Raw genomic sequence first — 57,289 nt, forward strand, 5'->3', positions numbered from 1 at the left:
CGCCCCAGATGCCGATGGCCGCCGGCCGGAACCTGTCGGCCACCGACCCGACCAGCAGGGTAAGGGAGAGCGGCATGAGCGCGGCGGCGCCCACGCCCTGGAGGGCGCGAGCGGTGATCAGCATCCACGGCTCGACGCTCATGGCGCAGAGCGCCGAGGCGGCGGTGAATAGGGCGATGCCGGCCAGGAACACGGACCGGCGGCCGAAGCGGTCGCCGATGGCGACGGCCATCAGCATGAAGGTGGCGAAGCTGAGCGAGTAGGCGTTCACGACCCACTGCAGCTCTTCGATGCTCGCGGAGAGGTCGGCGTTGATCACCGGCAGGGCGCTGGTGACTACGAGGTTGTCGAGGGTGGCCATGAACATGGGCAGCGAGGCGGCGACAACGGCCAGCCAGACGGGCACCCGGCGCCGGCGCAGGCCGGCCGGTGGGGGAGTGTTGGTGGGGGCGGTGGTGGTCATGGAAGGTCCCTTCGGAGGAGAACCGGAGAATGTTGTAATTGAATGATTACAAAATGAGACATTAGTAATCGACTGATAACCTGTCAAGTGTGAACGAGACATCCGGCACCGCAGCCGCCCCACCCACCGAGCGCATCCCCGCCGCCGAGCGCCGCGAGCAGATCCTGGCCGCGGCCAGTGTGGTCTTCGGTGAGCGGGGCTATTCCGGTGCGACCACCGACGCTGTGGCCAAGGCCGCCGGCATCAGTCAGCCCTACGTGGTGCGCATGTTCGGCACCAAGGAGAACCTCTTCCTCGAGGTGCTGGCCCGGGCACTCGAGCGTCTGGTCGCCGGCTTCAGGCAGATCATCGCCGAACCGCGTGAGCACAGCGACGACGAGGTGGAGTTGCTGGCCGCACGGCTCGGCGCCGCGTACGTGGACCTCATCGAAGATCGCGGCATCCTGCTTTCGCTCATGCAGGCGTTCATCAGCGGGCACAACCCGGTCGTCGGCGCCAAGGCCAGGGCGGGCTTCCTCGAGATCTACCGGATGCTGCGCGACGAGGCCGGATTCCCGCCCGACGCCATCCGGGAGTTCCTGGCCGACGGGATGCTGTTCAACACGCTCCTGGCCATCCGGCTGCCCGATATCTTCGGCGAGGACCCCGACGCTGAGGAACTCATGCGCTGCACGTTCCGTGGCAAGCTCGATGTTGTGCTCGGCGCCACAGCCGCCGAGGCCGCCGAGAATGCCTGACCCCAGCTAAGAAGGATTTCCAGTGAACGCCCCACGCCGCCCGCCCGGCAGCACCGCCAGCGGCCTCGTGCTGATCGACAAGCCCCAGGGCTGGACCAGCCACGACGCCGTCGCTCGCACCCGCCGACTGGCCAACACCCGCAAGGTCGGCCACGCCGGCACCCTGGACCCGATGGCGACCGGCCTGCTGATCCTCGGGATCAACAGCTCCACCCGTCTGCTCACCTATGTGGTCGGCCTCGACAAGGAGTACCTGGCCACCATCCGCCTGGGCGCGGCCACGACCACCGACGACGCCGAAGGGGAGGAGCTCACCCGCGCGCCAGCCGACGTGGTCCTCGCCCTGACCGGAGCCCTGGTCAGTGCGGGCATCGAGGCGCTCACCGGCGACATCAGCCAGCGGCCCAGCGCCGTGAGCGCGATCAAGGTGGACGGCAAACGCGCCTACGCCAGGGTGCGGGCCGGCGAAGACGTGGAACTGCCCGCCCGGCCCGTCACGGTGAGCGAATTCGAGCTGGTCTCCAGCACCCCTGTCGACGGATTCCTCGACCTCGAGGTGCGCGTGGTCTGCTCCTCCGGCACCTACATCCGGGCCCTGGCCCGCGATCTCGGCGCCGGTCTCGGTGTCGGCGGGCACCTCACCAGCCTCCGCCGCACCCGGATCGGCCCGTTCGGCATCGACGCCGCAGACCCCCTCGACCAGCTCGACGTAAGCCGTGCCCTGATCGGGCCGGCGGATGCGGCCAGCCGGCTCTTCGACAGGCTCGACCTGACCGCGCAGCAGGCCATCGACCTCAGCCAGGGCAAGCGCATCCCCGCACCGGAGGGCGCAGAGGACGGCGGCCCCGTGGCCGCCGTCGCCCCTGACGGCCGTCTCGTCGGCCTGGCGGACTACCGTGCAGGGCAGGCCAAGTCGATCGTGAACTTCCCGCCGGACCAACCACCGGCTCCCGTCACTGACCGACCGGCAGACCCTGAGGACGCATCGTGATCGAGTGGTTCACCTACCTGCAGCTCGCTATCGCCGTCGCGGCCGGTCTGCTCTGCCTGGGCCTCGGCTTCGCCGGCCGCAAGCCCACCGACCTCAGCATGGGAGCCACCGCCCTCGTCGAACTGCTCCTGATCGTTCAGCTCATCGTCGCGATCGTGGCCCCGTTCGCCGGCAACCAGGCCACCGGCAGCCTGCTGGAGTTTTACACCTACCTGGTCAGCGCCATCCTGCTGCCGTTGGCCGGGGGAGCCTGGGCGCTGATCGAGCGCAGCCGCTGGAGCACCGTGATCCTGGGCGTTGTCTGCCTGTCGGTAGCCGTCATGCTCTACCGGATGCTGCAGATCTGGACCGTGCAGGGGGTCTGAGCCGCCCGGAGGGAGCCACGGTGCACCGGCGCGCCGATGCCCGCGGATGCTGCGATAATTGCTGAGCGATGAATGAGCTGCAGACGGACTCCGGAGACAACGCCACCGGCACGACGAAATCCGGCCGGGTGACCGGCATCGGCCGCGTCCTGATCATGGTGTACGGCGTTCTCGCGCTCGCCGCGACCGGTCGATCGTTCGTGCAGATCGTGAGCAAGTTCGACCAGGCCCCCGTGGCGTACACCCTGTCCGCGCTCGCTGCCGTGGTCTACATCGTCGCGACGATCGCCCTGGTCAACCGCGGCACCGGCTGGTACCGGGTGGCGTGGATCACGATCGGCTTCGAGCTGCTCGGCGTACTCGTCATCGGCACGCTCAGCCTGGTCGACCCCGAACTCTTCCCGCACGACACCGTCTGGTCGTTCTACGGTCGCGGCTACCTCTTCATCCCGCTGGTCCTGCCGATCCTGGGCATGTGGTGGCTGGCCAAGCACGCCCCGGCCCGCGCCGGCCGTGACGGCGCGGCAGCATGACCGCCGCCCAGACCACGCCCATGAAGGTGCTCAACGGCATCGCCGAGGTCCCCGCCGACTGGCCGGCCTCGGCCGTGAGCATCGGCAAGTTCGACGGCGTGCACGCCGGCCACCGTGCCGTGATCAATGAGCTCAAGACGCTGGCCCGCCGGGAAGGCCTGGCCGTCGTCGTCGTCACCTTCGACCGGCATCCGCTGGCCCTGCTGAACCCCGAGAAGTGTCCGACGGAGCTTGTCAGCGTGCCGCAGAAGCTCGACCTGCTGGCCGAGACAGGCATCGACGCCACCGTTGTGCTCACCTTCGACGCCGCACTGTCATCGCTGCCGCCCGAGGACTTCGTGCGCGACATCCTGGTACACACCCTGCACGCGCGGCACGTGATGGTCGGCCGCGACTTCAGGTTCGGCGCCCGCGGCGCCGGTGACGCCGAGCTGCTCACCGCGCTCGGCCGCCAGTACGGCTTCGACGTGCGGTTGATCGACGACGTGATGCCGCACGGCGAACGCCGGGTGTCTTCCACCTGGATCCGCGAGCTGCTGTCTGCCGGCGATGTGCGCTCGGCGACCCGCCTGCTCGGGCACACCCCGACCGTGCGCGGCGAGGTCGTGCACGGCGCCGCCCGCGGGCGTGAGCTCGGCTTTCCCACGGCCAATCTGTCGCCGGAGTCCGAGGGACTGATCCCCGCCGACGGCGTCTACGCCGGCTGGCTGACCGACAACGGGTCCCGGTATCCCGCGGCCATCTCCATCGGCAACAACCCCACCTTCGACGGCGTTCCGCAGAAGCAGGTGGAGGCCTACGTGCTCGACCAGGACATCGACCTCTACGACCACGTGGTCGAGGTCTCCTTTGTCGAACACATCCGCGGAATGGTCGCGTTCACGGGCATCGAACCGCTGATCAAGCAGATCGAGGACGACGTCCTGAAGACCCGCGCGATCCTGCACCGACCGCTCGACTAGGCTTCCGGCGGCTCCGGCGCTGCTTCGACGGGCGGTGCCTCAGTAGGCAGCGGCCCACGGCCGAACAGGAACAGGATCAGCTCCGACGCCGTGCCGCGCAGCGGTGCGCCGTGGCCGACGCTCCACTCGGCATCCGTCGCCACCAACCGGCGGGTGCGCAGCACGGCCTTGATCTCGGTCGGCGCGATCAGGCTGCGCCGCAGCGCCACCGCGCCGCCGGCCGTTGCGTGAATCGGCAGGGTGAGCCCGAGCGGATGCGCCAGGTCGAGGCCGTGCACCACGGCCTCGGTCAGTTCCCAGATGCCGCCCCGGCCCCGGCCGGCGGCCCGCTCCGCTGCGATCTCTCGCAGGCGCGATACGAGCTGCTCCGGCGGCACCGTTGCTGCGGCCCGGCTCACGGCGTCGATGGCGCGCGACGGGCGAACATAGTGACCGAGGTAGGCGCGGGCGGCGCTGCCGATCAGCTCACGCCGGGTGCTGCCCAGCCGCCAGACGAGGTGGCCGGCGACGTCGCGCACCCGCCAGCGGCCGCACAGGCTCTGTGTTTCCCACTGCTCGGAGCTGAGGCCCTCAAGCAGGTCGGCGATGGCCGTGAGGGTCGCGGCGAGGTGGCCGGACCAGCGCGCGTTCACACCGGATTCGTTCCCGACGCTCCGAAGGCTCAGGGGAAGGTGTCGCGCGAATTCTGCCATGCCGTCCAGCCTAGACTTGCCGGGTGACAGACAATTCGCCCCGCCCGCTGTGGGCCGGGCGAACCCTGGCGCTGCTGGGCATCGTGCTCGTCGCGATCAACCTCCGCACCGCCGTGGCGGCCCTGTCGCCCATCGTCAGCCAGATTTCCACCGATATCCCGCTGGGCACGACAGCCATCGGCGTGCTCGGCATGCTGCCGCCGGTGTGCTTCGCCGTGTTCGGCATCTTCACGCCCGTCTACACCCGCCGGCTGGGGCTCGAGAACGTGCTCGTGCTCGCGCTCACCGCCATGCTGATCGGGCACCTCACCCGCGGCATCGCCGGATCGCTGCCGGTGCTGTTGCTCGGCAGTGTTGTCACCTTCGCGGGCCTCGGCGTGGGCAATGTGCTGCTGCCGCCGCTCGTGAAGAAGTACTTCCCCGACCGCATCGGCTTGGTCACCTCCCTCTACGTCACGATGCTGTCGCTCAGCACCCTGTTCCCGCCGCTGATCGCGGTGCCGGTCGCGGATGCCGCCGGCTGGCGGGTCTCGCTCGGGCTCTGGCTGCTGCCCGTGCTGTTCGCTCTCGTGCCCTGGCTGACCATGTTCGTGCGGCACCGGGTGCAGGTCACTCCCGGCGCGCTCGTCGACGAAGCCGAACCGGCCCTGATGGGCGGAATCTGGCGCTCCTCGATCGCCTGGGCTCTCGCGGTGGTCTTCGCGGCGTCGTCGCTCAACGCCTACGCGATGTTCGCCTGGCTGCCGCAGCTGCTCATCGACACCGCGGGGGTCACTCCCGCTCAGGCCGGCACACTGCTTTCGGTGTATGCCGCGATGGGGTTTCCCTGCGCCCTGCTGATTCCCTGGCTGACCGCGCGGATGAAAAACGTCGCCGTGCTCGTCTACCTCGGCGTGGCCGTGTTCCTGCTCGGCGACCTGGGGCTGCTGCTGGCCCCCGGCACGCTGACCTGGCTCTGGGTGGTCTTTGCCGGCCTCGGCCCGCTTCTGTTCCCCCTGGTGCTGGTGCTGATCAACCTGCGCACCCGCACACACGCCGGGTCGGTGGCGCTCAGCGGCTTCGTGCAGAGTGTCGGGTACACCCTCGGCGCGCTCGGACCGCTCAGCGTCGGCCTGCTGCACGAGGTCACCGGCGGGTGGACGGCCCCGCTGATCTTCCTGATCTGCACGGCGTTGGCCGTCTCCGTGGCCGGCGCCGTCATCGCCCGACCGCACCTGCTGGAAGACGACCTCGACATACAGCGCGGCCGCTGACCCGTTCTGCTCATGTGAGCAAGATCGCCAACGAGTGTTGTCCCGGCCGCCAAGCGCAACCTACGCTGGAGCAACCGGGAAGGCACCACGCATGAGCGACATCGACGAGCTTCTGTCCATTCGGGCGGCAGAGCTGTACTACGAAGAAGACAAGACCCAGGACGAGATCGGCACGATCCTGCGGATCACCCGGTGGAAGGTCGGCCGCCTGCTGGCCCAGGCCAAGGCGAACGGATTCATCCGGATCGAGATCGTGCATCCGCGTGCCCGCCGGCTCGGCCTCGAACGAGCGCTCCGCGAGTCGACCGGCCTCACCGACGCCATCGTCGTGTCCACGGCCGGGGTCCTCGACGAACTCGACCTACAGAAACGTACCGCCCAGGCCGCCGCCGACTACCTCACCGCGCTCCGCCCGGTGCCGCGCACTCTCGGGATCAGCTGGGGCCGCACCCTGCACGACATCTCGGTGCAGCTCAAGCCCGGCTGGGCCAGCGGGGTCGACGTCGTGCAGATCAACGGCGGCGTCAGCCTCAACGCTCGGCCGGGCACGGCGGCGGCAACGGCCGTGAGCATCGCCCAGAAGGGCGGCGGCCAGTTCACCCTGTTGCCCAGCCCCGCCATTCTGGAACGCGTCGAGACCAAACAGGCCATCGCCACCGACCGTTCGGTCGCCGCGGTGCTGGAGATGGGTTCGGCCGCGTCGGCCTACCTGTTCAGCGCCGGGCAGGCGGATGCCGGCTCAGCGCACGTGGAGAGCGGCTACCTCACGCCCGACCAGGTCGACGAGCTCGTGCGCAAGGGCGCGGTCGGTGACGTCGTCGGCCGGTTCATCGACAGTGCGGGCCAGATCGTCGACCCCGCGCTGAACGAACGCACCTTCGGCATCCCGCTGGAGCACCTGCGCCGGTCCAAGACCGCGATCGCCGTCATCGGTGGCCCACGCAAACACGCGATAGCGAGGTCCGTCGTCCTGAGCGGCCTCTGCACGGTCCTGATCACCGACGAAGATACGGCCCAAGCCCTCCTCAGCCCGCGAGCCGTGAGCTGAACCCCGAAACGCGCGCGTTTTCGGGGCCCAACTCACGGCTCGCTGGAGGGGGATAGGGGTTACGCCTCGTGGGGACGGTCGGGGTTGTCGTCCCGGAGAAGGTCTTCCAGGGCCTGGTCGACGTCGTCCAGCACGGGCGGCTCACCCTTGGCCGTCGACGTCAGGCGGGCCACCAGGGCCTGCGGGTCGTCGAGGTCCTCCGCGGTGGGCAGGATGTCCGGGTGGGCCCAGAGGGCGTCCCTGGCTTCGTTGCCCACGGCATCCGTCACGGCCTGCCACATCGCGGCCGCCTCGCGCAGACGGCGCGGCCGCAGCTCGAGGCCCACGAGGGTGGCGAACGCCGACTCGGCCGGACCGCCTGACGCGCGGCGGCGTTTGACGGTCTCGTTGATCGCGTCGGCCCGGGGGAGCCGTGCGGTGGCTTCGACGGTGACAACGTCGACCCAGCCTTCGACCAGGGCGAGCATGGTTTCCAGCCGGCCGAGCGCCGCGAGCTGGGCGTCCGTCTTCGGCGGGATCAGCGAGCCGTTGACCATGGCGTCGCGCAGTTCCTCCGGATTCGACGGGTCGAAGCCCTCTGCCAGCGATTCCAGCCGTTCGGTGTCGATGCTGATGCCGTGGGCGAAATCGGTGATCGAGCTGATCATGTGCAGGCGCAACCACCTGGAGTGCCGGAACAGCCGGGCGTGGGCGAGCTCTCGCACGGCCAGGTAGATCTGCACCTGGTCGGTGGGCACATCCAGGCCCTCGCCGAATTCGGCGACGTTCTGGGGGAGGAGGGCGGCCTGCTGGTCGCCGAACAGGGGGATGCCGATGTCGCCGCCGGAGACGACCTCGCTGGAGAGCTGACCGACAACCTGGCCGAGCTGCATGGCGAACAGGGTGCCGCCGAGGCTGCGCATCATCTGGCTGGCGCCGGCGAGCATGCCCTTGAGCTCTTCGGGGGCCTGCTCGGTGAGCACCTTGGTGAGGGAATCCGAGATGCTCGTGGCCACGGGCTCGGCCAGCTGGCTCCACAGCGGCATGGTCGCGGTGACCCACTCCTTGCGTGTCATCAGCCGCGGCTCCACGGTGAGTTCGGCCACGGAGATCACGTCATCCAGCCAGAGGGCGGCGATGTGGAAGGCCTGCTCCAACTCGGCGCGCTGGGCGGGGGTGGTGCTGTGCTGGGCCGCCGCCGCGCGCTCCTGGCCCTGCTGCAGAGCGATGTCCCAGTTGACGCCGCCGTCGCCGCCGGCGCGGAGGGCGCCCTGCAGCTGGTTCATCAGCGCCGCAACGCTGGCCGGGTCGTTGGGCAGGCCGGCGGCGCCTGCCAGCTGGCTCGGGTCGATGGAGGACTTGCCCGACAGGATGTCGCGGAGCATGTCCTGGAATTCGTCTTCTGGGTTCTGACCGTCGTCGGGTCGGGAGTCATCGGGCACTTCAGGCACCTCTCAGTTGCTTGCCTCTACGCTAGCCCGAGAACCCCGGCCAGAACTGGGAAATGACCTACGCTGGGTTGTTGCGGTGTCCGCCTGTCGCGAACACCTCGCAGAACCCCGTTCACCCTTATAAGGAGCCTGGTGGCCCTCTTCACCGATGATTCATCCCGAGGCCCCGGCCGACCCCGCCGCGGCTCCCGCACGGGCTGGGTGGTGCTGGGCATCGCCCTGGTCACCGGGCTGACACTGGCCATCGTGCCGTCGCCGTATGTGGTCGAGAAGCCGGGCCCCGTGTACAACACGCTCGGCTCAGCCGACTACGAGGGCAAGGACACCGACCTGATCACGATCCCGGACGAGACGGTGTACCCCACCGAGGGATCCCTGGACCTGCTCACGGTCTCGGTGCTCGGCAACCCGGACAACCGGCTGAACTGGCTCACCGTCGCGGCCGCCTGGCTCGATCCGAGCCAGGCCGTCGTGCCGATGGACTCCGTGTTCCCCGCCGACGAGACCACCGAGGACCGCGACGAGGCGAACCAAGTCGCCATGGTGAACTCCCAGCAGGACGCCATCGCGGCGGCCCTGACCAGCCTCGGTTACGACTACCCGTCCGAACTGAGCGTGGTGTCGCTGGCCGATGACGCGCCGGCGACCGGCCTGATCGAGCCCGGCGACCTGATCGAGTCGGTGAACGGCGAAGCTGTTGCCGACATCACCGCGCTGCGTGAGGCCCTCACGGCCAGCGGCGCGGACCAGCCGGCCACCATCGGGCTGAGCCGCGACGGCGCCGCGCAGAGCGTCGACGTAACCCCGATGGACCTCGACGGTTCGGTGGTGCTCGGCATCAACGTCAAGTCCGACTACAAGTTTCCGATCGACGTCGAAATCCAGCTCGACAAGGTCGGCGGGCCGAGTGCGGGCATGATGTTCGCGCTGGGCATCATCGACAAGCTCACTCCGGGAGCCATTCAGGGCGGGGCGGATGTGGCCGGCACCGGAACCATCGACCAGGCCGGCACCGTCGGCGCCATCGGCGGCATCCGCCAGAAGCTCTTCGGTGCCAAGAACGCGGGCGCGGACTGGTTCCTGGCACCCGCGGCGAACTGCGACGAGGTCACCGGGCACATCCCCGACGGCCTGACCGTTCTGGCCGTGAGCACCCTGGACGACTCGCTCGCCGCGCTCGACGCCATCCGCACGGGTGCGGACACGAGCGACCTGCCCACCTGCCCGGCGGCCGGATAGCAGGGCCGCTTCTGGGTGAGCCCTCAGCGAACTGGGGGTTTGCCCAGAGACTCGCTGCATAGAATGAGGGTCTGACCCCCGATCTATCAGAGCAAGAGGCCAATTCGTGACCACATCATCCGCCGGAAGCGCTCCACGTCGGAGCCGTGCCCCGCTAGCCATCACGGCAGCGATAATCGCGGGGCTGGTGATCTTATTCTTCATCTTCGCGGGTTTGTACGCGGACGTGCTGTGGTTCGACCAGCTGGGCTTCCTCAGCGTCCTGACCACCCAGTGGATCGCAGGCGCCGTCCTGTTCGTGATCGGGTTCCTCGGCATGGCCGTTCCGGTGTGGGTGAGCATCCAGCTCGCCTACCGCCTGCGCCCCGTCTACGCCAAGCTCAACTCGTCGGTTGACCGCTACCAGCAGGTCATCGAGCCGCTGCGCCGCCTGGCCATGTACGGCATCCCCGCCCTGCTCGGCCTGTTCGCCGGCGTCGCCGCCGCCACGCACTGGCAGACGATCTTGATGTGGCTCAACCGCACGAATGCCGGCACCACCGACCCGCAGTTCGGCTTCGACGTCTCCTTCTACCTCTTCGACCTGCCGTTCTACCAGTCGCTGCTGGCGTTCAGCTCCGCCGTGGTACTCATCGCGGCGCTCGTCGCCCTCGCCACGTCCTATCTGTACGGCGCTATCCGCGTCACCGGCCGCGAGGTCTATGTGGCGAAGGCCGCCCGTGTGCAGATCGCCGTGACCGCCGCGATCTACCTGCTGTTGCAGGCCGTGAGCATCTGGCTCGACCAGTACTCCACCCTCACCCAGGCCAACGACCTGATCACCGGCGCCGGTTACACCGACGTCAGCGCCACCATCCCCGGCCGCGCCATTCTGGCCGGAGCCGCGGTGTTCGTCGCGATCCTGTTCCTGGTCACGGCCTTCATCGGTCGCTGGCGCCTGCCCGTGATCGGCACCGCCCTGCTCATCGTGAGCAGCCTGCTGATCGGCTCGCTCTACCCCTGGGTCGTGCAGCGCTTCCAGGTGGACCCGAGCGCCAAGACCCTCGAGGCGCCGTACATCCAGCGCAACATCGACCTCACCCGCGACGCCTACGGTGTCGCCGATGTCGAAGAGATCCCTTACACCGCCACGACCACGGCCGAGCCCGGCGCGCTGCGTGCCGACGCCGAGACCACGGCCAACATCCGGATCCTCGACCCCGCCCTGGTCAGCGACGCGTTCGCCCAGCTGGAGCAGTTCAAGCAGTACTACCAGTTCCCGTCCAACCTCGACGTTGACCGGTACACGATCGACGGCAAGTCGCAGGACACCGTAGTGTCGGTTCGTGACCTCGACCTCGGCGGCCTGAGCAGCGAGACCTGGGTCAACTCCTCCGTGGTCTACACGCACGGCTATGGCGTCGTCGCCGCCTACGGCAACCAGCGCTCGGCCGACGGCCAGCCCGTGTTCCTGGAGTCCGGCATCCCCACCTCAGGGGCGTTGGGCGAATTCGAACCGCGCGTCTACTTCGGCGAGACCTCGCCGACATATTCCATCGTCGGAGCCCCCGAGGGTACCGACCCCGTGGAGCTGGACTACCCGTCCGGTGAAGACGGCGCCCAGCAGACCTACACGACCTTCACCGGCGACGGTGGACCGAGCCTGAGCGGCCCGTTCAACAAGCTGATCTACGCGCTCAAGTTCCAGTCCGAGCAGATCTTCCTCGCCAACGCGGTGAACGACGAGTCCCAGATCCTGTACGACCGCGACCCGATCACCCGGGTGCAGAAGGTTGCGCCCTACCTCACGCTCGACTCCGACCCGTACCCCACGGTCGTTGACGGACGCATCAAGTGGGTCGTCGACGCGTACACGACGTCGGCCAGCTACCCGTACTCCACCGCGGTGAGCCTGAGCGACGCGATCGCGGACACCGAGACACCCGAGCAGCCGTTCGCTCTCGACAACATCAACTACATGCGCAACTCGGTCAAGGCCACAGTGGATGCCTACGACGGCTCCGTGACGCTCTACGCCTGGGATGAGAACGACCCGCTGCTGCAGACTTGGCAGAAGATCTTCCCGTCGACCGTCGAGCCGATGAGCGAGATGTCGGGCGACCTGATGAGCCACGTGCGCTACCCGGCCGACATGTTCAAGGTGCAGCGCGCCGTGCTCGGCAAGTACCACGTGACCGATCCCGGCTCGTTCTACTCCGAGGACGACGCCTGGACCACGCCGAACGACCCGGTGTCGCCGTCGACCAACACCACTCTGCAGCCGCCGTACTACCTGACCATGCAGATGCCCGGCCAGGATGCGCCGTCCTACTCGCTGTACTCCACGTTCATCCCGAACGCGTCGGGTGAGACCAGCCGGAACGTGTTGACGGGTTATTTGGCGGCCGATGCCGACGCGGGATCGACGGACGGTGAACGCAGCGATGGCTACGGCAAACTGAGACTCCTGACGTTGCCGAATGACATCACGGTGCCGGGCCCCGGCCAGGTGCAGGCCAAGTTCAACGGTGATCCCACGATCTCCGCCGAACTCAACCTGCTCAAACAGGGCCAGTCCACAGTGCTCAACGGAAACCTGCTGACCCTCCCGGTCGGTGGCGGACTGCTCTATGTGCAGCCCGTGTACGTGCAGTCCACCGGTGAGACCAGCTACCCGCTGTTGCAGAAGGTCCTCGTGGCCTTCGGTGACCAGATCGCCTTCGAAGACACCCTGGACACAGCTCTGAACGTGCTGTTCAAGGGCGACTCCGGTGCCAACGCCGGTGATACGGATGTGCCTGCCGTCGAAACTCCGGCCACGCCCACGGATGGTGGCGACACCACGGTGCCGTCGACTGAGACCGGTGACCCGGCAACGGATGCGCAGCTGAAGTCGTTGCTCGCCACCGCCAAGGAGGCCATCGCTGAAAAGCAGGCCGCGCTGGCCGCGAACGACCTGGCCGCCTTCGGAGTCGCAGACAAGAAGCTCTCCGACACCGTCGCGAGCATGCTCACCCTCATCGGCGAGTAGTACTCCGCAGCCGCTGACAACGCGGGTGGTGCACCGGGAATCCCGGTCGCACCACCCGCGTTTTCTCGTTCAAGGCGCGACGCGCCCGGGGGGAGTGGCCGATTCGAAGGGCTTGTAGAACTGTGGTAACTTAGTTCTTGTAGCGCGGGGTGGAGCAGTTCGGTAGCTCGCTGGGCTCATAACCCAGAGGTCGTAGGTTCAAATCCTGCCCCCGCAACAGAAACAAAAGTCCCGGTCTCGAAAGAGACCGGGACTTTTGCGTTAAGCCACTCCGTTTCGCCGGTCCACGCTCCCGCTTCGCATATCGAGCCCGGTCTCGAGCGCGGCGTCACTGCTCTACTGCAGTCCTGCTACCGAGGCCAGATAGCTCGGCTGGCTGACATAGAAGGTGACACCGTCCCTGTTCACCAGGGCCGGATTATCGTCGCCCCACCGTGCGCCCAGGAGCGTAGCGGTGAACGGCTCGTCGGACTCGATGTACCCGGCCGCTGTAAGTTCCGCTCGCTTGGCGTTCCACGTGCTCTCATCCATCGCCACCTGTCCGTACCAGAACGGGACGTCACCCCCGTCGCTGGTCCAATAGCAACTCGACCCGCCCAGTTCGACCATCGAGGCCATGAGGCCGCTGTGGCCTCCGGGCAGGTCGGTCTGAAGGGTCCAGCCCGCCGCCGCAATGTCAGCCAGGGCCGGTTCTGACAACATGTTCTCGCAGGTCTGGTCGATAGTGAGGTCGCCGGTGGGCGGTTCACTGGTCGGCGTGACTGTCGGGTTCGCGGTCGCCGGAGAGTCGGCTGGCGTGTCCGGGATAGTGGACGGGGCAGTTGCCCCTGACTGGACGCCTGCGGCGCAACCGCTCAGCATGAATACTGCGGCCAGAACCGCCGTTGATCCGCGAAGCATCTGTTCCCCCACCTGATGTGGGCCCCGCGCGTAGCCGAGGCCTGGTACGCACCCTACTCCGGCCTCCACCGCGTTGTCGTCATGGCGACGGCCTGCCCTACCGGACGCAAAAACGGCCCCGCACAGAAGTGCGGGGCCGTTATGTGGTGCAGGTCGAACGGATGCTGCTGTGAGCGTTGAGCCTACTTGCCGGCCTTGCGGGCCGGCTTCTTGGCGTCTGCGGCGGTGGCGACATCCTCTGCACCGGTCTCGAGCGCGGCGTCCCCGACGGCTGCGCGGCCAGCGCGAACCTCAGCGAACGACGTGCCGTAGTACGCGGCTTCCATGAGGGTCTTCATGTCTTCCAGCATCGGCATCCGCGGGTTGGCGGGTGCGCACTGGTCGCCGTAAGCGCCCATGGCGAGCGAGTCGAGGCGGCTGATGAAGTCTTCCTCCGGCACACCCTGCGCCTGGAAGGACGGCTTGATGCCGACCTTGTCGCGCAGCTGCTCGACGGCCTTGGCGTAGGACTCGACGCCCTCGGCAGGAGTCGAGGCCGGCAGGCCGAGGTGCTTCGCGATTTCCTGGAAGCGCTCCGGGGCGATGTAGTGCTCGTACTTGGGCCAGCTGGTCAGCTTGGTCGGCACGGTGCCGTTGTACCGGATCACGTGCGGCAGGTAGGTCGCGTTGACCCGGCCGTGGATCAGGTGCAGCTGGGCGCCGGTGACGTGGGCCATGGCGTGGACTATGCCGAGGAAGGCGTTACCGAAGGCCATACCGGAGATCGATGCGGCGTTGTGCATCTTCTCGCGGGCCTTGATCACGGTGTCATCGGTGCTGCCGATGGTGCCCTTGACGCTGGTCTCGATGTTCTCGAAGATCAGCTTGATCGCGTGCAGGCAGAGGCCGTCGGTGAAGTCGTTCGCGTACACCGAGACATACGCCTCAGTGGCGTGGGTCAGGGCGTCGAAGCCTGAGTCGGCGGCGAGGAACGAGGGCATCATGGCCGTGAGCACGGGGTCGATGATCGCGACGGACGGGATCAGAGCGTAGTCGGCGAGCGGGTACTTGATGCCGGTGACGTCGTCGGTGATGACGGCGAACGGGGTCATCTCGCTACCGGTGCCCGAGGTGGTCGGGATGCAGACGAGCTTGGCGAGCTCACCGAGGTCGGGGAACTTGAACGCGCGCTTGCGCACGTCGAAGAACTTCTCCTTCATGTCGGCGAATTCGATTTCCGGGTGCTCGTACAGCAGCCACATGACCTTCGCGGCGTCCATGGGCGAGCCGCCACCGAGGGCGATGATGGTGTCGGGCTTGAAGGCGCGCATTTCTTCTGCGCCCTTCTCGACTGCGGCGACGGTGGGCTCGGGGAGCACGTTGTCGATGATCTGCAGTGCGACGCGACCCTCGCGACGGTTGAGCACGTCGAGGATCTTGTCGACGAAGCCCAGGCGGGTCATGGTCGAGTCGGTCACGATGGTGACGCGGCTGACGTCGCGCATGTCGGCCAGGTAACGAACCGCATTCGGCTCGAAGTAGGTCTTCGCGGGGATCTTGAACCACTGCAAGTTGTTGTTCCTCCGGCCGATGCGCTTGACGTTGATCAGGTTGATCGCCGACACGTTGTTCGAGACGGAGTTGTGTCCGTACGAACCACAGCCGAGCGTGAGCGACGGGATGAACGCGTTGTAGATGTCACCGATGCCACCGAGCGAGCTGGGGGCGTTGGTGATGATGCGGACAGCCTTGACGCGCTTGCCGAATTCCTCGATGATCGCGGGGTTTTCACTGTGGATCGAGCCGGAGTGGCCCAGTCCGTCGAATTCCACCATCTGCTCGGAGAGCGAGATGCCCTCTTCGGCGTCCTTGGCGTGCAGGACGGCGAGAACCGGGGCCAGCTTTTCGCGGGTCATCGGCTCGTGCGGTCCCACTCCGGAAACCTCGACCAGGATGATCGACGTGTCTTCGGGGATGGTGAAGCCGGCCTGGGCGGCGATCCACACCGGCGACTTGCCGACGACGGTGGGGTTGAGCTTGGCGCCGGCGCAGTTCTCGGAGTTGGCCTGTACACCGAAGATGAACTCTTCGAGCATGGTCTTCTCGGCGGCGCTGGCCAGGTGGGTGTGCAGAATCTTGAACTCTGCCATGGCCTCTTTGTAGAGCGGCTCTTCGATGATGACGGCCTGCTCCGAAGCGCAGATCATGCCGTAGTCGAAGGACTTCGAGAGCACGACGTCGTTGACGGCACGCTTGAGCTTGGCGCTCTTCTCGATGAAGGCGGGCACGTTTCCGGCGCCGACACCCAGGGCGGGCTTACCGCAGGAGTACGCGGCGCGGACCATGGCGTTTCCACCGGTTGCGAGGATGGTCGCGATGCCGGGGTGGTTCATCAGCAGGGTGGAGGCCTCAAGCGAGGGGGTCTCGATCCACTGAATACAGTTCTCCGGGGCGCCGGCCTTGATGGCGGCGTCGCGAACGACGCGGGCGGCGGCGACGGAAGACTGCTGGGCTCCCGGGTGGAAGCCGAAGATGATGGGGTTACGGGTCTTCAGCGCGATGAGCGACTTGAAGATCGCGGTCGAGGTGGGGTTGGTCACCGGGGTGATTCCGCAGATGACGCCGACGGGCTCGGCGATCTCGGTGATGCCGGTGATCTCGTCGCGGCTGATGATGCCGACGGTCTTGAGGTTCTGCATGGAGTTGGTGACGTGCTCGCAAGCGAAGAGGTTCTTCACTGCCTTGTCCTCGAAGACGCCACGGCCGGTTTCGGCGACGGCGTGCACGGCGAGTTCGGCGTGCTTGGACAGTGCGGCGACGGAGGCCTTCTTGACGATGAAGTCAATCTGTTCCTGCGTGAAGTTGGCGTATTCCTTGAGCGCGACCAAGCCCGCGGAAACCATGGAGTCGATCTGCGCAGCTAGTGGAGTGGCGACTGGATGGTCTGTGATCGTCATTAGTATTCCTCCTGGACAACCCGATCTGGGATCTTTGTCTCTGGTTCAAACATAGAACCGTGCAACGCCTAAAACACGGGCCAAAGGTCCCGTCTCGCCGGGTTTCCCGCGGTGTTCAGCGGCCGTTCGCATCCGCGCCAACTGGTGCCCATGCGGACAATTGCGCCCGGCGCACCGGGCGCAATTGTCCGGTGCGGGAACAGTTAGGCGGGGTTAGCCGGCGAGGCCGCGGACGGCGGCGACGGCGGCGCGCACGCGGGCGGCGGCCTCGGCCAGATCGGCGGCCGTGGTGGTGGCTGAAAGGGTGAAGCGCACCGCGGTTTGCGCGAGGTCGGCGGGGATGCCCAACGCCGTGAGTACGTGCGAGGGCTCGTCGCTGCCGGCGGCGCAGGCCGAACCGCTCGAGCAGACGATGTCGAAGCGTTCCAGCTCGAGCAGCACGGCCTCGCCGCCGGTTCCGGCGAAGGTGAATGACGCGTGGCCGGGCAGCCGATGCACCGGATCTCCCGTGAGGGCGGCGCCGGGTGTGGTGGCCAGGACCGTGGCCACGAAGGCGTCGCGCAGGGCGGCGAGACGGGGCGCGAGCTCGACGCGTTCGGTCTCGGCCAGGTCGAGGGCGGTGGCCAGGCCCACGGATCCGGCGACGTTCTCGGTGCCGCTGCGTTTGCCGCGCTCCTGGCCGCCGCCGTGCAATACGGCTTCGACCGGGAGGCGGCCGCGCAGGTAGAGGGCGCCGACGCCCTGGGGGGCGCCGAGCTTGTGTCCGGAGATGCTCAACGCGTCCACGCCGAGATCGGCCACGTTCAGCGGCAGCCAGCCGGCGGCCTGTACGGCATCGGTGTGGAACGGCACGCCATGCGTGCGGGCGATGGCGGCCAGTTCGCGGATGGGCTGCACGGTGCCGATCTCGTTGTTGGCGTAGTGCACGGTGACGAGGGTCGTATCGGGCCGGATGACCCGCTCGAGTTCGGCGGGATCGACGCGGCCCGCGGCATCCGTGGCCAACAGGGTGATCTCGTAGCCGTGTAACCGGTGCAGGTAGTCGCAGGATTCGAGCACGGCCTCGTGTTCGAGGTCGGTGGTGATGATGTGCCGGCCGCGCGGGGCTCCCAGGGCCAGGCCCTTGACGGCCAGGTTGTCGCCCTCGGTGCCGCCGCTGGTGATGGTGATCTCGCCGGGGCGGCAGCCGAGCACCCTGGCGATGCGCGCGCGGGCGCCGGCGAGGGTGGCGGCTGCCGCCTCACCGACCCGGTGGTGGCTGGACGGGTTGCCGAAGCCGCGGGTCATGATCGGCCAGATCGCCTCGGCGACCTCGCGGCGCAGCGGTGTGGTCGCTGCGTTGTCGAGGTAGATCATGGCGGCTCCCTGGCGGTGGGTGAGCGGGCGGCGGTCAGGCCGCGGGGAAGACGGCTTCGGGCAGGATGACCACGTCGAGGCCGAGGTCGAGCGAGCGCACACTGTGGGTGAGGGCGCCCACCGAGATGATGTCGACCCCGGAAGCGGCGATGCGCCGCACGGTCTCGAGGGAGACGCCGCCGCTGGCCTCGACGATGGCGCGGCCGGCCACCCGCCGCACACCCTCACGCAGGTCGCCCGGGCTGAAGTTGTCGAGCATGATCGTGTCGATGCCGGCGGCGAGCACTGGTTCGATCTGGTCGAGGGTGTCCACCTCCACCTCGAAATGCGTGGTGTGCGAGAGCTTCGCACGCACGGCCAACAGCGCATCGGTGAGGCCGATGCCGCCGGCGCTGAGCACAGCGAGGTGGTTGTCCTTGGCCATCACGGCGTCGGACAGGCTGAACCGGTGGTTGTGGCCGCCGCCGTCGCGCACGGCCTGGCGTTCGAACGCGCGCAGCCCGGGCGTGGTCTTGCGGGTGTCGACGATGCGCGCCACGGTGCCCTCGGTCTCGGCGACGTACCGCGCGGTGAGCGTGGCGATCCCGCTCATCCGCTGCACGAAGTTGAGCCCGATGCGTTCGGCCTGCAGGATGCCGCGGGCCGGGCCGGACGCCTCGGCGAGCAGTTCGCCGGCCGCGAAGGTGGTGCCGTCGGTGACGTGCAGGTGCACCGTGATACGCGGGTCGACCAGGCGGAAGGCAGCGTCGAAGACGGCGCCGCCGCTGAACACGCCGGCCTCCCTGGCCACCAGCTGAGCGGTGGCGACGGCGTCGGCGGGGATCAGCATCTCGCTGGTGAGGTCGCCCCAGGGCGCGTCTTCGTCGAGGGCCGCGCGAACGACGGTGTCGATGGCGTGTGTGGTCAGCATGCGATGGCCTCCGAGGCGGACGATGATGCGGGTACGAGGGTGCGCGTGGCAAACTCCCGGCGGCGGCTGAATCGCGGCCGGGCCAGCTCCGGCCGGCTGTCGGGGAAGTCGGCGCGGTGGTGGGCGCCGCGGGATTCCTCGCGGGCGAGGGCCGCCGCCACGATCAGGCGGCCGAGGTCGAGCAGGTTGCCGGTCTCGAGCTCGTCGACGGACGCCTCGGCCCGGTCGACGGCCCACCAGCCGGTCAGGGTCGCGGCGGCGCCGGCCAGGCCGGCTCCGGAGCGGTGCACGCCGGCCGCCTCCCACATCAGACCCTGCAGGGTGCTGCGGTCGACGGGCATGCCCGCGGAGGGGCTGCTGGCGTCGAGCCCGGAGTCGAGATCGGTGTCGGCGAAGTCGGTGTCGGCGACGTCGAGGCCGGTCGCGTCGTCGAAGAGGGGATGCCGGCCGGTGGGATCCGCCAGCGCCCGCACGGCCCTGTCGGCGAAGACCGCGGCCTCCAGCAGCGAGTTCGAGGCCAGGCGGTTGGCGCCGTGTGCTCCGGTGCGTGCGACCTCGCCGACAGCGAAGAGGCCGGGCAGTGAGGTACGACCCCACACATCGGTGGCAACGCCGCCCATCCAGTAGTGCGCGGCCGGGGCCACCGGAATCGGTTCGAGTGCCCAGTCCAGTCCCGCGGCCAGGCAGGCGGCGGTGATGGTGGGGAACCGGGTCTCCAGCAGTTCGCGGCCGAGGCCGGTGGCATCCAGCATGACCGGGTCGCCGCCCTGCGCGGTCATCTGCGCGGCGATGCTGCGGGCCACGATGTCGCGCGGCGCAAGTTCGGCATCCGGGTGGATGGCGGGCATGAAGCGTTCGCCGGTGCTGGAGAGCAGCACGGCACCCTCGCCGCGCACGGCCTCGGAGACCAGCGGGGTACCGGGCACGGCCAACGCGGTGGGGTGGAACTGGTAGAACTCCACGTCGGCGATCGTGGCGCCGGCCCGCCAGGCGGCGGCGACGCCGTCGCCGGTGGCGATGGCGGGGTTGGTCGTGTGGGTGTAGAGCGCGCCGGCCCCGCCGGTGGCGAGGATCACCGCATCGGCGACGACGGTGTGCTGGGCTCCGTTCGGGCCGAGCAGGGTCGCGCCGGTCACCCGGCCGGTGTCCACCACAAGGTCCACGAGCATGGTGTGTTCGTGGATGGTGATCTGGTCGCCGCCCTGCGCGTGGGCGCGGTTGGCGCGTTCCTGCACCGTGGCCACGAGGGCGGCCTCGATGGCGGCGCCGGTGGCGTCGCCGCCCGCGTGCAGCACGCGGGACCGGGAGTGTGCGGCCTCCAGGCCACGGGTGATGCCGGATTCGTCGCGGTCGAAGTCGACGCCGAACCGGATCAGGTCCCGCACCCTGGCTGGCCCTTCCTCACACAACACCGTCACGGCGGCGGGGTCGCAGAGGCCGGCGCCCGCGCGCAGGGTGTCGAGGATGTGCGCGTCGGTGGAATCGTCGGGGAACAGCGCCGCGGCGATGCCGCCCTGCGCGTACCGGGTGTTGCTGTCGGAGAGGGCGGCCTTGGTGACCAGCGTCACCCGATGGCCGGCATCGGTGGCCCGCACGGCGGCGATCAGGCCGCCGAGTCCGCTGCCGACGACGAGCACTCGAGTCATGGTCAGGCTCCGGTCAGGACGGGGGCCACGGGGCCGGCAGCGGGTGGCTTGGCCGCGAGCATCCGTTCGAGCGCCACCCTGGCGTGGTCGGCCACGTCGTCGGCGACCGTGATGCGGTTGAGCACCTCGGCCGGCACGCCGTCGCCGCCCACGAGGGCTTCGAGCACCCAGGCGAGGTAGCCGGAGTGGATGCGGTACATGGTGGAGCAGGGGCAGACCACCGGGTCGAGGCAGAAGATGGTGTGCTGCGGGTATTCGGCCGCGAGGCGCTGCACCAGATTGATCTCGGTGCCGATCGCAAAGGTGGAGCCGGCCGGGGCGGCGGCGATCGCCTTGGCGATGTAGTCGGTGGAGCCGTACTCATCGGCCGCGTCGACGACGGCCATCGGGCATTCGGGGTGCACGATCACGCGCACGCCGGGGTGCTCGGCGCGGGCGTTCTCGATCTGGTCCACCGTGAAACGGCGGTGCACGCTGCAGAAGCCGTGCCAGAGGATGACCCTGGAGTCTTCCAGCTCGGTCTCGGTGTTGCCGCCGAGGGGCTTGCGCGGGTTCCACATCGGCATCTGCTCGAGCGGAACGCCCATGGCCTTGGCCGTGTTGCGGCCCAGGTGCTGGTCTGGGAAGAACAGCACCCGCTGGCCGCGTTCGAAGGCCCACTCGAGCACGGTCTCGGCGTTCGAGGAGGTGCAGACGATGCCGCCGTGCTCGCCGCAGAAGCCCTTGAGGGCGGCGGAGGAGTTCATGTAAGTGACCGGGATCACGGGAACGCGGCCGGACGCATCCGGTTCGGTGCCGTACAGCTCCTCGAGCTGCTCCCAGCACTCGGTGACCGAGTCGATGTCGGCCATGTCGGCCATCGAGCAGCCGGCGGCGAGATTGGGCAGGATGACGGCCTGCTCGGGGCGGGAGAGCAGGTCGGCGGTCTCGGCCATGAAGTGCACGCCGCAGAAGACGATGGCCTCGGCGTCGGGCCGGCTCTGGGTGGCCACGGCGAGCTGGAAGGAGTCGCCCACGAAGTCGGCGTGCTGCAGCACCTCTTCGCGCTGGTAGAAGTGGCCGAGCACCACGACGCGGTCGCCGAGGGTGGCTTTCGCCGCGCGGATCCAGTCGCCCAGCTCGCCGTTCGACGCGGTGCGGTAGCGCGCGGGCAGTTCGCCCTGGCGGGGGGAGCCGGTGGGGATGACATCGCCCATCGACGAGCCGGGGCCGTAGCCGGGGGCCTTGTCGTCGAAGTACCAGGGGTCGACGGCGAGGTCGGGCGTGCAAGTGCTGCCGTCGGTTTTGCCCGTGCTGATCAGGCGGATGGTGCGGTCGACCGATGCGATGGTCATGTCGTGCTCCTCGGGGGGTGCGGTGTGGATTGGAGGGAGGTCATGGGTCAGCCCACCGATGGGCCCAGCGGGCCCTGCTCGGCGAGGGACTGGGAGTCGTTGTAGCGGTAGAGCCGCGGCGGCCGGTGCGGTACCCCGGCGAGCCGGAGGCCGGTGTCGACGACGGTGCCGGAGGATTCGATGGTGCGGCGGAAGTTGGCCGGGTCGAGGGCGCGGCGCAGCACGGCCTCGTGCACGTCGCGCAGCTGCGCGAGGGTGAAGGTCTCGCCGAGGAACGCGTGCGCGATGCGGGAGTACTCCACCTTGGTGCGCAGTCGCCAGAGCGCGTATTCGACGATGTGGTTGTGGTCGAAGGCGAGCTCTGGGAGCCGGTCAGCCGGGAACCACTGCACGTTCTCGTCGACGGCCGCGAGGTCGGCTTCGCCGGACTGCACGAGCGCCCAGTAGACCACCGAGATGACCCGGTTGCCCGGCGAGCGGCCGAGGTCGCCGAAGGTGTAGAGCTGTTCGAGGTACCGGGGGGTGAGCCGGGTGGTCTCGCGCAGGGTGCGGGCCGCCGCCGCGGGCATCTCTTCGTCGCTGGGCAGCCAGCCGCCCGGAAGCGCCCAGAGGCCCAGGTGCGGTTCCCTGGTGCGGCGTACCAGCGGCAACCAGAGCGTCATGAAGCCGGACTCGAGGTCGGGCCTCAGGGCGAAGATGACCGTCGACACCGCGAGTACTGGCGGGTGTGGCTCGGTCATGGGCGCTTCCATCGAGTAAAGGTCAGTGTGACTCTAACGTGAGATCCATCATATAGTCACTTTGACCGGAAGGTGAAATTCGCTCGACCGAACCGCCTGTGAGTCCGGTGTGCGAATGCGGATCCAGTCAGGACCTGTCGGGCGTCGCAGCGGGACTGACCGGGTTGGAATGCCGGGCGCCATGCCCGGTCAGACCCCAGATCGTGACCCGGCCCATGGCCTCGAGCACGATCCCGCCGCTCATCTTGGAGCTGCCCAGGGTGCGTTCCACGAAGGTGATCGGGATTTCCACCACGCGCAGGCGCGCACGCACGGCGTGCAGCAGCATGTCGATCTGGAAGCAGTAGCCCAGGCTGTCGACGCTGCCCAGCTGCATCCGCTCGAGTGCGTCGGCGGTGTAGACCCGGTATCCGCCGGTGACGTCGTGCTGCGGAAGCTTGAGCAGCAGCCGAGAGTAGAGGGAGCCGCCACGGGAGAGCATCCGGCGGTGCCACGGCCAGTTCTCGACTCGGCCGCCCGGAATCCAGCGCGACCCCATCACGACGTCGGCCGTGTTCGCGGCGGCCAGGAGGGCGGGCAGCTGCTCCGGCAGATGGGAGCCGTCGGCGTCGAGCTGCACCAGGACGTCGAAACCGCGCGCGCGTCCCCAAGCGAACGCATCGAGGTAGGCGGCGCCCAGGCCGTTCTTCTTGGTGCGGTGCAGAACGTGCACCTTGTCGTCTGCGGCGGCGAGACGGTCGGCCAGTTCACCCGTTCCGTCGGGGGAGGCGTCGTCCACGATGAGGACTTCGGCATCGGGCACGCTGGCGCGCACGCGGGCCACGATCGGGCCGACATTCTCGCGTTCGTTGTACGTGGGGATGATGACCACAGTGGATGGCATGGATCTACCTTGTCAGTTCGATGATGATCGTGCGATTGACGGTGCGGGCGGAAGCGACGGTGAAGCCCAGTTGTTGCAGTGTGCTCACGTCGGTGCCCGCGACGGTTTCGCGGCTTCCGACATTCTGCAGCACCCAGACCCGGTTCGTGCCGGCCAGCCGGGAGGTGGCGTCGGCAAGGGGCACTGTCGTGTCCCAAAGCCAGTCGACGTTTTGGTACGGCTGGTCGAGGGCGATGTCGTTGAGTCCGACGAACCCGGCCGGGTAGAGGTGCATGGCCAGGCGCGGACGCGCGGACGGCTTGGTGCTCCCGTCGAAGACGACGGCATCGCGCGGGCGGGCCTCGGCGTGCAGGATCTCGGACACCTGCCGCCAGTCGCTGCCGCCGTCCTTGGCGAAGTCGGTGCGTTGGCCGAGGTAGCCCGGCGCGGCGAGGCCCAGCACGAGCAGCAGGGCGACGGCCTGGGCCCACCGCGGTGCGAGGGCGCCGATGCCCATCGCCACGAGGATGGCTGCCGCCGGGGTGCAGATCGACAGGTAGCGCAGGGAGTACATCGGCGTGATCAGGTGGCTGCCGATCAGGAGCGCGGCGCTGGGCACGATCGCCCAGGCCAGGAACACCACCAGTGCGGCCCGCGGCGCCGGCCCGGAGGAGCGGAAGCGCGGCACGAAGGCAGCCAGGCAGCCGATCCCGATCAGCGCCCACGCCGCCACGGCGAGGGTCGGGGTGCCGAACCACTGCCGCACGGCGGCGTCGAGCACCTCCACCTGGGCGCGGCGGGCCAGGAAGGAGATCTGGCCGCGCTCGCGCACGGCCCAGTAGATCACCGGCGCGGCCAGCAGCAGCGCGACCGCCCCCGACCCGGCCCAGGCCGGCAGGTCGGACCGGCGTCGCCGGGACAGCAAGACCACCACCAGGGCGTGCACGGGCAGGAGCAGAGCTGAGTAGAGGAAGAGGTAGATTCCCGCGGCGAGCAGGAGGGCGTATGCCGCCCAGAGCGCCAGGCGCCAGGGCGGCGCGACCGTGGGGGAGCGCACGATGTGCACGAGCAGCACCGTCGTCCAGACCGCGAGCATGGTCGCCAGTGCCGTCGAGCGGGTCTCGGCGCCCATGTAGGTCACCCGGGGGAGCACCGCGAAGACGAGGGCGGCAATGACGGCGACGCGGGTGTTTACCAGCATCCGTGCCAGAACGGCGGTGCCGGCCGTCGCGGCGCCGATCGCGAGGGCGCTGGGCAGCCGGGTGGCGAACTCCGACGCTCCGAAGGTGTCGATCCAGGCGTGCAGGAACAGGTAGTAGGTGCCGTGCACGGCATCGATGTTGCCCAGCAGTCGGAAGAGCGAGGGCAGGGACCGCTCGGCGGAGAGCACGCTCGCCGCCTCGTCACCCCAGTAGGACGGCCGCCAGGATCCGGCGACGGACACCGCGAAACCGGCCAGGCCGAGGAGCGCGGCAGTGCCGGTGAACCCGCGTGCCCGCCAGGTCGCCGGCCGGGCGGCCTCGACGAGCGGGGAAGCGAGAAGTGTCGTCACATCCAGACCGTAGAACCCTGGGGTTAACGTTGTCCGTCCAGGGCACGTCGCTGCGCTGCGAAGGTTCTCAGACTTGGTCGCGGGTGAGCCAGGTGACGGGTGTCGCGGTCAGCGGACGTGCCGCGGCAGTTGGATGTCGACGGCCAGGCCGTCGCCGGTATTGCGCAGCACGATCGTGCCGTTGGCGCGCTCGATGATGGCGTGCACGATCGCGAGGCCGAGCCCCGACCCGCCCGAACTGCTCGACCTGGAGTGGTCGGGCCGCGAGAACCTGTCGAAGGCGAGCGGGATGAAATCCTCGGGCAGCCCAGGTCCGGTGTCCACGACGGTGAGCAGAGCGCCGCCGTCGGAGAGGCCGAGCGTGACGGTGACACTGCCGTGACCGGCCATGGCGTGCACGGCGTTGGAGATGAGGTTGTCGAGGAGCTGGCCCATGTTGGTGGTCGAGATGCCGTAGAGGCCGGTGGGGTCGTCGTCGTCGATGCGATAGATGACCTCGAGCTCATGCCCGCCCCGCATGACCCTGGCCCGGTCGACCGAGGAGGTGATCTCCCCGACGAGGCCGGCCCAGTCGGTCTCCGGCGGTACCTGCTCGCTCTCCAGCTTGCTCAGCTCGAGCAGGTTGGTGGCCAGCCGGCTGAGCCGCTCGGCGGTGGCGGCGGCGTCGAGGATGTCACGCTCGAGGGCCGGGGCGTCGCCGGAATTGAGGTGGGCCAGTTCGAGTTGCGCGCGCAGCACCGCGAGCGGGGTGCGCAACTCGTGGCTGGCATCGGACACGATCTGCTTCTCGCGGTCGACACCGCGCCGCAGCCGCTCGATGAAGTCGTTGAGCGTGCGGGCGAGGCGGCTCACCTCGTCTTGACCGGCGGGCACGCGCAGCTGGGCCGAGGACCCGGTGGCGCTCAGGCTCTCGGCCTCTTCCCGCAGCCGGGTGACCGGGCGCAGGGCGGCTCCTGTGAGCAGCCACGAGGCCAGTCCGAACCCGGCGGTGAGGATGAGTGTGCCCAGCGTCAGTACGCCGGTGAGTTCGTCGAGGAGCAGCCCGGGGGCCTGCTGGCTGCGGGCGGCGATGACGATCCAGTCGCCGGAGTCGGTGCCGACGGGGGTGGCGGAGACCAGGTAGGTGGCGGCCGGGGTGTTCACGGTCTGCGGGTCGGCGCCCAGCTTGGTGAGGCCGCTGATCTGGCGGTCCAGGCTCTTCGGCAGCGACGACTTGCGCACGGTGCCGGTCGGGTCGACGATCGCGAGCAGCTGACCCTCCGAGGCGGCCTCGATGGCGTCCGCCGGGGTGGTGGCGAGCTGGCTGATCAGGGGTTCGGCGTCATTGCGCAGCATCGTCTCGTTCGTCTCGGTGAGGATCGACTGCACCTCAAGGCGGAAGAAGAACGCGGCGGTGCTGAACAGCAGCGTGGCGACGAGGAGGCTGCCGACCGTGATCCGGGCGCGGATCGACAGCGGAGGCAGCCACACGCGGCGGAGGCGGTTCACCGGGCCGGCCGCCTCATTCGACGAGCTCGACGGCGTACCCGGCACCGCGCACGGTCACGATGCGCACGCCGGCGGCATCCGTGTCGATCTTGCGGCGCAGGTAGCTGATGTACTGGTCGACGATGTTGGGATCGATGTGATTCGTGCCGTTCCAGATCTCTTCGAGGATGGTGGTGCGGTCAACGGTGGTGCCGGCCCGGCTGCACAACAGGCGCAACAGGGCGACCTCCTTGGGGCTCATCGACACGGCGCGTCCGGCGACGGTGACCCGCAGGTCGCGGGAGTCCAGCATGAGGTTGCCGATCTCCAGAGTGAGCGGGGCGCCCATGGAATGCCGGCGCAGCAGGGCGCGCACCCGGGCGGAGAGTTCCGCGAACGCGAACGGCTTGGTGAGGTAGTCGTCGGCGCCGCTGTCGAGCCCGTAGACCCTGTCGTCGACGGTGTCGCGGGCGGTGAGCAGCAGCACGGGCATGGTGCTGCCCGAGTCGCGGATGCGGCGGCAGATCTCGAAGCCCGACATCTGCGGCAACATCACGTCGATGGCGGCGAGGCCGAAGCCGTCTCCGGTGAGGGCGATCAGCGCATCCACGCCGTTGGCCACCCTGGCGGTCTCGTAGCCCTCGGCCTGCAGCCCGCGTTCGATGAGTGCGCCCATCTGGTCATCGTCTTCCACGACCAAGATTTTCATCCGGCCACCCTTCGCTCGCATCAGGATCTCATGCTGGCACGTTGGCGGCCGCTCCGCGCGCGACCTGCCGATGCCGTAGCTGGGAAGCCGCCGCTAGGCTGACGGCATGGTGGATTCGAGCGCGCGGGTCGAACTCGGCGTGGCCGTGGCGCAATTCGCGCCGGGCACGGACCGGGCGGCGAACCTGGCCGGGATGCGGCTGCTGGCTCAGACCGCCGTCGGGCGTGGGGCCGGCATCGTGGTTTTCCCGGAGTATTCGGCGTTCTTCGAGCGCCGGCTGGGGGAGGCATCCGTCGCTGCCGCCGAGGCGTTGGACGGCCCGTTCGTGACCGCGTTGGGCCGGCTGGCCGTCGACCTCGGAGTGCACATCGTGGCGGGGCTGCTGGAGAGCACCCCGGATCCGGAGCGGGTGCAGAACACCATTGTGGCCGTGGCCCCGACCGGGCAGGTCGTGGCGCGCTATCGCAAGTTGCATCTTTACGACGCATTCGGCTCACGGGAATCCGACCGGGTGCGCGCCGGGGTGATCGAGGAACCGGAGACATTCGAGGTGGCCGGCATCACCGTGGGACTGCAGACCTGTTACGACATCCGTTTCCCTGAGGTGACCCGGCGTCTCGTCGACGCCGGCGCCGATCTGGTTCTCGTACCGGCGGAGTGGGTGCCGGGGCCGCTCAAGGAACAGCACTGGCGCACACTGGTGACGGCGCGCGCGCTCGAGAACACGATCTATGTCGCCGCCGCCGATCACGCACCGCCGGGGGGAGTGGGGGCGAGCATGGTGGTCGACCCGATGGGCGTCGAACTCGCCACGCTGGGGGAGACCACGGATGTCGCCATCGCGTGGATCTCGAGCAGCCGGCTGGCCGAGGTGCGCAGGGTCAACCCCGCGCTGGCGCTCCGCCGCTTCGGCGTGATCCCCCTCCCGTAACCCGCGGTGGGGCGCCCGCGCCCTGATGTCGTCTCACGAGGTGTCGGTAGGCTCAACCAGCGTGTGGGGCCCGCTGGTCCCGTTGGTCGAGCTTGTCGAGACCTCGTGACGTGTTTGTGGGTCATGTCCCCGTCGTCGTCTCGCCTGGTTTCGACAAGCTCAACCAGCGGCTGGGGTGTGCTCATTCGTCGTCTCGCCTGGTTTCGACAAGCTCAACCAGCGGCTGGGGTGTGCCCATCCGTCGTCTCACGAGGTGTCGGCAGGCTCAACCAGCGTGCGGGGCGATCAGCGATCGGCGCGGGACGTCACTCGGGGGCGGCCACGGAGGACTTGGGCAGAGCCGACGCCGACTTGACCGCGAAGGCCACCTCGGTTCCGCCGGAGTGGCCCGAGTCCACGCAGCGTTCCTCGCTGGTGGCGATGAGTCCCTGAGAGCTGTTCGCCGACCTCGTCAATTGCGCGATCCAGTCCGGGTTGAGGCTGGGCGTGTGACCGCCGGTGAATTTGAAGTACAGCGGGATCGCCGGGTTCATCCAGGCCGAACTGCGGCCGCTGCCCACTTCCATGGCATTGCGCCACGAGAACAGGAAGCTCTCGCCGCGGCGCAGCTTTTGCACGATCACGACCTGCAAATGCGTCAGTATTCTGTCGTCAAATTCCACAACGACCCGGTCGTACGACAGGGTGCCCATGAGTTTTCGCTTTCACTTCCAATTGTTCACGCGTGGTACCGGGAACGGATGAAAGGGGTGATTGGTCACTCGCACAAGAACCGGAGTATTTCTCAACTCTCCTCTGTTGAAACGCAAAGGGCAAGGCCTTTCGGAAATGCCCTGCCGGGGATCACAAGCCGGGAGGAGAGAGGGTGATCCCGCGCATGAGCAGTTCGATCTGTGCCCGCAGCGTGCCGGGCAGGCTGGCCGCCGCTTCGCGACCGAGGCCGGTGCGGATGATCTCCATGTGCAACGCGGAGAAGATGCTCCGCGCAGCGAGGGACACGTCCACGTCAACCCGCAACCGCGCGCCGGGACCGGGGCCGGCGAGTTGACCGAGCACGTCGGCAATCGCCGATTCCAGGCGGACGATGAGGCTGACGGCCTGGGCGCGGAAGGCGCCATCCGGATCGCCGAACAGGATCTCGCGCTGATACACGGCCAGGTTCTCGCGCTGGCGGAGGGAAGAGTCGACCAGTGGGCTAAGCAGGCGCATGATCTGGTCGGTGGGATCGGTGCCCGCGGTGACCGTTGTGATGCCCGCGTCGATGCCGGCGCTGAGTTCCGTGTTGTAGACCATGGTGAGCAGCTCGGGCTTTGACGTGGCGTATCTGAAGAGAGTGCCGATGGCGACGTCGGCCCTGTCGGCGATGTCCTGGGTGGTCACCGCCGAATATCCGTATTCGGCGAACAGATCCGCGGCGGCAGCCAGGATGCGGCCGCGCTTGTCTTGTTTGCCGCGCTCGCGTCGGCCGACCGGCAGGGGGCTGGGCGGCTGCGAGTTGGGGCTGGAGCTGGCCTTCGGTGCGGATGTCATCCGCATCATTATCCCGCGTGATCGGCCATGACCGCGGATTTCGACAAGCCCGTGCCTGCTGAGAAGCCGCCCGGGTTTCCGAAATAACGGAGTACGCTCAAACTTGAGTGAACTACTAGTTCACTCTGGATTCGTTCTAAGGACGGGAATCATGGGTCGGGTAGAGAACAAGGTTGTTCTGATCAGTGGTGGCGCGCGGGGGATGGGTGCCGCGCACGCCCGGTTGTTGCTGCACGAGGGCGCGAGGGTGGTGCTCGGTGACCTCCTCGATGAGGAGGGTGAGGCGCTCGCCGCCGAGTTGGGTGAGTCTGCCAGCTACACGCACCTCGACGTCACCAAGTCTGAGGACTGGGCGACGGCGGTCGCCCACGCTGTGGACAAATTCGGCGGTCTGGATGTTCTCGTGAACAACGCAGGAATCGCCAACGGGGCGCCGATCACGGAGTTCCCGGTGAACGTGTGGAACAAGACCCTGGAGATCAACCTCACCGGTACCTTCCTGGGTATCCAGGCCGCCGTTCCCGAGCTGGCCAAGAGCGCCAGGGGCCCGTCGATCATCAACGTGTCCTCGGTGGAGGGCCTGCGCGGCAGCGCCGGGTTGCACGCCTACGTGGCATCCAAATTCGGGGTGCGAGGGCTCACCAAGTCGGTGGCGTTGGATGTGGCGGCCATGGGAATCCGGGTGAACTCGATCCACCCGGGCTTCATCGTCACTCCGATGACCCAGAACCTGTATCACCACATGTTGCAGATCCCACTCGGCCGCAGCGCCCAGCCGTCCGAGGTCTCGCAGCTGGTGCTGTACCTGGCCAGCGACGATTCCAGCTACTCCACCGGATCAGAATTCGTGGTCGACGGCGGGCTGACCGCCGGCATCCCGGTCAACAAGACTCAATAGGGAGTGGCCGTCACCGGTGTGCGGGCAGCACCGCGAGCAGGGTGCTGACCGGGCGTTCCACGTGCGCGAAGTGTCCGGTATCGGCGAGCACGCTCACCCCGAGGTCGGCGATGACAGCGGCCATCCGCTTGTCGTCGCCGGCGGTGACGAAGACATCGCGGTCGCCGTGCACCGCGAGCACCGAACACCGGATGCGCGCCCAGGACAGGTCGGCATCGTAGAGCGCGGCGCGATCGGCGGCGAGGGCGAACGAGCGCGGCCTGGCCTCGGTGGCCAGAGCGGCCACGACGCTGGCGTCGATCTCGTCGACGTGGCTGAACAACGGCGTGACCAGGGGGCGCAGCAGGCCCACCGCGTGCATGGCCCTGACCAGGCCGCGGCCGCCGGCACCGAAGGCCGACAGCACCCGCATCACGCCGAGCAGCGCCGTGAACCCCGGCAGCAGGGCGAACCGCGTGAGCGGATGCCGGGTGCTCTCGATCACGCTGTAGGTCGTGGCCGACACCAGGCCCACGTGGGTGGTGTGCGCCGGGAGGCTTGCGGCCAGTTCGAGCGCCACGAACCCGCCCAGCGAATGCCCGATGACCTGCCAGCGTTCGTAGCCCAGCGCGCGAGCGATGTCGGCGACCGCGGCGGCCAGGGCCTCGATGCTCTCGGTGGCGTCATCCGTCGGCAACGGGGTGTCGCCCCAGCCGGGCAGGTCGGGGATCACCAGGTCTGTCAGCGGGCTGGCGGCGAACCGGTCCGCCGACTGGATCAGCGGGGTCCAGGTCGTCCACGATCCCGCCGCTCCGTGCAGCAGGATCGTCGCGACGGGTGAGCCCCGGCGCCCGTGCCGCACCGTGACCGGGCCGAGTGCGGTGGGGATGCGGCTCGTCCGGAGCCCCAGCCGGCGTTCGTCGAGGCTCAGGGGATACGGGCTGTAGCTCAGGTCGGTGTCGGGCGAGACCCGGCCGTCGGTGTTGGTGCGCATATCAGGGGTTCGAGGCCGCCCGCCGCCCGGATTGCCGGTGCGGCGAGTCTGAGTACCGACTGTTTGTTGGGCGCCGCACGGAATAGCCCGACGGCGCGCACTGTTTGCCGAACAGGACGCGTGTCCGGCAGCGGCGGTCCAGTCGCGCACACTCGCGTCCGCACCGAACAGATAGAAGGAGCAATACGTGAGTCTTTTCACCCCGCTGAACCTCGGAGCACTCGAGCTGCCCAACCGACTGGTGATGGCGCCCCTGACCCGGATGCGTTCCGGCGTCGACGGCATCCCGGGGGCACTGAACATCGAACACTACCGCCAGCGGGCGACTCTCGGTCTCATCGTGTCTGAGGGCGTCTACCCGGACAAGGCCGGCCAGGGCTTCCCGGGTCAGCCCGGCTTGGTCACCCCCGAGCAGATCGCGGGCTGGGCCAAGGTGGCCGACGCCGTGCACGCCGCCGGCGGCCGCATTGTGGCGCAGGTCATGCACGCCGGCCGGGTCACCCACGAGGAGACCAACGGCGGCCTCACCGTCGTCGGCCCCAGCGCCATCGCCATCCAGGGCGAAAGCCACACCTACAAGGGCAAGCTGCCCTACCCGGTGCCGCACGCGCTCACGTCCGACGAACTGCCCGGTATCATCGCCGGCTTCGTGCAGGCATCCCGCAACGCCATCTCGGCCGGCCTCGACGGCGTCGAGATCCACTCCGCCAACGGCTACCTGTTGCACGAGTTCCTGTCGCCGGCGTCCAACGTGCGCGACGACGTCTACGGCGGTTCGCCCGAGAATCGGGCCCGATTCGTTATCGAGGTCGCCACGGCGGTCGCCGACGCCATCGGTGCCGACCGGGTGGGCATCCGCATCTCGCCCGAGCACAACATCCAGGATGCGCTCGAGACCGACGCCGCCGACGTGCTGGCCACCTATGGCGCGCTCGTCGACGGCCTGGCGCCGCTCGGCCTGGCCTACCTGAGCGTGCTGCACAATGACCCGGCCGGCGAGCTGGTGCAGACCCTGCGCACCCGCTTCGGCGGGCCGTTGCTGGTGAACTCCGGCTTCGGCACCGTCACCACCCGCGACGAAGCAGCGGCGCTGATGGCCGAGGGCCACGGCGATGGCGTGGTCGTGGGCCGCGCCGTGATCGCCAACCCCGACCTGGTGCGCCGCTGGCTCGAGAACCTGCCGCTGAACGAGCCCAACCCGCTCACGTTCTACGGCCCGGATGCCGTGGGATACACCGACTACCCGGCGTACGCCAACTAAGTCCAGCCGACTCGCGCCACACTGCCCCCTGACCGACGGTCAGGGGGCAGTTGTGCGCAACTCGACGCTTGGATTTACAGCCGGGCGAGGCGGGTGGCGGCTTCTTCGAGCACGTCGACGCGCTTGCAGAACGCGAAGCGCACAAGCGAGGCGTATTCCGCCGTGTGCTCCGGCGAGCAGAACGCGCTGATCGGGATGCCGACCACCCCGGCCAGCTCCGGCAGCATGCGGCAGAACTCGACCCCGTTCTCGTAACCGAGGGCGGCGGCATCCGCCACGATGAAATAGGAGCCGCGGGGAACCGTGAGGGTGAACCCGGCCGCAGTGAGGCCGCCGGCCAGCAGGTCGCGTTTGGCGGCGAGGTCGGCGGCGATGCCCGCGTAGTAGGAATCGGGCAGATCCAGGCCGAGCGCCGTGGCGGGCTGGAATGGCGCGCCGTTGACGTAGGTGAGGAACTGCTTGACCGCGAGGATCGCCGTGACGATGGCCGCGGGCGCGCTGAGCCAGCCGATCTTCCAGCCTGTGGTGCTGAACGTCTTGCCGCCGGAAGAAATGGTCACGGTGCGTTCGCGGGCGCCAGGCAGCGTTGCCACCGGCAGGTGGGTGACGCCGAAGGTGAGGTGCTCGTAGACCTCGTCGGTGACGATGAGGGCGTCGTGCTTGTGCGCCAGCGCCACGATGAGTTCGAGAGTCTCGCGGCTGAAGACGGTGCCGGTGGGGTTGTGCGGGTTGTTGATCAGGATCAGCCGGGTGCGGTCGGTGACCACGCTCGCCAGCTCGTCGAGGTCGGGCTGGAACTCGGGCGCGCGCAGTCGCACCGTGCGGTGCACGCCGCCCGCGAGCGCGATGAGTCCGCCGTAAGCGTCGTAGAACGGCTCGAACGTCACGACCTCATCGCCCGGCTCGAGCAGGGCAAGCAGTGTCGCTGACAGCGCCTCCGTGGCGCCGGCGGTCACGAGAATCTCGGTTTCGGGGTTGAGAGTGATGTCGTAGAAGCGCTGCTGGTGGCGCGCGATGGCCTCGAGTAGCACGGGCATGCCGCGCCCAGGCGGGTATTGGTTGACGCCATCGCTGATGGCCTGGCGGGCGGCCTCGAGCACAACCGCCGGACCGTCTTCGTCGGGGAAACCCTGGCCCAGGTTGATGGAACCGGTGCGCATGGCGAGGGCGGACATCTCAGCGAAAATACTGGCGGAGATACTGCCGTCGGCGCCGAGGAGCCCGGCGCCGCGGGCGGTGCGCTGCCAAGCGCCGGTGATCGTCATGTGGTGACCTGCATACCCCTAAATTTACGACATCCGGCACCCTGTGGATAACTTGCGCGGGGGCAGGGCGAGACGCCCTACCGTGTGGGCATGGGGATCGACGACAGTAGGCGACGACGAGCGGGGCGGATGGCGGCGGTCGCCTGCGCCTGCCTCCTGCTTGTGCCCCTGGCGGGGTGCGCCGCGGACCCGAAGCCCGCAGCGCCCTCAAGCACACCCACGGCCACTCCGGTCTTCGCCTCCGACGAGGAGGCGCTCGCCGCGGCGACCGAGGCCTATGAAAACTACTTATCTGCCTATGACGCGTACTGGACTGGCAACGCCACCTCGAAGCGCGACTTTCTGGCTCTTTCCACTGGCGACGCGCATGAGGGAGAGGTCGAGTCAATGGCGGAGTGGGAGGAGAAGGGATGGACAGCAGTGGGATCGACCACCTTCGATTCGATGAGACTCCAATCCGTCTCCCAATCGGATTCTGGACAGTGGGTAATCCGCGCTTATCTTTGCGCAGACTCAAGTCGAGGCGACGTTGTGGATGCCAGTGGAGCGTCCGTGGCGAAGTCAGATAGAAGGCTGAGGCTCCCGTTAGAAGTCGCGTTTGTTACATCTTCCGCAGAATCCAGTGACCTCAAGATCTCGGAGTCGAACGTATGGACCGGAACAGACTTCTGTTAGCGACCCTCTCGCTAGGGATGTGCTTTGTTCTTTCCGCTACGGCGCCAGCCATGGCCGTGCCCAACGTGCGGCAGGTGAGTGCCTGCACGCTGAACCAGCAGAGGGACGGTACGTGTCCAGAGCCAGAGACTGACGCGGTCGTCGGGGACGGCGGGGTTGACGTCAGCGCGGGGTGGGAGGAGACGAATCCGGGCGGCGGAGGCGGCGACGGTGATGACGGGACCGGGGCCGGAGGCGGCGACGATGGGCTGCCGGACGGCGTTAGCGTGGTGCCCGGGGGAGTCGCGGTGGATATGGGCGATGCCGCCGCGCCGGCGACGGGGCCGCGGCGCCAGGACCAGGTCGACCCTGCGGAACCGGCCTGCGTGCCGCAGACACCGTGTGATCCGGCGTTGGTGGTGCGGGTGAGCGACCTCGTGAGCATCGAGGCCGATGCGCCAACGCAGGGCATGGAGCCGGATGGGTGGCTCGTGGTGGGCATCCCGACGAACTTCTTCGCCACCGCGTCGGTGCACCTGCGCTCCGGGCCACTTCTCGGTGCCCCTGCGGAGGTGCGCTTCACGCCGGCGGGGTTCACCTGGGACTACGGCGACGGCGCATCCGGTACCTCGAGCGACGGCGGCTCGAGCTGGGCAGACCAAGGTCTTCTTGAGTTCTCAGAAACCTCGACCACCCATGTTTACGAGAAAACGGGCACGATCACGATCGGACTGACGGTGTCATATTCGGCGGAGTATCGCTTCGCGGGCGGCGAATGGCGCGCTGTCGAGGGCCTGCTGGCGGTGCCGGCCAGCCCAATCACGGCGATCGCCGACCGTGCGGGCACGGTCCTGGTGGCTGAGGCCTGCTCGGCCAACCCTGACGGACCCGGCTGCTGAGTGCGACGATAGACCTGCCGCCGAAAATCTGCGGTCGCACCTGCCGGGCAAGGTCACGGCTTCGTCATTGACTGCTCCCAGTTTGCGCATATCAAACGTTCAGCTTCAGGCGAGAAGCTATCTTCGCTTGGAAGGAGCACACCATGACTGACAGCACCCAGGACCCGGGCAAGACCCCCGACCAGCCGCAGGACAACGCACCGATCGAGGTCAACTCGTCCGGTGAAGCCGTCGCGGCCCACCCCGACACCACTGCGGTCCCCGCCGCAGACGCCAACACCACGGCCGTGCAGCCCACCGCTTCGCACCCCGCCGACAACCAGGCCACCGAGGTGCTCGGTTCTGCAGACGGCACAGTCGCCGCGCAGGCCGCACCGACGCAGGCCGCCACCACCCCGCTGCCGCCGGCGCCATCCGCCGCCAACCACCAAGCCGCCGATCACCACGCCGCCGCGCACGTCGCTGCGCAGCCCACGCAGGCCTACGGCCAGCCGGCTGCGTACCCCACGGATGCCTTCGGCCGTCCTATTCCGGGCCCGGACGGACGCACTCCGATTTACGCTCCCACCCCCGCTCAGCAGCAGGCCTACGCCAACGCCAACGGTTACGCCCCGCAGCCCACCGTCGGGCCCAAGCCGCCCAAGGACCCCAACCGCCGCAAGGGCAGCGTGGCCCTCATCGCCGCGCTCGCCATCGGCGCCCTCGTCGGCGGCGCATCCGGAGCCGGCGTCACCGCGTTCGTCGTCTCCAGCCAGAGCAACGGCACCCCCGCCAGCCAGGCCGAGGGCCCCAGCACTGTCGTGGTCAACAACACCGACAGCGTCAACGAGATCACCGCCGTCGCCGCGAAGGCGTCGCCCAGCGTGGTCACCATCGAGGTCGCCTCCGGCGATTCCGGCGGAACCGGCTCTGGCGTCATTTTGAGTGAAGACGGCTACGTCCTCACCAACACCCACGTGGTCACCCTCGACGGTGCCGCGTCCGACGCCACCATCCAGGTGAAGGCCAGCGACGGCAAGCTCTACGCCGCCACGCTGATCGGCACCGACCCGGTCTCCGACCTCGCCGTGATCAAGCTCACCGACGCCACCGGCCTCACCCCGATCACCTGGGCAGACTCCAGCGACCTCAACGTCGGCGACACCGCCATCGCCATCGGCGCTCCGCTGGGCCTGTCCGGCACTGTCACCAACGGCATCGTCAGTGCGCTCAACCGCAGCATTACCGTGGCCTCATCCGCCGCGCCGACCACGCCCGATGAAACCACCCCGGATGAGGGCGACGGCAACTACTTCAACTACGACCTGCCCGACAGCGGCGGATCGACGCCGGACACCCAGGCCACGCAGAGCAGCATTTCGCTCTCGGTCATCCAGACGGATGCCGCCATCAACCCCGGCAACTCCGGCGGCGCCCTGCTCAACAGCAAGGGCGAGCTGATCGGCATCAACGTCGCCATCGCGAACGCGGGCGGGAGCTCGTCTTCGACCACCGCCGGCAGCATCGGCGTGGGCTTCTCCATTCCCGCCAACCTGGCCAAGCGCGTCTCCGACGAGATCATCGAGAGCGGCTCCGCCTCACACGGTCTTCTCGGCGCCAGCGTCACCAGCGCCACCAGCACCGACAGCGCCACCGTGGGCGCCCTGATCAGCGAGGTGTCCTCTGGAGGAGCGGCCCAGAAGGCCGGCCTGAAGGCCGGTGACGTGGTCACCAACTTCAACGACGTGCCGATCACCGACGCCACCGACCTCACCGCCCAGGTGCGCACCCTCGCCGCCGGCGACAAGGCAGACCTCACCTACGTGCGCGACGGCAAGTCCGTCACGGTCTCCGTCACGGTCGGCGAGCTCACCAGCTGACCCGCTGTCACTCCTTCCCACTGCGCCGCCGGTTTCGCACCGGCGGCGCAGTGCTGTCTGCGCCCGGACATCCGGTGTTCAGGCAGGCGCGGAGCAGGGCACGGATCGTGGGAAAAGGCTCGGCTGCTAGGCTCAGGCGATTGTCCGAATGAGTGGAAAGATGGCCAGCCCAGTGCAGGAGAGCGCAGACACAGTGCTGACCGGCGTCTCGTACATCATGCCGGTGCTCAACGAGGCCAGCCACGTGCGGGCCGCGGTGCAGAGCCTGCTGGAGCAGGATTACGACGGACCCTTCGAGGTGACCCTGGCCCTCGGCCCGAGCATCGACGGCACCACCGAACTCGTCGAAGAGATGGCGGCGGTGGATCCGCGCATCCGCGTTGTCGCCAACGAGGTGGGGTCTACCCCGGCCGGCCTCAACATCGCCATTCGCGCCTCCACCTACCCGGTCGTGATTCGCGTCGACGCGCACTCGGTGCTCCCGCGCGACTACGCCCGCATCGCCGTCGAGACCCTGCAGCGCACCGGCGCCGACAACGTCGGCGGCATCATGGATGCCCAGGGCACCGCCCCGTTCCAACAGGCCGTCGCCCGCGCTTACGGCACCCGCATCGGCTTGGGCGGCACCCCGCTGCACGTCGGCGGTGCTGAAGGCGAAGCCGAGACCGTCTACCTCGGCTGCTTCCGGCGCGACAGCCTGCTGCGCGTCGGCATGTTCGACGAAGGCATCAAGCGCGGCCAGGACTGGGAACTCAACCGGCGTCTGCGCGAGCACGGCGGCTCGGTCTGGTTCACCCCTCAGCTCAAGGTCATCTACCGGCCCCGGCCCAGCCTGTCCAGGCTGGCCCGCCAGATGCTCTCCACCGGCCTCTGGCGCGGCGAACTCGCCCGCCGATACCCGGCGGCGAACGGCCTGCGCTATTTCGCCCCGCCGGTGATGGTGCTCGGTGTTGTGCTCGGCACCCTGCTCGGCCTGGTCGGCCTGGTGCAGGCACTGCTCGGTGGGCCCGGCTGGCTGCTGCTCGGTTTCGCGGCCCCGCTGGCCTACCTGCTCATCGACGTCGCGGCCGCGCTCACGGTGACCCGGCCAGACGGCATTCGTGTGGCGCTCTGGTTTCTCGTAGTCTTGCCGTGCATTCATTTCTGCTGGGGTGTCGGGTTTCTGCTTGGCTATCTCAAGCTCACCACCAACATCTCGGCACATACGGGAAGACATCAATGACGTCCGGTTTGCCCAACACGGCTCGACCATCTTCAATCGCAGAGCTTCGTGCCGTCGCGCAACCTCCCGAGGTGCGGATGCGCGCCAACGCCGAACACTGGACGGCGTCGCTGTACCTGCGTGACCTGTCCCCGTACCTCACCTGGATGCTGCTGAAGACCCGCGTCTCGGCGAACGGCGTGACCGGGCTGATGATCCTCGTCGGCTGGTCCACGGCCGCCGCGCTGCTGATCCCCGGCATCTGGGGGGCCCTGCTGGCCCTGGTGCTCGGGCAGCTGCAGATGCTCGTCGACTGCTGCGACGGCGAGGTCGCCCGCTGGCGCAGAACGTCGTCGCCGGCCGGGGTGTTCCTCGACAAGGTCGGGCACTACACGACCGAGGCGCTGATCCCCATCGCCCTGGGCATCCGTGCAGCCGCGTACCCGTTCGAGGCGCCCGCCGACTACCTGTTCACCACCCTCGGTCTGGCCCTGGCACTGCTGATCGTGCTCAACAAAGCGCTCAACGACATGGTGCATGTGGCCCGCGCCAACGCCGGCCTCACCAAGCTGGCCGACAACAAGGGCGAGAAGGCCCCGCAGGCCGGCCTGATCGCCACCCTGCGCCGCCTGGCCCGGTTCCTGCCGTTCCACCGCCTGTACCACTCCGTGGAAATGACCATGGTGATCTTCGTCGCCGCGGTCATCGGCCTGGTTGTCGGCCAGCCCGCCACCGACCGGTTCTTCCTCGCCGTGCTCGTGCCGCTGGCGTTCCTCGCCCTCGTCGGCCACTTCCTCACGATCATGGCCTCCAAGCGCGTGCGCTCCTGAGGCCGGGCAGCCCCGTGCCCGCACCGCAGCCAGCCGCCACGCAGCCCTCTGACCCCGCCACCATCGGTGTGGTCGTGCTCACGCAGGGGCGTCGCCCCGACGACCTCGAACGCGGCATCCGCAGCCTGCTCGCCCAGCAGGATGTGCGATTGGACATCGTCTGCGTGGGCAACGGCTGGCAGCCCACCGGCTTGGCTGCCGGAGTCGCCGCGCTCGCGCTGCCCGAGAACCTCGGCATCCCGGCCGGCCGCAACCGTGGCGTCGAGCACGTCACCGGCGAGTACCTGTTCTTCCTCGACGACGACGCCAGCCTGCCCGACCCCCGGTTCCTCAGCGACGCCGTCGCCCGGCTGCGGGCGGATCCCAGCATCGGTCTGCTGCAGCCACAGGTCGTAGACCCGGCCGGCCTCACCGCGCCGCGCCGCTGGATCCCGCGCATCCGCAAGGGCGACGCCGCCCACTCGAGCGCCGTCTTCTCGGTGTGGGAGGGAGCCGTGCTGCTGCCCCGGCGCGTGTTCGATGCCACGGGCGGCTGGGCCGAACCGTTCTTCTACGCCCACGAGGGTATTGAACTGGCCTGGCGAGTCTGGGACCAGGGCCTGCGCACCTGGTACGCCGGCGACCTGGTCGCCAACCACCCGGTGATCCTGCCCACCCGGCATGCCGACTTCTACCGGCTCAACGCCCGCAACCGGGTGTGGATCGCCCGGCGCAACCTGCCCGCGCCGTTGATCCCGCTCTACGTCGGCTCCTGGACGCTCATTCAGGTGCTGCGCGGCGCCCGCAACCGGCCGGCGTTGTCAGCCTGGTTCCGCGGCTGGTGGGAGGGGTGGACCACGGACCCCGGCGAACGCCGCCCGCTGACGGCCCGCACCATCTGGCGGATGACCCGCGCCGGCCGGCCGCCGGTGATTTGAGCCTAACGATTGGCTACCGTTGCACCACTTCGGGGGGGCCGCAGGTCTTAGGTCCCGGCATGGTAGGTAGGGTGGAACAGTGGTAAGCAGCAAAGACATCCGACTCGCAGCAAAGCTGGTCAAGGATGTGCTCGGCTCCCGCAAGGCTCAGCGTGTGCTGACCGAGCGCCTCGCGGCGCGGGGACCGCTGCCCACCCAGCACTTCAAGATCGCCGTGTACTTCGCGGATGGCCCGGTGAACCTCTACCAGATGCGCCAGTGGTACAAGCCGCTCGCGAAGCTGGCCGAGACCTGGCCCGTCGTGGTGCTCAGCCGCACCGCCGGCGGCACGATCAAGCTGCTCGAGGAGAGCCCGATCCCGGTCGCCTATGTGCGCAAGGTCGCCAACCTCGAACGCGTGATCGCGGAGCAGGACATCCGCATCGTGCTGTACGTCAACCAGAACTCCCGCAACTTCCAGATGATGCGCTACGGGCGCCGCTGGCACGTTTTCATCAACCACGGTGAGAGCGACAAGATGTACATGACCACCAACCAGTTCAAGGCCTACGACTACTCGTTCGTGGCCGGCCAGGCCGCTGTCGACCGGCTGGGCAAGGTGCTCTGGGACTACGACTTCGACAAGCGGGCCATCACCATCGGACGCCCGCAGGCCGACCACTACTCCGGCGTGCTGCCGTACACCCCCGACAACCGCACCGTGGTGCTCTACGCACCCACCTGGGAGGGTGACCGCGCCGCCGCGGCCTACGGGTCCATCGCCACGCACGGCGTCTCCCTGGTCACGGCGCTGCTGCAGAGCCCGAGACACCGGGTGGTCTACCGCCCGCACCCGCGCAGCGGCGTCGTCGACCACGAGTACGGCGTGGCCAACAAGCAGATCATCAACGCCATCACCGCGGCGAATGCCCGGGAATCGTCGGCTCAGCACATCGTCGACACCGGCCCGGAGCTGGGCTGGCAGTTGTCGGCCGCCGACGTCGCGATCGTCGACATCTCGGCGATGGTCTACGACAGGCTCGCCTCCGGCAAGCCGCTCATGGTCACCCGACCGCAGAATCCGCTCGCGGCCATCGACCGGAGTGGTTACCTCTCCGACTGTGAGTGGCTCGGCGTCGGCGACACCGCCGGCATCGTCGAGATCCTCGACGAGCTCACTAGCGACGGCACGGCCGAGGAGCGCCTGCGCGGCTGGGTTGAGCAGTACTTCGGCGACCCGACGCCCGGCGCACCCACGGCCCGGTTCCACGCCGCGATCGAGCACCTGATGGGCGAGTGGGACCGCTTCGCGGCGATCCACGCCCAGGACGACGACGGTCTCGCCGAGTTCGTCGACGACGCCAGCGAGATCGAAGAGGTCTAGCCCCTCCACCGCCGCGAGCCGTGAGAAAAGCCCTAAAACTCGAGGGTTTCAGGGGCCCAAGTCACGGCTCGGGGACCTCGGCAGGCTCGCGGCGGCGCAGCGGGCGGGGAATCGCCCGGATCACGCCGTGACCCAGCTGGGTGAGGCGGTTGCCGGGTGCGATGGCACCGTCTTTCAGCGTGATGGTGCGCCCGCGGGGGTCGAGTTCCAGACGGAACTCCGCCGGGGCCTGGCCGAAGGCGAGCCGGGACGACCCGACGACCCGCTTGCCGAGGATATGGTTGCCCATGCCGCCGATGACAGCGCCGATGCCGAACGGCACGGCTTTGCCGATCAGGCTGGCGCCGCCCTTCGCGGCGAACTGCCTGATGAAGGTGCGCTTCAGCTTGTCGGTGAGCGGCCCCATGATGGCGCGCGGCAGGCTGGTGGTCACCAGTTCGCCCCAGTACGCGGTGCGGGCAACGCCGCCGCCGGTCATCTGTCCGGCGAGCTGGCGCACGAGGTCGCTTCCCTCGTGGCCGAGCATCATGGTCATCACGAGTGCGCGTGCGCGTTCGGGATCGTCGACGGTGATGCCGTGCACCTCGCTGACGGACTGCGCGAACAGCGCCGTCGCCTCGAGGAACCCGGCCGTCTCCACACCCGACAGAGCGAGGGTGATGCCGGTGCCGACCCCGGGGATCACGGCGGTCGCGCCGACGGCGGCGCCGCCGCTGGTCACGGCCGCGAGATAGCGCCGTTCCAGGATTCGCACGATCTGCTCCGGCGACGCCTCGGGGTGGCGGTGGCGGATGCTGCGGATGTGAGCAAGTACCGCGGGGCGGTGGATAGCCATGACCCTGTCGAACCCGGTGACAACACCGGCGGGCAGCTGGCCGCCGCGGGGTGTTCCGCCGGTGGGCGAGAGCAACGGTGTGGGCTTCTTAGCCATGATGCAATCCTCCTCGGTGCAGAAGCACGAGTTTACGGGCCGAAACTGAGCATCCTCGAGGTTATTCCCAGCGAGATTTTGTGCGTTGGGCGTGACGAATCACCGTCGGGGGACGTCTCAGGCCGGCTTGATGCCGTATTCAGCGTTGTAGCGGGCGAGCACCTCGTTGATCGGCGCATCCAGCACCAGCTCGCCCTTGTCGAGGTAGAGACCCCTGGCGCAGAACCGGCGCAGGTCGCGCTCATTGTGCGAGACGAAGAACAGGGTGCGGCCGCCGGCGAGCAGCTCCTCGATGCGGCGGTAGCACTTCTCCCGGAATGCCTTGTCGCCCACGGCGAGGACCTCGTCGACGAGGATGATCGGTTCCTCGAGGCGGGAGATGACGGCGAAAGCGATGCGCACCTTCATGCCGCTGGAGAGGTGCTTGTACGGGGTGTCGATGAAGTCGGCGATCTCGGCGAACTCGATGATGTCGTCGAACCGCGAATCGATCTGCTTGCGGGTCATGCCGTGCAGGCCGGCGGTGAGGTACACGTTGTCGCGCACGGTGAGGTCGTCGACGAAGCCGCCGGTGATCTCGATCAGCGGTGCCACGCCCTCGACGACTTCCACGGTTCCCTCGTCGGGCAGGACGACGCCGGTGACGAGTTTGAGCAGGGTGGACTTGCCCTGGCCGTTGCGGCCGACGACGCCGATGGCTTCGCCGCGCTGCACGGTGAACGACACGTTCTGCAATGCCCAGAATTCGCCGGACCGGGTGCGGCGGCGGCGGCCGGCGAAGAGGTCTTTGAAGCTGCGGCGGCTGCGCCTATTACGGCGGAACCGGATGCCGACGTCGGTGAGGGAGATGACGGTGTCGCTCATCAGATCTCCTTCAGAACGGCGCGCTCGGTGCGGGAGAAGACCAGCAGCCCGATGCCGAGGAACGCCACCGACATGGCCGCGCCGACGGCCACGATGAACCAGTCCAGCTCGCCGGGGAAAAACGCCGCGCGGTAGAGGCTGAAGATGCCGCTGAGCGGGTTGAAGGCAGCCCAGAAGTGCAGCTCCTTCGGTAGGTCGCTGGTGGCGTAGATGATCGGCGACGCGTAGAACAGGAAGCGCAGGATCAGCTTGACGGCGCGCTCCAGGTCGCGGAAGAAGACCACCAGGGGAGCGACGATGAGGCCGACACCGGCTGTGAGAACGGCCTGGATCAGGATGGCCAGGGGAAAGAACACGGCGTCCGGATTGATTGTCGCGCCGGAGAACACGGCGAAGAGGATGAGCACCGGAATGGCGGCGATGAACTCGATGCCCTTGGACAGCACGAGTCGGTTCACCCAGATGGTGCGGGGGATGCGCGTGGAGCGGATGAGCTTGGACTCGCGCAGGAAGGCCCGCGTGCAGTCGGAGATCGCGCCGTTGAACCACATCCAGGGCAGCAGCGCCGCGAGCAGGAAGACTATGTAGGGGTCTTCACCGACGGAACGCTTGAACACGACGGTGAACACGAACCAGTAGATGCCGGCCATGACGAGCGGGTCGAGGATCGACCAGAAGTATCCGAGCACCGACGTTGAGTACCGAACCCGCAGGTCGCGCTGGGTCAACAGCCAGAGGGAATGACGGTACCGCGCAAACGGGGTGCGCTGTTCAGGTCGCACCTGAGCGTAACTACTCACGCGCTCTATCGTATGGGAGCGGATCGGGGCACGACGCCAACGGCGACCGGGCCCCGCCCGCGAGAGAGGATCAGACGAAGAGGTTGGCGCGCTCGAGGTCTTCGGCGAAGTCGACCTCGACGGCGTAGAAGTCCGAGATGTCGACGGGCTCGACGAGCATGCGGTTCTTCTCGATTGCGAGCTCGATGCCGCGTTCGAAGTAGTCCTGGTCGTCGACCTTGCTGAGGTGGTGGATGAGCACCGCCTTGTCGGCGGCGGAGACGTAGTTGATGCCAACAGCCTCGCCGAGACCGTTCTTCACGGTCTTCGACAGCTCCTTGATGTAGCCCTCGGCGCTCGTCGTGTACTTGACTTCCTCGTCGGACACCTTGGAGGTGTTGACCGTCACGAACGACTGGTCGCGCTTCATCATCGAAGCGGCGCGGTCGAGAATGGCGGGATCGAAGACGACGTCACCGTTCATCCACAGCACGCCGCCGGTGGCGGAGGCGCGCAGGGCGCGGAGCAGGCTCTTAGACGTGTTGGTCACGTCGTACTGCTCGTTGTAGACGAAGGATGCCTGTGGGAACGCCTCGATGATGTGCTCGAGCTTGTAGCCCACAACGATGGTGACCTTGGTCTTCTTGCCGAAGGCGTGCTCGATGTTGTCGAACTGCTGCTGCATGATGGTGCGGCCGTCGTTGAGTTCGGTGAGCGGTTTGGGCAGCGAGCGGCCGAGACGGCTGCCCATTCCTGCTGCAAGTATTACTACCTGGGTGGTCACGAATATCTCCTAAGAAAGATCTGGGTGGCCCCGCTAAGGCCGGGCGTTATCGCCGAGTTTGCCTGCGGTTCACCCCTAAGTTCACGTATAGACACTCCGTTATGCCACCCTCAGACTAGCTGAATAGCCTGTTCCGGGGGAAGAGACCCCACAATGCGTGTCCGGATCGTGACGATCGAGGGGCTGCGCCGGTTCGCTTCCGATCAGAAAAATAGTCGGCGAATTGTGTGGGAATCCGCCGCCGAACACGGTGTGGACCCAGCGAGGTCAGACGGTCCTTGGTAGGTTAGCGGGGTGACTCCAGTGCCTCCGAACTCCGAGCCTGACGAGCGGACCCCGGTCTTGCCCGTTCCCGATACGGAGCCGGAACGCGAGGGTAGTGCCCCTGAAACGGGCACCCCTGCGGACCGCCCCCATGAGCCTGCAACTCCTTCTGTGGCCGCGCCGACCACCGACGCGAAGCCGCCCCGCAAGACCCCCGTCCGTCGCACGCCGCGCACGACCGCGACGCGCGTGAGCACGACGGATGCGACGTCCGACGCGCCCGCAGAATCTGCCGCTGACGGCGCGACCCCGGTCAAGCCGGCGCGCAGCACGACCCGCGCACCGCGCACCCCAGCCACTCCCCGTGCGACCTCGGGCACCCGCGCTCCGGCCAAGAAGAAGCCGGCCGCGGCCGCGGCATCCGCCCAGCCGGACGCCGCCGTGCTGGCGGAAGGGGCAGACGCCGCCGACCGCACCGAACCGGCGACGGCCGCCGAACGGGTCACGGTGTCGCGCACGCCGGCGGCCCGCAAGACTCCGGCGCGAACGTCAGCCAAGCCGCCCGTGGCCAAGGCCACCCGGTTGCCGGCCACCACGACCTCAACGGCAGACACCGCCGACGCCATCGAGGCTGCCGCGACGAGCGCCGTTGCGGCCCCGACCTCCGCCGTGGGCTCCACGACCGACGCAACCGACTCGGTCGACCAGAACGCGACTTCAGCCGCTTCGACGACCCCGCCGGCCAGTACCGCTCGCTCGACCGCCGGCCGTTCGGCTGCCGCCAAGGCCGCAGCAGCCAAGGCCGCCGCCGCGAAGTCCGAATCCGCCACCAAGGCGGGTGCGGCCCGCGCTGCCGCGACCAAGTCGGCCGCGGCCAAGGCTGCAGCGGCCAGGTCCGCCGCCACCGCCGCAGCACGAGCGGCAACCGCGGCCGCCTCGGCCGCTGCTGCAGCGCGGGCGTCCGCGGCCGAGAACACCGCCGTTGAGAACCCTGCCGCTGACGACACCATCGTTGCGGACGCCGGCACCGACGCCGCGGTCGAGGTGCCCACCCGCACGGAGGACGTCGCCGTCGAGAGCGTGCCCACGGACACGGACACGGACACGGACGCGGTCGCACCGACCGGCAGCGAGCCTGCCGAGAGTGCGCCCGTCGACTCCAGTGAGCCCACTACTGACGCCGGCGACGGGACCACGGTCATGACGCTGCCGGCAGCCGAGGCCGACCAGGTCGAGGTGCCCCCGGTTCCGCAGACCGCCCCCTCCGTTGCCGAGTCCGCCCGGCCGCAGCGTCGGCCGTTCTGGCGCTTCAACCGGCCTGCCGAGAAGCCGGCACCCGCGACCGAACCGGCCACGCTGGTGCAGCCCGCGGTGCCCGTCACAGAAGCACCCGTCACGCCAGAGCCCGCCGCAGAGGTTCCCGTCGCACCTGCGGCTGTCGCTGCTGCGGCTGATGCACCCGCGCTGGTCACCCCGCCGGCTCCGCGCGTGGCGCCCGTCATCCGCAAGCCGATCGCCCCGCGCACCGGCGTATCCACCGGCATCCGAGCGGATGCCCCCGTGGAGATCGCCGTCAGCGGGCTCAACAAGCGCTTCGGCCAGAACGTCGCCGTCGCCGGCGTCAATCTCGAGGTGCGCTCCGGATCGTTCTACGGCATCGTCGGCCCCAACGGGGCAGGCAAGACCACGACCCTGTCGATGATCACCGGTTTGCTCCGGCCCGACTCCGGCACCATCAACGTGCACGGAATCGACGTGTGGGCAGACCCCATCGCCGCCAAACGCGTCATCGGGGTGCTGCCCGACCGGCTGCGCCTCTTCGACAGGCTCACCGGCGCGCAGCTGCTCTACTACTCCGGTGTTCTCCGTGGCCTCGAAAGCGAGACCGTGCGGGCACGCTCCGCCGACCTCGCCGCCGCCTTTGGGCTGGAGAGTGCGCTCAACCGCCTCGTGGCCGACTACTCGGCCGGCATGACCAAGAAGATCGCGCTCGCCTGCGCCATGATCCACTCGCCCCGGGTGCTGGTGCTCGACGAACCGTTCGAGTCCGTCGACCCGGTGTCGGCGGTGAACGTCACCGAGATCCTGCAGCGCTACGTCGCCAGCGGGGGAACCGTGATTCTCTCCAGCCACGGTATGGACCTCATCCAGCGGGTCTGCGACCACGTGGCGATCATCGTGCAGGGCTCGGTCCTGGCGTCCGGAACCATCGACGAGGTGCGCGGCAACGCGTCGCTCGAAGAACGTTTCGTCGACCTGGCCGGCGGACGCAAGGTTGCGGAGGGCCTGGAGTGGTTGCACAATTTCTCGGACTGAAGCTGAGGCTCCTCGCCAATCTCTTCCGGCGTAGCCCCTGGCAGGTTGTGGGAGTGGTGCTCGGGCTTGTCTACGGACTGCTCGTGGCCGCTGCGCTCGTGGCGATGCTCATCGCCTTCCGTTTCGTCGACGACATCGGCACCATCCGTGACGGCCTCATCGTGGTCGGCTCGCTGGTGGTGCTCGGCTTCTTCCTCGTGCCGCTGATCTTCGGCGTCGACGACAGCATGGACCCGCGCAAGTTCTCCACCATGGGCATCCCCAACAAACAGTTGGCGTTCGGCCTCGCCGTCACCTCGCTCGTCGGGGTGCCTGCCACCACGCTGGCGCTCGTGCTCGTGGGAACCATCGTGACCTGGTCCCGCGGCCCGGGGGAGACCCTGCTGGCGATCCTCGCGGCGGCGCTGCTGCTGGCCACCTGCATGCTGGCGTCCAGGGTGAGCACCTCCATCGCGGCGTTCCTGCTCTCCACCAGGCGGGCCCGCGAGTTCACCGGCATCGTCGGCATCCTGCTCATCGTCATGATCACGCCAGTGGTCGTGCTGCTGCTCAACGTGGACTGGAGCCACTACGGCCTCGACCTGCTCGGCGGGTTCGCGGCCATCCTCGGCTGGACGCCGCTCGGCGCGGCGTGGGCCGTGCCCGGCGATGCGGCCGCGGGGGACTGGGGCACCTCTCTCCTGCGCCTGGTCATCGCCTCAGCGACTGTGTACCTGCTGTGGCTGGCCTGGCAGGGACTCGTGGCACGGATGCTCGTCACGCCCGGCCGCGAAGCGCAGGCCCGCGCCTACGGCGGCCTGGGCTGGTTCGACCGGATGCCGCATAACCCGATCGGCGCCATCGCCGCTCGCAGCATCACCTACTGGGGTCGCGACCCGCGTTACTGGGTCTCCCTGGTCATGATCCCGATCGTGCCGGTGCTGGTGATCCTGCCGCTCGCGGTGGCCGGGGTCCCCTTCGAATACCTGGCCCTGGTGCCGGTTCCCCTCATGTGCGTGTTCCTCGGCTGGACGTTGCACAATGACGTCGCCTACGACCACACCGCCATCTGGTTGCACGTGGTGTCCGGTCCGCGCGGCGTGGCCGACCGGGTCGGCCGGCTCGTTCCGGCCCTGTTCGTGGGTATCCCGCTGATCGGTCTCGGCTCGGCCATCAGCGTCGGCGTGTACGGCGACTGGGCGGTGCTGCCCGGGTTGTTGGGCGTGAGCACCTGCATCCTGCTCGCCGGACTGGGCTTCTCGAGTTTCACGTCGGCACGGTTCCCGTACCCGGCCACGAAGCCCGGCGACAGCCCGTTCGCCCAGCCGCAGTCCTCGGACACCGCGGCGGCGGTCATCCAGTCGTTCACCTTCGTGGGCTCGATCGTCGTGGCCCTGCCGGCCATCGTCTGCGCCGTGCTGGGAATCTTCGTCGACCCGATCTGGAACCTGCCGGCCCTGTACTGGGGGCTGGGCATCGGACTGCTGATGCTCATCGGCGGGGTGTGGCTGGGTTCGCGGACCTTCGAACGCCGTGGCCCGGAGATGCTCTCCTCCGCATTGCGCGCGTAGCTGCATACACTTGAAGACATGACACACGACACTCGCGCGAGCATCGCAGACCCCGGCCAGGGCCCAGGAACCGGTGGCGGAACATCCACCCTCGACCGCGAACTCGAAGAACTCCTCAACCAGGAGCAGATCGAGCCCGGCGACCACGAACGCTTCTCCCACTACGTGCCGAAGGACAAGATCCTCGAGTCCGCGCTGTCCGGCAAGCCGGTCAAGGCGCTGTGCGGCAAGAAGTGGTTGCCGGGACGCGACCCGGAGAAGTTCCCGGTCTGCCCGACCTGCAAGGCCATCTACGAAAAGATGAAGCAGGACTAGAGCGCACCCGCTCGCGCTCCGGGCGTCCGCGCACTTCGTTGCGCGGGTTACGCGCCGTTGCGCGGGTGGCGCGCCACCCGCGAACCGGCGCCTTGCCCGCGTATCGCCGCAACCCCGTCACACGCGGCCGATGGCGTGAACGTTAGCGGTAGACCGTGGGGATGACGGCGTCGCCGCGGCCGAGCCGGAACGCGTCGATCGGCAGTTCGCGCATCGCCGCGGCATTGTGTTCGCGGGCGAGGCGCGTGCCGGCGGCGCCGAGATAGCGGTCGTCGACAACGCCGTCCACCATCAGCGGCACCAGCAGCGACCGTTCCACGGTGCCGTCTTCCGCCGGGGAACCGTCGGCCGCAGTGGCGGCCGGTGTTCCGGCATCCACCAGCACGACCTCTTCGCGGGCGGTGCCGGTGGCGTCGAGGCGCCGCACCGCATTCTTGCGACCGCCGACGGATGCCTTCGACGCCGACGTCTTCGCCACAGACACCCATTCGTCTGCGGCGTTCTTGTGCGCCACGAGCTTGTAGACCATGCCGGCCGCCGGGGCGCCTGAGCCGGTGACGAGGGAGGTGCCCACGCCGAACGCGTCCACCGGCGAGGCCGACAGCGCGGCGATGGAGAACTCGTCGAGGTCGCTGGTGACGGTGATGCCGGTGTTCACGGCGCCGAGGGAGTCGAGTTGGGCGCGGGCCGCCGCCGCCACGGTGGGCAGATCACCGGAGTCGATGCGGATCGACCCGAGCCCGGGGCCGGCGACCTGCACGGCCAGCTCGATGCCGCGCTCGATGTTGTACGTGTCCACAAGCAGGGTGGTCGAGGCGCCGAACGCGTCGACCTGGGCGCGGAAGGCGTCCTCCTCGCTGTCGTGCAACAGCGTGAAGGAGTGCGCGGCGGTGCCCATGGTGGGGATGCCCCAGCTGCGGCCGGCTTCGAGGTTGCTGGTTGAGGCGAAGCCGGCGATGTACGCGGCGCGGGCGGCGGCCACGGCGGAGTATTCGCCGGTGCGGCGAGACCCCATCTCGGCCAGCGGCCGGCCCAGGCTCACCGACACCATGCGGGCGGCGGCGCTGGCCACGGCGCTGTCGTAGTTGAGCACACTGAGAATGAGGGTTTCGAGCACGACGCACTCGGCGAAGGTGCCGTCGACCTGAATGAGCGGGGAGCCGGGGAAGTAGGCGTCGCCCTCCCGGTAGCCCCAGATGTTGCCGTTGAAGGAGTAGTCCGCGAGCCAGTCGAGGGTGGGCGGGCGCACCACGTTGTTGTCCCGCAGCCAGTCGAGTTCGGCGTCGCCGAAGCGGAAGTCGCGAATCAGGTCGAGCAGGCGGCCGGTTCCGGCGACGATCCCGTAGCGCCGGCCCGCGGGCAGCCGCCGGGCGAAGGCCTCGAACATGCACTCGCGGTTCGCGGTGCCGCTCTGGATCGCGGCATCCACCATGGTGAGTTCATAGCGGTCGGTTCGTAGTGCAGAAGACTCGGTCACGCGAGAAGCCTAGCCGCCCCGGCACCGCCGGGGCTGGCCGCCCGCTGCACACCTGTCCGTTGCCGACGCAGTGCTTACAGCGCGCCGAAGGCGACGATGCAGTTCTGGCCGCCGAAGCCGAAGGCGTTCACCAGAGCGTGCTTGATGGGCTGGATGCGCGCGGTGAGCGGCGTGTAGTCCAGGGTGCACTCCGGGTCGGGGGTGCGCAGGTTGATCGTCGGCGGCACGATGCCGTTCTTGATCGACAGCGCGCCGACCAGGGCGGAGAGCGCGCCGGCGGCGCCGATCATGTGGCCGGTCATCGACTTGGGCGCGGTGATCGAGATCTTGTCGGCGAAGTGACGCAGCGACTGGCGGATGGCGAGGGTCTCGGCCTTGTCGTTCGCCTGGGTGGAGGTGCCGTGGGCCACGATCATGTCGATGTCGGCCGGGTTGAGCTTGCTCTTGTCCAGGGCCCGGGTGATGGCCTGGCTGGCGTACTGACCGGTCGGGTCGGGGGCCACAATGCTGAAACCGTCGCTGGTGAGGGCGCCGCCGAGGACCTCGGCGTATACCCGCGCTCCGCGGGCACGGGCGTGCGAGAGCAGCTCCATGACGAAAACTACGGCGCCCTCGCCGAAGACGAGCCCGTTGCGGTTCGCGTCGAACGGGCGGCTGGCCTCGGTGGGCTCCTCGTTGTGGGTGGACGCGGCGTGCATGGCGTTCAGCCCGGCGAACATGACCGGGGTGATTGCCGCTTCGACGCCGCCGGCGATGACCACGTCGGCGTCTCCCATCACGAGCATGGTGCGGGCTTCGAGCAGGGCGTAGGCGCCGCTCGCGCAGGCCAGGGCGCTGGCATTGACCGGGCCGTGCACACCCAGGTCGATGGCGATCTCGCAGGCGGCCATGTTCATCAGCGACTGCGGAACGAAGCGGGGGGAGATTCGGCGGGCGCTGCCGGCATTGACGTGCTCGGTGGCATCCTGGATCTCGGCGTAACCGGACACGGCGCTGTTCACGATGACGGCGGTGTGGATGCCCTCCATCGACGTACCGAACCCGGCGTCGGCGACGGCCTCACGTGCGGCGGCGATGGACATCTGCGAGGCCCGGGAGGCGCGTTTGACCTGCTTGATCGACATCCGGGTGGCCGGGTCGAAGTCTTTGACCTCGCCGGCGATCTGGGTGGGCAGGTCGGTGGCGTCGAACTGGGTGATGCGGGCGACGCCGCTGCGACCGTTGGTCAGGCCGTCCCAGGTTTCGCTCCACGAGTTGCCGAGCGGCGTGAGGGCTCCCAGTCCGGTGATTACGACTCGATCATTCATGACGATCATCTCCTCAGACGGCGCGAGGGACGTCTCCGGTGCGGGCTCTGTCTGGTTGACCTGGCCCACATGCCGAGTGTAGTTACGGGTATATACGTCTCCACGTACGTTGGAGCGTTCTGGGCATATAGCGGTGTCACGCCGGGGCCGATGCCGGACCCGGCTAGGCTTGGTGGTCGTGACGGATGCACCGATTGGGATTTTCGACTCCGGCGTGGGCGGACTGACCGTCGCCCGGGCTATCAAGGACCAACTGCCCAACGAGTCGATCCTCTACATCGGCGATACGGCCCATTCGCCGTACGGGCCGAAGAAGATCGCCGATGTGCGCGAGTACGCGCTCGAGGTTCTCGACGACCTGGTGGCCCAGGATGTGAAGTTGCTGGTAATCGCCTGCAACACCGCATCGGCCGCCGTGTTGCGCGATGCCCGGGAGCGTTACAGCGTTCCCGTGATCGAGGTGATCCAACCAGCCGTGCGCCGTGCCGTGGGCACCACGCGTAATAAACGGGTCGGCGTCATCGGCACGGCGGGAACCGTGAACTCCCGGGCCTACAACGATGCCTTCGCCGCCGCGACCGACATCCAACTGTTCTCCCAGGCCTGCCCGCGCTTCGTGGAATTCGTCGAATCCGGTGTCACCACGGGCGACGAGGTGCTGCGGGTCGCCGAGGAATATCTCGCCCCGCTCAAGGCCGCCGACGTGGACACGCTCGTGCTCGGCTGCACCCACTACCCGTTCCTGCGCGGCGTGATCTCCTATGTCATGGGCGACTCCGTGACGCTGGTGTCCAGCCACACCGAGACCGCGAACGACGTCTACCGGACCCTGGTGGGGCAGGGCCTCGAACGCGTCGAGATCGCACCGCCCACCTACCGTTACGAGGCCACCGGCGACAGCGCCGACGACTTCCTCCGCCTGGCGCATCGCCTGCTCGGCCCGGAGATCTCCAGGGTCGACCTGGTCGCCACGGGCACCATCAGTCTCAGCGAGGTGGCCAGACTGGCCGCGTCGTCCACCACACCGCGTTTTTTCAAGGAGAACCCGTGACCGACATCCTGCGCGCCGATGGCCGCACCAACGACCAGCTGCGCCCCGTCACCATCGAACGTGGCTGGAGCGACCAGGCCGAAGGCTCCGCACTGATCTCCTTCGGGCGCACCAAGGTGCTCGCGACGGCGTCGTTCACCAACGGTGTGCCGCGCTGGATGGCCGGCAAGGGCAAGGGCTGGGTCACCGCCGAGTATTCGATGCTGCCCCGCTCGACCAACTCCCGGATGGACCGCGAATCGGTCAAGGGCCGCATCGGTGGCCGCACCCACGAGATCAGCCGACTGATCGGCCGGAGCCTCCGCGCCGTCGTCGACATGAAGGCGCTCGGCGAGAACACCATCGTCATCGACTGCGACGTGCTGCAGGCGGATGGTGGCACGCGCACCGCCGCGATCACCGGCGCGTATGTGGCCCTGGCCGACGCCCTCGAGTGGGGCCGCGAGAAGAAGTTCATCGCCCAGAAGGCCCAGCCGCTCACCGACAGCGTCGCCGCCGTCTCCGTGGGCATCATCGCCGGGGTGCCGATGCTCGACCTGGCCTACACCGAAGACTCGCGCGCCGAGACCGACATGAACGTTGTCGTCACCGGCCGCGGCAAGTTCATCGAGGTTCAGGGCACGGCCGAGGGCGCCCCCTTCGACCGCACCGAGCTCAACTCCCTGCTCGACCTCGCTCTCGCCGGTGCGATCACCCTCACCGACCTGCAGAAGACCACCCTGGGTCGCTGACATGCGCGTCGTTCTCGCCACCCACAACGCCCACAAGGTCGAGGAGCTGCGCCGGATCCTCGCGCCCATGCTGCCCGACCTCGACGTGCTGGCCTACGACGGCCCGGAGCCGATTGAGAACGGCGCGACCTTCACCGAGAACGCGCTGATCAAAGCGCGCGCCGCAGCCGCGCACACCGGACTGCCGGCCATCGCCGACGACTCCGGCATCTGCGTGGACGTGCTGGGCGGCGCCCCAGGCATCTTCTCCGCCCGCTGGGGCGGCCCGGCCAGGGACTCCGAGGAGAACCTGCGACTGCTGCTCTGGCAGATCAGCGACATGAGCGACGAACACCGCGCCGGCCACTTCACCTGCGTGGCCGCGCTGGCCCTGCCGAACGGTGTGGAACGGGCCGTCACGGGGGAGTGGCCGGGGCGCATCCTGCGCGAGGCCGCCGGCGGCGGCGGCTTCGGGTACGACCCGATCTTCCAGCCGGACGGACACGACGTGTCGGCCGCCGAGTTGCCCGCCGACGTGAAGAACGCCGAGAGCCACCGTGCGATCGCGTTCGCGGCGCTCGGCCCGGTTCTCACCGAGCTTTTGGCCGGCTGACCAGGCTGTGCCGTCCGTGAGGTTAGGTCAACCTCAGTTGCTGAGAACGGCACTCATTCCCAACTAGCGGCCGGGCTGGCTTTCGCCGGTGCGGCCTCGTAGCGTTGAAGCATGGGCCACGATCACGCATCCGCATCGACGAATAATCGCGCTCGCCTGTCGATCGCGATCGGCCTCGTCGCGGCGGTGCTGGTCGTCGAGACCGTGGGTGCCTGGTTCACCGGATCCCTGGCGCTGCTGGCCGATGCCGGCCACATGTTCTCCGACCTTGCCGGCTTGATCATCGCGCTCACCGCCACTATCGTCGCCGCTCGTCCGGCCACCGACCGGCAGACCTTCGGCTACCAGCGGGCCGAAGTCTTCGGCGCGCTGCTCAATGGCCTGATCCTGCTGGTTGTGGCTGGCTTCGTCGTCGTCGGCGCGATCAGCCGGCTGATCGCCGGTGACCCCGGGGAAGTGTTGGCCGCCCCGATGCTTGTGGTCGCCGTGATCGGCCTCGTCGCGAACGTCGTCGGGATCCTGCTGCTGCGCCCCGCCGCCGCCGGCTCGATCAACATGCGCGGCGCCTACCTCGAAGTTCTGGGTGACGCGCTGGGCTCGGTGGCCGTGATCGTGGCCGCCATCGTCATCCTCACCACGGGCTTCGCCCAGGCCGACGCCATTGCGTCGCTGGTCATCGCCGCGATGATCGTGCCCCGCGCCTTCGGGCTGCTGCGGGACGTCGTGCGGGTGTTCAGCGAGTCGGTTCCGGCCGACACCGATGTGCGCGCCATCCGGGAGCACCTGGAGGGCACCGTGGGCGTCGTGGCGGTGCACGATGTGCACGTGTGGGCGATCACCTCGGGCTCGCACGTGTTCAGCGCCCACGTTGTGGTCGAACCCGAACTGTTGGCCGCCGGCAGGTCGGGTGAGCTGCTGAGCGAACTATCCGAGTGCCTGTCGCACCACTTCGACGTCGAGCACTCCACGTTCCAGCTCGAACCGGCCGATCATGCGGCGGATGCGGAACACGAGCACCACTCGCACCGCTAGCGCAACTCCAACCGCGCAGGCTGCGGGGCGTCAGGCCTCGTGCTTGCCGTCGTTGTTGGTGTCGAAGGTCTCGGGGTCGAGCACGAGCTTCTCGGGGTCGACGCTGGTGCCGGCGCGCGCCTCGCGGCGGGCCTTCACCATGGACTGGATGTAGTGGTAAATGGTGGGGATCAGTGTGATCACGACGGCGCCGAGCAGGATCAGGTCGATGTAGTCGCGCACGAAGTCGGCCAGCGGCGGAATGTAGCCGAGGAAGTAGCCGAAGAAGGTGAGGCCGGCGCCCCAGATCATGGCGCCGATGAAGTTATACAGGCTGTACTTGCGGTAGTCCATGTGCCCGACACCCGCGGCCACAGGGGCGAAGGTGCGCACGATCGGCACGAAGCGGGCGGCGATCACGGCGAAGCCGCCGAAGCGGACGAAGAAGGCGTTCGTGCGTTGCACGTTCTTGACGCTGAACAGGCCGGATTCCTTGCGTTCGAACACCCGCGGGCCGAGGCGGTGCCCGATCAGGTAGCCCACCTCGCCACCGAGGAACGCGGCACCGCCGATGGCCAGGGCCACCCACCAGATGTCGATCTTGATGATGTCGAAGAACACGAACAGGCCGGTGATCACCAGAAGCGTGTCACCGGGGAGGAGGAATCCGATCAGGAGGCCGGTCTCGGCGAAGACGATCGCACACACGCCCAGCAACGCCCAGGGCCCGAATCCGTTGATAAGGATCTCCGGGTCGAGCCACGGGATGAGTGCGGTGTTAATCACGAAGAAAACTCCAGTCGTCGGCGGCTAGATCGGCCAGTCGGCGGTGATCGCGTGCGTCGCTACAGGTTACCGCGTAATTCACAGGGAAGGCCTGATGAAGGGGTGGGCTAACCCCCCAATGTGTTGTGAGGTCCGGTGCTCGTGCGCATGGCGAGGCGGTTGTGCGCACGGTCGGCGAACCAGGTGCGCAGACCGAACACAATCGACGCTGTGATGAAGAAGCCCGCGATGATGTACGCGGCGCTTTTCACCCCGGGGATCGCGGCCGCGTAGTACCCGGTGAGCGTGATGCCCACTCCCCAGGCGAGCGCTCCGACCAGGTTGCTGGAGAGGAACTTGTAGTAATTCATGCGCCCGACGCCGGCGACCACGGGAACGAAGACCCGCGCCCACGGCATGAATCTGGCCACCACCACGGCCCACCAGCCGTATTTCAGGTAGAACGACTCGGTCTTCACGATCGCCACTTGGGTGCGCCGGCCGCCGCGCCTGTCGAGATAGCCGCGGCCGTAGCGCCGGCCGAGGAGGAAACCCACCTGATCGCCGAGGAACGCGGCGATGCCGACGCCGACGGCGAGCACGATGATGTTCAGGCTCGACGTGGAGGCGGCCACGAGCCCGGCGCCGAACAGGAGGGAGTCACCCGTGATGAACGGGATGAACACGCCCAGGAACAGGGCGGTTCCCGCGAACACGAGCGCCCAGACGAGCAGGTAGAACACCACGACACCCGCGCTCGCGACGAAGTCGCTGAGCTGGCCGTCCAGTGCCGCGGTGCGCAACATGGCCTAGCGCGCCAACCCGTCGAAAACGGC

The 57,289-nt window shown here is 68.4% G+C and carries 53 protein-coding genes and 1 tRNA gene (2 of these 54 running past the window's edge); 27 read left to right on the forward strand and 27 right to left on the reverse strand.

From position 1 onward, the window contains the following. Positions 1-463, reverse strand: partial view of an MFS transporter gene (locus tag BJQ94_RS04970; RefSeq protein WP_265399535.1) — the beginning only. Its footprint begins 1,013 nt before the window's first position; the window shows 463 of its 1,476 coding nt (coding positions 1-463); its start codon is at positions 461-463; its stop codon lies off the left edge, out of view. Positions 464-552: 89 nt separating this feature from the next. On the opposite strand from BJQ94_RS04970, the gene BJQ94_RS04975 reads away from it, so the two are divergent. The 5 genes from BJQ94_RS04975 (at position 553) to BJQ94_RS04995 (ending at position 4,051) form a co-directional block, all read left to right on the forward strand. Beyond that, complete coding sequence (locus BJQ94_RS04975; protein ID WP_265399536.1) at positions 553-1,200, forward strand: TetR/AcrR family transcriptional regulator; 648 nt, start codon at positions 553-555, stop codon at positions 1,198-1,200. Positions 1,201-1,222: 22 nt separating this feature from the next. Continuing rightward, positions 1,223-2,191 carry a tRNA pseudouridine(55) synthase TruB gene (gene truB, locus BJQ94_RS04980; RefSeq protein ID WP_265399537.1) on the forward strand — a complete coding sequence of 323 codons (969 nt, stop codon included), beginning with the start codon at positions 1,223-1,225 and terminating at the stop codon, positions 2,189-2,191. Next, positions 2,188-2,556: a hypothetical protein gene (locus tag BJQ94_RS04985; RefSeq protein ID WP_265399538.1), complete on the forward strand. Its 369-nt coding sequence runs from the start codon at positions 2,188-2,190 to the stop codon at positions 2,554-2,556. Before truB ends, BJQ94_RS04985 begins: the two co-directional genes overlap by 4 nt. A 68-nt stretch (positions 2,557-2,624) precedes the next feature. Beyond that, positions 2,625-3,089: a hypothetical protein gene (locus BJQ94_RS04990; protein ID WP_265399539.1), complete on the forward strand. Its 465-nt coding sequence runs from the start codon at positions 2,625-2,627 to the stop codon at positions 3,087-3,089. A 20-nt stretch (positions 3,090-3,109) separates the two neighbouring features. After that, a complete protein-coding gene (locus BJQ94_RS04995; protein ID WP_265399635.1) occupies positions 3,110-4,051 on the forward strand; it encodes a bifunctional riboflavin kinase/FAD synthetase in 942 nt (313 codons plus the stop codon). On the opposite strand, the gene BJQ94_RS05000 is transcribed toward BJQ94_RS04995, so the two are convergent. Further along, positions 4,048-4,743 (reverse strand): maleylpyruvate isomerase family mycothiol-dependent enzyme, encoded by a 696-nt coding sequence (locus BJQ94_RS05000; protein WP_265399540.1) that lies wholly within the window; start codon positions 4,741-4,743, stop codon positions 4,048-4,050. The genes BJQ94_RS04995 and BJQ94_RS05000 overlap by 4 nt on opposite strands. A 23-nt stretch (positions 4,744-4,766) precedes the next feature. Here BJQ94_RS05000 and BJQ94_RS05005 point away from each other — a divergent pair, with 23 nt between their 5' ends. Together BJQ94_RS05005 and BJQ94_RS05010 are read left to right on the forward strand one after the other, a co-directional pair. Beyond that, positions 4,767-5,996 (forward strand): MFS transporter, encoded by a 1,230-nt coding sequence (locus BJQ94_RS05005; protein ID WP_265399541.1) that lies wholly within the window; start codon positions 4,767-4,769, stop codon positions 5,994-5,996. Positions 5,997-6,087: 91 nt separating this feature from the next. Next, positions 6,088-7,044: a sugar-binding domain-containing protein gene (locus BJQ94_RS05010; protein ID WP_265399542.1), complete on the forward strand. Its 957-nt coding sequence runs from the start codon at positions 6,088-6,090 to the stop codon at positions 7,042-7,044. Between the two features lie 59 nt (positions 7,045-7,103). Here the strand turns inward: BJQ94_RS05010 and BJQ94_RS05015 are convergent, their stop codons facing one another. Then, positions 7,104-8,408: a zinc-dependent metalloprotease gene (locus BJQ94_RS05015; RefSeq protein ID WP_265399636.1), complete on the reverse strand. Its 1,305-nt coding sequence runs from the start codon at positions 8,406-8,408 to the stop codon at positions 7,104-7,106. A 198-nt stretch (positions 8,409-8,606) separates the two neighbouring features. Between BJQ94_RS05015 and BJQ94_RS05020 the strand changes: the two genes are divergently transcribed. The 3 genes from BJQ94_RS05020 (at position 8,607) to BJQ94_RS05030 (ending at position 12,940) form a co-directional block, all read left to right on the forward strand. Beyond that, entirely contained in the window at positions 8,607-9,713 is a 1,107-nt protein-coding gene (locus BJQ94_RS05020; RefSeq protein ID WP_265399543.1) for a S16 family serine protease, read from the forward strand. Between the two features lie 106 nt (positions 9,714-9,819). Continuing rightward, positions 9,820-12,723 (forward strand): UPF0182 family protein, encoded by a 2,904-nt coding sequence (locus tag BJQ94_RS05025; RefSeq protein ID WP_265399544.1) that lies wholly within the window; start codon positions 9,820-9,822, stop codon positions 12,721-12,723. A gap of 143 nt (positions 12,724-12,866) precedes the next feature. After that, positions 12,867-12,940, forward strand: a tRNA-Met gene (locus BJQ94_RS05030). Positions 12,941-13,059: 119 nt separating this feature from the next. Here the strand turns inward: BJQ94_RS05030 and BJQ94_RS05035 are convergent. The 11 genes from BJQ94_RS05035 to BJQ94_RS05085 form a co-directional block, all read right to left on the reverse strand. Beyond that, on the reverse strand, positions 13,060-13,425 hold the full coding sequence (locus BJQ94_RS05035) for a hypothetical protein (RefSeq protein WP_265399545.1): 366 nt from the start codon (positions 13,423-13,425) through the stop codon (positions 13,060-13,062). Positions 13,426-13,805: 380 nt separating this feature from the next. Beyond that, complete coding sequence (gene adhE / locus BJQ94_RS05040) at positions 13,806-16,559, reverse strand: bifunctional acetaldehyde-CoA/alcohol dehydrogenase (protein ID WP_265399546.1); 2,754 nt, start codon at positions 16,557-16,559, stop codon at positions 13,806-13,808. Positions 16,560-16,772: 213 nt separating this feature from the next. Beyond that, the gene (locus tag BJQ94_RS05045) at positions 16,773-17,915 is read right to left on the reverse strand and encodes a cysteine desulfurase family protein (RefSeq protein ID WP_265399547.1); all 1,143 of its coding nucleotides are present in this window, start codon (positions 17,913-17,915) and stop codon (positions 16,773-16,775) included. Positions 17,916-17,949: 34 nt separating this feature from the next. Then, positions 17,950-18,825: a carboxylating nicotinate-nucleotide diphosphorylase gene (gene nadC / locus BJQ94_RS05050; RefSeq protein WP_265399548.1), complete on the reverse strand. Its 876-nt coding sequence runs from the start codon at positions 18,823-18,825 to the stop codon at positions 17,950-17,952. Then, positions 18,819-20,471 carry an L-aspartate oxidase gene (nadB, locus tag BJQ94_RS05055; RefSeq protein WP_265399549.1) on the reverse strand — a complete coding sequence of 551 codons (1,653 nt, stop codon included), beginning with the start codon at positions 20,469-20,471 and terminating at the stop codon, positions 18,819-18,821. Before nadB ends, nadC begins: the two co-directional genes overlap by 7 nt. Positions 20,472-20,473: 2 nt before the next feature. Further along, positions 20,474-21,805 carry a quinolinate synthase NadA gene (nadA, locus tag BJQ94_RS05060; RefSeq protein WP_265399550.1) on the reverse strand — a complete coding sequence of 444 codons (1,332 nt, stop codon included), beginning with the start codon at positions 21,803-21,805 and terminating at the stop codon, positions 20,474-20,476. A 47-nt stretch (positions 21,806-21,852) separates the two neighbouring features. Then, complete coding sequence (locus BJQ94_RS05065) at positions 21,853-22,545, reverse strand: NUDIX domain-containing protein (RefSeq protein WP_265399551.1); 693 nt, start codon at positions 22,543-22,545, stop codon at positions 21,853-21,855. Positions 22,546-22,672: 127 nt separating this feature from the next. Further along, positions 22,673-23,428, reverse strand: a complete 756-nt coding sequence (locus BJQ94_RS05070; RefSeq protein WP_265399552.1) for a polyprenol monophosphomannose synthase — start codon at positions 23,426-23,428, stop codon at positions 22,673-22,675. 4 nt (positions 23,429-23,432) lie between these two features. Continuing rightward, positions 23,433-24,959, reverse strand: a complete 1,527-nt coding sequence (locus tag BJQ94_RS05075) for a glycosyltransferase family 39 protein (protein WP_265399553.1) — start codon at positions 24,957-24,959, stop codon at positions 23,433-23,435. A 108-nt stretch (positions 24,960-25,067) separates the two neighbouring features. Continuing rightward, complete coding sequence (locus BJQ94_RS05080; protein ID WP_265399554.1) at positions 25,068-26,447, reverse strand: HAMP domain-containing sensor histidine kinase; 1,380 nt, start codon at positions 26,445-26,447, stop codon at positions 25,068-25,070. 13 nt (positions 26,448-26,460) lie between these two features. Continuing rightward, on the reverse strand, positions 26,461-27,135 hold the full coding sequence (locus tag BJQ94_RS05085) for a response regulator transcription factor (RefSeq protein WP_265399555.1): 675 nt from the start codon (positions 27,133-27,135) through the stop codon (positions 26,461-26,463). Between the two features lie 106 nt (positions 27,136-27,241). Here BJQ94_RS05085 and BJQ94_RS05090 point away from each other — a divergent pair, with 106 nt between their 5' ends. Next, entirely contained in the window at positions 27,242-28,066 is an 825-nt protein-coding gene (locus BJQ94_RS05090; RefSeq protein ID WP_265399556.1) for a carbon-nitrogen hydrolase family protein, read from the forward strand. A 305-nt stretch (positions 28,067-28,371) separates the two neighbouring features. On the opposite strand, the gene BJQ94_RS05095 is transcribed toward BJQ94_RS05090, so the two are convergent. Both BJQ94_RS05095 and BJQ94_RS05100 read right to left on the reverse strand, forming a co-directional pair. Further along, the gene (locus BJQ94_RS05095; RefSeq protein ID WP_265399557.1) at positions 28,372-28,758 is read right to left on the reverse strand and encodes an ATP-dependent DNA ligase; all 387 of its coding nucleotides are present in this window, start codon (positions 28,756-28,758) and stop codon (positions 28,372-28,374) included. A gap of 151 nt (positions 28,759-28,909) precedes the next feature. Beyond that, positions 28,910-29,596, reverse strand: coding sequence for a TetR/AcrR family transcriptional regulator (locus tag BJQ94_RS05100; RefSeq protein WP_265399558.1), 687 nt, complete (start codon positions 29,594-29,596; stop codon positions 28,910-28,912). Between the two features lie 151 nt (positions 29,597-29,747). Between BJQ94_RS05100 and BJQ94_RS05105 the strand changes: the two genes are divergently transcribed. Next, entirely contained in the window at positions 29,748-30,494 is a 747-nt protein-coding gene (locus BJQ94_RS05105) for a glucose 1-dehydrogenase (protein WP_265399559.1), read from the forward strand. Positions 30,495-30,504: 10 nt separating this feature from the next. Here BJQ94_RS05105 and BJQ94_RS05110 read toward each other — a convergent pair whose 3' ends face one another. Then, entirely contained in the window at positions 30,505-31,467 is a 963-nt protein-coding gene (locus tag BJQ94_RS05110) for an alpha/beta hydrolase (RefSeq protein WP_265399560.1), read from the reverse strand. A gap of 187 nt (positions 31,468-31,654) precedes the next feature. Here BJQ94_RS05110 and BJQ94_RS05115 point away from each other — a divergent pair, with 187 nt between their 5' ends. Continuing rightward, positions 31,655-32,728 (forward strand): alkene reductase, encoded by a 1,074-nt coding sequence (locus BJQ94_RS05115; protein WP_265399561.1) that lies wholly within the window; start codon positions 31,655-31,657, stop codon positions 32,726-32,728. A gap of 74 nt (positions 32,729-32,802) precedes the next feature. On the opposite strand, the gene BJQ94_RS05120 is transcribed toward BJQ94_RS05115, so the two are convergent. Beyond that, complete coding sequence (locus tag BJQ94_RS05120; RefSeq protein WP_265399562.1) at positions 32,803-33,993, reverse strand: aminotransferase class I/II-fold pyridoxal phosphate-dependent enzyme; 1,191 nt, start codon at positions 33,991-33,993, stop codon at positions 32,803-32,805. A 90-nt stretch (positions 33,994-34,083) separates the two neighbouring features. On the opposite strand from BJQ94_RS05120, the gene BJQ94_RS05125 reads away from it, so the two are divergent. The 7 genes from BJQ94_RS05125 to BJQ94_RS05155 all read left to right on the forward strand — a co-directional run bounded on the left by BJQ94_RS05125 (position 34,084) and on the right by BJQ94_RS05155 (position 41,716). After that, positions 34,084-34,668, forward strand: a complete 585-nt coding sequence (locus BJQ94_RS05125) for a hypothetical protein (protein WP_265399563.1) — start codon at positions 34,084-34,086, stop codon at positions 34,666-34,668. Positions 34,669-34,955: 287 nt separating this feature from the next. Continuing rightward, positions 34,956-35,546 (forward strand): hypothetical protein, encoded by a 591-nt coding sequence (locus BJQ94_RS05130; protein WP_265399564.1) that lies wholly within the window; start codon positions 34,956-34,958, stop codon positions 35,544-35,546. 143 nt (positions 35,547-35,689) lie between these two features. After that, on the forward strand, positions 35,690-37,405 hold the full coding sequence (locus tag BJQ94_RS05135) for a trypsin-like peptidase domain-containing protein (RefSeq protein ID WP_265399565.1): 1,716 nt from the start codon (positions 35,690-35,692) through the stop codon (positions 37,403-37,405). A 160-nt stretch (positions 37,406-37,565) separates the two neighbouring features. Continuing rightward, the gene (locus BJQ94_RS05140) at positions 37,566-38,627 is read left to right on the forward strand and encodes a glycosyltransferase family 2 protein (protein WP_265399566.1); all 1,062 of its coding nucleotides are present in this window, start codon (positions 37,566-37,568) and stop codon (positions 38,625-38,627) included. Next, entirely contained in the window at positions 38,624-39,436 is an 813-nt protein-coding gene (locus BJQ94_RS05145; protein ID WP_265399567.1) for a CDP-alcohol phosphatidyltransferase family protein, read from the forward strand. Before BJQ94_RS05140 ends, BJQ94_RS05145 begins: the two co-directional genes overlap by 4 nt. A gap of 14 nt (positions 39,437-39,450) precedes the next feature. After that, positions 39,451-40,353 carry a glycosyltransferase gene (locus BJQ94_RS05150; RefSeq protein ID WP_265399568.1) on the forward strand — a complete coding sequence of 301 codons (903 nt, stop codon included), beginning with the start codon at positions 39,451-39,453 and terminating at the stop codon, positions 40,351-40,353. Positions 40,354-40,432: 79 nt separating this feature from the next. After that, positions 40,433-41,716 (forward strand): hypothetical protein, encoded by a 1,284-nt coding sequence (locus BJQ94_RS05155; protein WP_265399569.1) that lies wholly within the window; start codon positions 40,433-40,435, stop codon positions 41,714-41,716. A gap of 61 nt (positions 41,717-41,777) precedes the next feature. Here BJQ94_RS05155 and BJQ94_RS05160 read toward each other — a convergent pair whose 3' ends face one another. From BJQ94_RS05160 to BJQ94_RS05175, 4 genes are all read right to left on the reverse strand, one after another. Further along, positions 41,778-42,647 (reverse strand): hypothetical protein, encoded by an 870-nt coding sequence (locus BJQ94_RS05160; protein ID WP_265399570.1) that lies wholly within the window; start codon positions 42,645-42,647, stop codon positions 41,778-41,780. A 117-nt stretch (positions 42,648-42,764) separates the two neighbouring features. Then, positions 42,765-43,511, reverse strand: a complete 747-nt coding sequence (locus BJQ94_RS05165) for an ABC transporter ATP-binding protein (protein ID WP_265399571.1) — start codon at positions 43,509-43,511, stop codon at positions 42,765-42,767. Further along, positions 43,511-44,311, reverse strand: coding sequence for an ABC transporter permease (locus BJQ94_RS05170; protein ID WP_265399572.1), 801 nt, complete (start codon positions 44,309-44,311; stop codon positions 43,511-43,513). The genes BJQ94_RS05165 and BJQ94_RS05170 overlap by 1 nt, the downstream gene beginning before the upstream one ends. A 70-nt stretch (positions 44,312-44,381) precedes the next feature. Beyond that, positions 44,382-45,074 carry a phosphocholine cytidylyltransferase family protein gene (locus BJQ94_RS05175; protein ID WP_265399573.1) on the reverse strand — a complete coding sequence of 231 codons (693 nt, stop codon included), beginning with the start codon at positions 45,072-45,074 and terminating at the stop codon, positions 44,382-44,384. 435 nt (positions 45,075-45,509) lie between these two features. Between BJQ94_RS05175 and BJQ94_RS19390 the strand changes: the two genes are divergently transcribed. The 3 genes from BJQ94_RS19390 to BJQ94_RS05190 are packed head-to-tail and all read left to right on the forward strand — an operon-like array spanning position 45,510 to position 49,519. Next, positions 45,510-47,654 carry an ATP-binding cassette domain-containing protein gene (locus BJQ94_RS19390; RefSeq protein WP_345893477.1) on the forward strand — a complete coding sequence of 715 codons (2,145 nt, stop codon included), beginning with the start codon at positions 45,510-45,512 and terminating at the stop codon, positions 47,652-47,654. 53 nt (positions 47,655-47,707) lie between these two features. After that, positions 47,708-49,204 carry a hypothetical protein gene (locus BJQ94_RS05185; protein WP_275875562.1) on the forward strand — a complete coding sequence of 499 codons (1,497 nt, stop codon included), beginning with the start codon at positions 47,708-47,710 and terminating at the stop codon, positions 49,202-49,204. A gap of 18 nt (positions 49,205-49,222) precedes the next feature. Further along, positions 49,223-49,519: a DUF3039 domain-containing protein gene (locus tag BJQ94_RS05190; protein WP_265399575.1), complete on the forward strand. Its 297-nt coding sequence runs from the start codon at positions 49,223-49,225 to the stop codon at positions 49,517-49,519. A 142-nt stretch (positions 49,520-49,661) separates the two neighbouring features. Here BJQ94_RS05190 and BJQ94_RS05195 read toward each other — a convergent pair whose 3' ends face one another. After that, a complete protein-coding gene (locus BJQ94_RS05195; RefSeq protein WP_265399576.1) occupies positions 49,662-50,996 on the reverse strand; it encodes a nicotinate phosphoribosyltransferase in 1,335 nt (444 codons plus the stop codon). 74 nt (positions 50,997-51,070) lie between these two features. After that, positions 51,071-52,303, reverse strand: coding sequence for a beta-ketoacyl-[acyl-carrier-protein] synthase family protein (locus tag BJQ94_RS05200; protein ID WP_265399577.1), 1,233 nt, complete (start codon positions 52,301-52,303; stop codon positions 51,071-51,073). 178 nt (positions 52,304-52,481) lie between these two features. Between BJQ94_RS05200 and murI the strand changes: the two genes are divergently transcribed. The 4 genes from murI to BJQ94_RS05220 all read left to right on the forward strand — a co-directional run bounded on the left by murI (position 52,482) and on the right by BJQ94_RS05220 (position 55,709). Then, positions 52,482-53,354 (forward strand): glutamate racemase, encoded by an 873-nt coding sequence (gene murI, locus BJQ94_RS05205; RefSeq protein WP_265399578.1) that lies wholly within the window; start codon positions 52,482-52,484, stop codon positions 53,352-53,354. Further along, a complete protein-coding gene (gene rph, locus BJQ94_RS05210) occupies positions 53,351-54,085 on the forward strand; it encodes a ribonuclease PH (protein WP_110126075.1) in 735 nt (244 codons plus the stop codon). Before murI ends, rph begins: the two co-directional genes overlap by 4 nt. Position 54,086: 1 nt before the next feature. After that, the gene (gene rdgB / locus BJQ94_RS05215; RefSeq protein WP_265399579.1) at positions 54,087-54,677 is read left to right on the forward strand and encodes an RdgB/HAM1 family non-canonical purine NTP pyrophosphatase; all 591 of its coding nucleotides are present in this window, start codon (positions 54,087-54,089) and stop codon (positions 54,675-54,677) included. Positions 54,678-54,788: 111 nt separating this feature from the next. Next, positions 54,789-55,709, forward strand: a complete 921-nt coding sequence (locus tag BJQ94_RS05220) for a cation diffusion facilitator family transporter (RefSeq protein WP_265399580.1) — start codon at positions 54,789-54,791, stop codon at positions 55,707-55,709. Between the two features lie 30 nt (positions 55,710-55,739). On the opposite strand, the gene BJQ94_RS05225 is transcribed toward BJQ94_RS05220, so the two are convergent. The 3 genes from BJQ94_RS05225 to BJQ94_RS05235 form a co-directional block, all read right to left on the reverse strand. Next, on the reverse strand, positions 55,740-56,474 hold the full coding sequence (locus BJQ94_RS05225) for a VTT domain-containing protein (protein WP_265399581.1): 735 nt from the start codon (positions 56,472-56,474) through the stop codon (positions 55,740-55,742). A gap of 107 nt (positions 56,475-56,581) precedes the next feature. After that, complete coding sequence (locus BJQ94_RS05230; RefSeq protein WP_265399582.1) at positions 56,582-57,259, reverse strand: DedA family protein; 678 nt, start codon at positions 57,257-57,259, stop codon at positions 56,582-56,584. Between the two features lie 3 nt (positions 57,260-57,262). Next, a protein-coding gene (locus BJQ94_RS05235; RefSeq protein ID WP_265399583.1) for a biliverdin-producing heme oxygenase crosses the window boundary here: on the reverse strand, positions 57,263-57,289 show its 3' portion. 624 nt of this gene lie beyond the right edge of the window; the window shows 27 of its 651 coding nt (coding positions 625-651); its start codon lies off the right edge, out of view; the stop codon is at positions 57,263-57,265.

The sequence above is a fragment of the Cryobacterium sp. SO2 genome, from assembly GCF_026151165.2.
Lineage (GTDB): Bacteria > Actinomycetota > Actinomycetes > Actinomycetales > Microbacteriaceae > Cryobacterium.

Coding starts and splice junctions, on each gene's coding strand:
- BJQ94_RS04990 (WP_265399539.1), top strand. CDS start 2,625: ATGAATGAGCTGCAGACGGACTCCGGAGACAACGCCACCGGCACGACG.
- BJQ94_RS04995 (WP_265399635.1), top strand. CDS start 3,110: ATGAAGGTGCTCAACGGCATCGCCGAGGTCCCCGCCGACTGGCCGGCC.
- BJQ94_RS05000 (WP_265399540.1), bottom strand. CDS start 4,743: ATGGCAGAATTCGCGCGACACCTTCCCCTGAGCCTTCGGAGCGTCGGG.
- BJQ94_RS05010 (WP_265399542.1), top strand. CDS start 6,088: ATGAGCGACATCGACGAGCTTCTGTCCATTCGGGCGGCAGAGCTGTAC.
- BJQ94_RS05015 (WP_265399636.1), bottom strand. CDS start 8,408: ATGCTCCGCGACATCCTGTCGGGCAAGTCCTCCATCGACCCGAGCCAG.
- BJQ94_RS05035 (WP_265399545.1), bottom strand. CDS start 13,425: ATGTTGTCAGAACCGGCCCTGGCTGACATTGCGGCGGCGGGCTGGACC.
- adhE (WP_265399546.1), bottom strand. CDS start 16,559: ATGACGATCACAGACCATCCAGTCGCCACTCCACTAGCTGCGCAGATC.
- BJQ94_RS05045 (WP_265399547.1), bottom strand. CDS start 17,915: ATGATCTACCTCGACAACGCAGCGACCACACCGCTGCGCCGCGAGGTC.
- nadC (WP_265399548.1), bottom strand. CDS start 18,825: ATGCTGACCACACACGCCATCGACACCGTCGTTCGCGCGGCCCTCGAC.
- nadB (WP_265399549.1), bottom strand. CDS start 20,471: ATGACTCGAGTGCTCGTCGTCGGCAGCGGACTCGGCGGCCTGATCGCC.
- nadA (WP_265399550.1), bottom strand. CDS start 21,805: ATGACCATCGCATCGGTCGACCGCACCATCCGCCTGATCAGCACGGGC.
- BJQ94_RS05065 (WP_265399551.1), bottom strand. CDS start 22,545: ATGACCGAGCCACACCCGCCAGTACTCGCGGTGTCGACGGTCATCTTC.
- BJQ94_RS05070 (WP_265399552.1), bottom strand. CDS start 23,428: ATGCCATCCACTGTGGTCATCATCCCCACGTACAACGAACGCGAGAAT.
- BJQ94_RS05085 (WP_265399555.1), bottom strand. CDS start 27,135: ATGAAAATCTTGGTCGTGGAAGACGATGACCAGATGGGCGCACTCATC.
- BJQ94_RS05090 (WP_265399556.1), top strand. CDS start 27,242: ATGGTGGATTCGAGCGCGCGGGTCGAACTCGGCGTGGCCGTGGCGCAA.
- BJQ94_RS05095 (WP_265399557.1), bottom strand. CDS start 28,758: ATGGGCACCCTGTCGTACGACCGGGTCGTTGTGGAATTTGACGACAGA.
- BJQ94_RS05100 (WP_265399558.1), bottom strand. CDS start 29,596: ATGACATCCGCACCGAAGGCCAGCTCCAGCCCCAACTCGCAGCCGCCC.
- BJQ94_RS05105 (WP_265399559.1), top strand. CDS start 29,748: ATGGGTCGGGTAGAGAACAAGGTTGTTCTGATCAGTGGTGGCGCGCGG.
- BJQ94_RS05110 (WP_265399560.1), bottom strand. CDS start 31,467: ATGCGCACCAACACCGACGGCCGGGTCTCGCCCGACACCGACCTGAGC.
- BJQ94_RS05120 (WP_265399562.1), bottom strand. CDS start 33,993: ATGACGATCACCGGCGCTTGGCAGCGCACCGCCCGCGGCGCCGGGCTC.
- BJQ94_RS05125 (WP_265399563.1), top strand. CDS start 34,084: ATGGGGATCGACGACAGTAGGCGACGACGAGCGGGGCGGATGGCGGCG.
- BJQ94_RS05135 (WP_265399565.1), top strand. CDS start 35,690: ATGACTGACAGCACCCAGGACCCGGGCAAGACCCCCGACCAGCCGCAG.
- BJQ94_RS05140 (WP_265399566.1), top strand. CDS start 37,566: ATGGCCAGCCCAGTGCAGGAGAGCGCAGACACAGTGCTGACCGGCGTC.
- BJQ94_RS05145 (WP_265399567.1), top strand. CDS start 38,624: ATGACGTCCGGTTTGCCCAACACGGCTCGACCATCTTCAATCGCAGAG.
- BJQ94_RS05160 (WP_265399570.1), bottom strand. CDS start 42,647: ATGGCTAAGAAGCCCACACCGTTGCTCTCGCCCACCGGCGGAACACCC.
- BJQ94_RS05165 (WP_265399571.1), bottom strand. CDS start 43,511: ATGAGCGACACCGTCATCTCCCTCACCGACGTCGGCATCCGGTTCCGC.
- BJQ94_RS05190 (WP_265399575.1), top strand. CDS start 49,223: ATGACACACGACACTCGCGCGAGCATCGCAGACCCCGGCCAGGGCCCA.
- BJQ94_RS05200 (WP_265399577.1), bottom strand. CDS start 52,303: ATGAATGATCGAGTCGTAATCACCGGACTGGGAGCCCTCACGCCGCTC.
- rdgB (WP_265399579.1), top strand. CDS start 54,087: ATGCGCGTCGTTCTCGCCACCCACAACGCCCACAAGGTCGAGGAGCTG.
- BJQ94_RS05220 (WP_265399580.1), top strand. CDS start 54,789: ATGGGCCACGATCACGCATCCGCATCGACGAATAATCGCGCTCGCCTG.
- BJQ94_RS05230 (WP_265399582.1), bottom strand. CDS start 57,259: ATGTTGCGCACCGCGGCACTGGACGGCCAGCTCAGCGACTTCGTCGCG.